Source organism: Methylorubrum sp. GM97, assembly GCF_024347855.1.
GTDB classification, from domain to species: Bacteria; Pseudomonadota; Alphaproteobacteria; order Rhizobiales; family Beijerinckiaceae; genus Methylobacterium; species Methylobacterium extorquens.
In genome coordinates, this window is the sequence record NZ_AP025942.1 from 766,615 (window position 1) to 820,790 (window position 54,176).

The following is a 54,176-nucleotide window of genomic DNA, read 5'->3' on the forward strand; positions in this document are numbered from 1 at the left end:
CCCCCGCTCTCCGCATCCGGGGAGCAGGGGCGGTTCAGGAAGAGACTCTTTCGGTGGCGCCCCCTCGCCTGCTGGCTCGCTCTGCCGACGACAAGGTCGGAAGAGCCCTCTCCCCGCACGCGGGGCGAGGAGATGCGCGGCGGAGGGTACAGGAATGACCACCCCCGCTCCCGACCTCTCGACCCTGCGCGGGCTCCATCTCCCCACCGGCGGCAACAGCGCGGTGCAGCCGGAGATGGTGGCCGCCCTGGTCCTCGGCTTCAGCCTCGCGCTGCTCGTCGGCCTGATCCGCCTCGTCCGGGCGCGGCGCGGCGCGTCGGTCCGCCGGGCGGCTCTGCGCGAGTTGGCGTTGGCCCAAAACCTCGAGCCGGAGGCCCGGCGCGTCGCGCAGGCCCGTTTGCTGCGGCGCGTGGTGCGCACGCTGAAGGGCGAGGCGGCGGCCGGCACAAGTGGCACGGCCTGGGCCGCGACGCTCGACACCACCTTCGCCACGGACTTCTTCCGCTCCGGGCCGGGCCGCGTCTTCGCCGACGATCTCTACCGGCGCCCGAAGACCATCGATCCCGCCGCCATCGATGCCGGCCTCGGCCGCCTGCTCTCACAGATCCGGGCCTGATCCGAATGCCCACCTGGATCACAGCCCTCGCCTCCGCCTTCGACTTCGCGGCGCCGCTCGCCCTGCTGCTCCTGCCCCTGCCGCTCGCCGCCCGGCTGATCCCGCCGGAGCGCCAGGGCGGCAGCGGCGCCTTGCGCGTTCCCCCCTCCCTCGTCGGGGGCGCCGAGCACGCTGAGAGCATCGCCGCCCGCGGCCGGCGCCGTCTCTGGCTCGTCGGAACGTTGTGGGCGGCTCTCGTCGTCGCGCTGGCCGGTCCCCGCCTCGTCCTGCCCGCGACCGCGCTGCCGGCCTCGGCCCGTGAGATCGTGCTCGCCCTCGACCTCTCGGGCAGCATGGAGCGCAAGGACTTCTCGCTGGACGGCGAAACGGTCAGCCGGCTCGCGGCGGTGAAGCGCGTCGGCGCCGAGTTCATCCGCCGCCGGGCCGGCGACCGCATCGGCCTCGTCGAGTTCGCCGATCAGGCCTACGTCGCCGCAGCCCCCACCTTCGACACCGCCACCGTCGCCCGCACCCTGGAGGAGGCGACGATCGGCCTCGTTGGGCGCTCCACCGGCATCGGCGACGGGCTTGGCCTCGCGCTCAAGCGCCTCGCCCCGGCTCAAGTCGCGGCGGCCGACGGCGCAGGGCCGCCCCCCTCCCGCGACAAGGTCGTGGTGCTGCTCTCGGACGGGGCCAACAATGCCGGCCAGACCGCACCCAAGGACGTGGCCGCATTGGCAAAGGATCTCGGCGTGCGCGTCTACACCATCGCGCTCGGGCCGATCGACATGGCCGACAACCCCAACAACGAGCAGGACGTGGTCGATGTCGAGACCCTGCGCGCCATGGCCGAGACCAGCGGCGGCCGGGCGTTCCGCGTGAAGACCACTGACGACCTGGAGAATGTCGCCAACGCCATCGACGAATTGGAGGGCGGGCGTGCCAAGGCACCGCCGCTGCCCCTGCGGCGCGACCTCTGGCCCTGGCCGGCGGCGCTCGCCTTCCTCTGCGCCTGCGGTCTCCTGGCGACGCGGCGCCGGATCTGAGCGGGAATCGCATGATCGAATCCCTCACCCTGCTGCGCCCGCTCTGGTTCCTGGCGATTCCCGTCGTGGCTCTGCTCGCCTTGCGGGCGGCGTGGCGCTCGGCGCCGCTCGGCGACTGGAACAAGGCGGTCGATCCGCACCTGATGGCGCTGGCCGCCCGCCGCGGCGCGGTGCTGGGCGGCCGGCGGCAGGCTAACATCGCCGCCGCTCTGGCCGCCGGCATCCTGGCGCTGGCGCTCACCGGCCCGGCGGTCGAGCGCCCGGAGGCCTCGACCTTCCGCAACCTCGACGCCACGGTGATCGTGCTCGACCTCTCCCGCTCGGTCACCGAGGGTGGGCGCTTCAAGGAGGCGCGGCAGGCCGCGGAAGCGGTGGCGGAGGCCGCGGGCACCCGCTCGCTGGCGCTGATCGTCTACGCGGGCGACGCCTACACCGCGCTCTCGCCGACCAACGACCGCGAGAGCCTCGCCACCACCCTGTTCGCGCTCGATGCCGACACCGTGCCCGACCGGGGCAGCCACCCGGAGCGCGGGCTGGCGCTGGCCCGCCGGACGCTGGCCGAGGCCAACGTCGTCGCCGCCGACGTCGTGCTGATCTCCGATGGCGACGGGATCGGGCAGGCCGCCGAGCGCGAGGCCGCCGCGATCCGGGACAAGGGCTGGCAGCTCCACGCCCTGTTCGTGCCCGCGGGCAAGGCGCTGCCACCCGGCGCGCCGCGCCCCGACCGAACCGCCCTCGACCGGCTCGCCGGCACGGGCGGCGGCCGGGCCGCCGACATCGATGCCTCCGAGGCGGTGCTCGACCGCGTCGGCGCCTCGACCGCCCAGCACCTCGCCGCGAACGGCTACGGCGTGCTCGCCTTCGCCGATCTCGGCCGCTGGCTGCTGCTGCTGGCGCTTCTGCCCGCCCTCCTCCTGTTCCGACGGAGCGCGTGATGCTGGCGTCCTTTTCGCCCCGCCCCTTCACCCAGTCGGCGCCGCTGCGGCGGATGCTGCCCGTCGCCTTCCCGCGTAACTGGCGGCGGCTGGCGCGCATCGCGGGGCTTGCCCTCGCGGGCGGCGGCCTCCTCGGATTGCTGCTCGTGTCGGAGCCGCGCACGACGCTGGGCCGCTTCCTGATGGCGGCCGGTCTGCCCGGCGCGGCCCTTCACGTGTTCGACACCCCCGCATGGCGCGCCGCCGCCCTCTACGAGGCCGGGCGCTACGGTGAGGCGATTCCGCTGTTCCGGGCGCAGGGCAAGCGCGGCGCCTACAACCTCGGCAACGCGCTCGCCCGTTCCGGCGATCTGCAAGGCGCGCTCGAGGCCTACGACGAAGCGCTGACCTATAACCCGCGCGACGCCGACGCGCAGGCCAACCGCTCGCTGATCGCCAAGGCCCTGGAAGAGGAGATCGACCGCGGCAAGGGCGGCGGCATCGCCAACGCCTCGGCGCAGTACGGTGCCCGCTACAACAACACCGCCAACCAGGACCAGAACGACGACATCCGCGCCACCGCCAGCGGCGAGGGTCTGGCCGGCAACAAGGAGGGCGGCTCCTCCGCCTCGCTGCCGGGCACGAGCCCGGTGGCCCGCCGCGGCAAGGCTGAGCAGCAGGCGGTCGATTCCGGCAAGGGGCAGGCCCGCGGCTCGGCAAGCGACGCCGCCGGCCGCGGACGCCAGGGCGCCGGCTCGGCCATGGTCGCCGCCGCGCCCGAGCGCGAGGCGCGCCGTGTGACGAAGAGCTTCGAGGCGCACGAGATCCACCCCGACCGGCTCTGGCTCCAGACCCTGCCGGACGAGCCCGGCCGCTACCTCAAGCTGCGCCTCAAGGCCGAGCAGGCCCGCCGCATCGAGGCCGGCACCGCCATCCCGGGAGGCAGCAACCCGTGGTAATGTTTTTCGACTCGTTCAGGCGGGCCATCCTCGCCCGCAGAGGGACGAGGGGAACGCTAGCGGCCCTCCTCGTGCTGCTAGCCTTCGCCGCCCCGGCCCACGCCATCGAGCCCGGCGACCTCACCCTCACCGTGACGCCCGATCTCCCCGGCGGCGCGCAGCCCTATGCCCGCGAGATGGTGCTGCTGCGCCTGCGCGGGGTCTATCGCACGCAGATTCTGCTGGAGGAGGTGCGCCAGCCGGCGCTGGTCAACTTCTCCTGGACCCAGCTCGGCCGCGACAACTGGGGCCGCACGCGCATGCCTGATGGGCAGATGGCGCTGGAATTCGAGCGCACGATCGCGGTCTTCCCCCAGCATACGGGGACCTTCACCATTGAGCCGTTCATCCACCGCCTGACGATCAATGACGGCGGCGAGCGCAAGCAGATCGACGTGCGCTCCGAGCCCGTCCCCTTCCCCGTGGCAGCCTGGACCGGCGCGAGCGGCGGCCCCGACACGGCGGAACCGTGGTGGCTGCCGGCGCGGGACGTGGCGATCACCGATTCCTGGGACCCCGATCCCGAGACGCTGAACCAGGGCGAGACCGCGCGCCGGATCGTGACGCTGGAGGCGCAAGGCATGCTCGCCGAGGGGCTGCCGCCGCGCCCCGTCATGCGCACCCGCGGCATCATCACCTTCGCTGGCCCGGTGAAGCGCGAGACGATCATCACGCCCTCCGGCCCGGTGGCGCGAGCGACCTACCAGTGGGACATCAAGAAGGGCGTGGCCGAGGTGATCCCGCTCGACGCAATCAAGATCCCCTGGTTCGACACGCTCACGCGCACCCTGCGCGAGACCGAGATTCCCGCCCGCCAGATCGGCGGCGGTCTCGCCGACCGGGCGGAGGATCTCAAGGAAGCGGGCCCCGCCGCGTGGTCGGCGCTGGCCGCGGCGGCGCTCGCCGCCTTCGGTCTCGGGCTGGCCTTGATCGGCTTCCGCACCGGCCCGGGCTGGCTGCAGCTCGACCGCGGTCAGGCTCGTGCCCTGCGGCTGGCGGCGGCCTCAGGCGACGCGTCGGCGTTCCGGACAGTGCTCGGCCGTGCCGCGCAGGCGCAGCCGGATCTTGCCGCGCTCTGGCAGGCGGAGCCGGATCTAGCGCGCGACCTCGCCGCCCTCGACCGGCAGGTCTTCGGCCCTGCCGCGTCCGGCGTGGGTTCCGTGGATCTGCCCGGCCTCGCCCGGCGGCTCGGCCGGCGCCGGAGACGCGGCACCTCCGCAGCACTCGCGCCCGCCCCCCGGTTGGCTCCCCTCGACGGTCCGGTCGCGCAAGCGTGACCGGGCGGCGCTGAACAGCCGGCACCACCCTTCGTTTGGATTTAGACCGGCTCTGTCAGGACCGGCAGATCCACCACGAGGCCGGACGTGAGCCCTGCGAGCCCGATTCCCTATCATCCCTCCGTCGAGCAGCCGCGCACCGACGAGGCCGACATCCACGCGCAGATGCTCGCGACCTTCGCGAAGATCCAAGAGACCACGTTCAAGGATTACGGCCGGGCGGTGCGAGGCGTTCACGCCAAGGCGCACGGCCTGCTCACCGGCCGCCTCGAAATCCTCGACGGTCTGCCGCCCGAACTGGCGCAAGGGCTATTCGAGACGCCCGGCACCTACGAGGCTGTGCTGCGCTTCTCCACCAATCCCGGCGACATCCTCGACGACAGCGTCTCGACCCCGCGCGGCCTGGCGCTGAAGATCATCGGCGTCGAGGGCGAGCGTCTGGAGGGGGACGAGGGCACGAGCCAGGATTTCGTGATGGCCAACGCCCCCGCCTTCACGGCGCCGGACGACGCGGCCTTCCTCAAGAGCCTCAAGCTTCTCGCCGCCACCACCGACACGCCGCAGGTGTTCAAGAAGGCGTTCTCGGCGGTTCTACGCGGCGTCGAAACGGTGCTCGAAGGCCTCGGCACCCAGAGCCCGACCCTGATCTCGATGGGCGGCCATCCGGAGACGCACATCCTCGGCGAGACGTTCTACAGCCAGGTTCCCCTGCGCTGGGGCGCCTACATCGCCAAGGTCGCGGTGGCACCGGTTTCGCCCGAACTGACGGCGCTGACCGGCGCCAGCCTCAACGTCAACGGCCGGCCCGACGGCCTGCGGGAGGCGGTGACCGCGTTCTTCGCCGAGAACGAGGGCGTGTGGGAGTTGCGGGCGCAATTGCGCACCGACGAGGAGACGATGCCGGTCGAGGATGCCTCGAAGCCCTGGCCCGAGGAGGCGAGCCCCTATCTCGCCGTAGCCCGCCTCACCGTGCCGCGGCAGGATGCGTGGAGCGAGGAGAAGGTCCGGCAGATCGACGACGGGCTCGCCTTCAATCCCTGGCACGCGCTCGCCGCGCACCGGCCGCTCGGCGCGATCATGCGCGCCCGCCGGGCCGCCTACCCCGCCTCCGCCGGCTTCCGGGCCGAGCATAACGGCTGCCCGATCCACGAACCGCGCGCAGGCTCCGGCGCGGGTGCATGACGCGGCCGGCGGGCCGTCGCTGCCGATTGGGCGCGGGCCGAAGGATGAAACTCTAAGCCGCTTGCGGGACGCGGCCCCGCGCGGAGCCGGGATGCGCTGGACTCCGGCTTGCTCTACGGCCTCGATCGAGGCCGGAGACCGGGAGAGAGTCGTGTCCGCCAAACAGGTCGGCGAGACGGAACGCGCGATCGCACGCGATCCGCGTCGCCTCGTCGGCATCGCCCTGATGTGCGTCGCACCGGTGTTCTTCGCCAGCCTCGACGCCACGGGCAAGGTGCTGGCGGGTGCGGGCGTCGATCCGTTGCTCACCACCTTCATGCGCTACGCGGTCAACGTTGCGCTGGTGACCGCCTTGATCAACCCGGTGACACGGCCGGGCGTCGCCCATTCGCGGCGGCTGCCGCTCCAGATCCTGCGCTCGCTGCTGCTGTTCGGCTCGACCGCCTGCAACTTCCTGGCCCTGCGCTCGCTCCAGCTCGCGGAAACGATCTCGATCCAGTTCGCCGCGCCGCTCACCGTGGCGCTGCTCGCCGGGCCGCTGCTCGGCGAATGGTCGTCGCGGATGCGGCTCGCGGCGGTGGCGGCGGGCTTCGTCGGCGTCCTCGTCATCGTGCGGCCCGACGCGCTGGCGGCCAAGCCGGCGATCCTGTTCAGCCTCGGCGCGATGCTCTGTTACGCGGTCTACGTGATCGTGACGCGCAAGCTCGCGGCCCACGATTCGACGGCCACGACGGTGTTCTACACCGGGCTCGGCGGGCTCGCGGTGATGAGCCCGCTCCTGCCGTGGATCTGGACGGCACCGGCCTCGGGCACGGTCTGGGCGCTGCTGATCGCAGTCGGGCTGTTCGGCACGATCGGGCATTGGCTGCTGGTGCTGGCCCATGCGCGGGCGCCGGCAAGCCTGCTCGCGCCCTTTATCTACACGCAGATCCTGTGGTCGGTCCTGCTCGGCTACCTGCTGTTCGGCGACGTGCCGAGCGCCTGGACGATGCTCGGCGCCGGCATCATCGTCGCCTCGGGCCTCGCTGTGCTGAGCGAAGATGCCCTGATGCGCCGACATGCGCGGCGGAGGGGGCCCCCTCCCCGCGCATGACCACACGCACTCAGCGGTGGCGGTGGTGGCGCGGATGGTGACGGCGGTGATGGTAGGGCCGGTTCGAGCGCATCCGGGTGCGGTAGGCGCGCCGGCCGGGATCGATGCCGAGCACGCCGTTCACGCCGCCCACTGCACCGCCGACGGCGCCGCCCACGATGCCGCCGATCGGTCCGGCGACGCGATCGCCCTCGGCCGCGCCGCGGCGCATTCCGCCCGGAATACCCTGGGCCTGAGCCTCACCGGCGATCGGCATGAGGCAGAGCATGAGCCCTGCGGCAGCAATGGCGAAACGTCTCATGGCGGCGATTCCTCGTTGGGAATGGACACGTACCGGTGCTTCACCCGGCAGGTTGCAACCGGATGCCAGCCAACGAAGCCTTCCCCTTGCCGGTTCCAGCCAACCGCCTCGCCATCCCCAGGATCCGTGCCCCACGGTCGGTGACGAACGGGGGCGTTCCCCTCCGCCTCGCAGACAAGCGGCGGTCATGTGAGACCCTGCAACGAAGAACGCCGGCCCCTTGCAGGAGCCGGCGTTCCTAGAAATCCTTCGACGCAGCCGGTTAGGTCTGCTGCGTGCGGCGGGGCCGGACCTGCCAGCGCTCGAACGCCTCGGTCACCTCTTCGTCGCGGCCCGGCTCCTGCGGGTTGCGGATCGCGGCGCCGAGCGCCTTCGAGAGGCTCTCGATCACGTCGTCGATGCGCGCATCCGGCGGCAACCGCTCGCCGGACTCGGCCGCCGGCTTCTGAGTCTCGGCGGTCTCGGCCGCGGGCTGCGCCTCCTCGGGCTTGGCGGCCTCCGTCGGTGCAGGCTCTTCGGCAACGGCCGGCTCGGGCGCCGGTGCTTCGGCGGGCGCAGGCTCCTCGGCCTTGGGGGCTTCGGGCGTCGGTTCCGCCGCGGCCGGGAGAGGCTCTTCGGAGGCCTGAGGCTGCTCCTCAGACTTGGTCTCGGGCGGCGTGGCCGGCTCCGCCACCGCTGCCGCGAGGAGCGCATCCGGAACCGGCGCAGGCTTCGGCGGCTCGGGCGGACGCGCTGGAGTGTCGCGCGGGGGCGACACCGGCTTCGACGGGGTGAAGGGCGGACGATTGGAGCCGAAGCGCGGCTCGATCAGGTCGAGCACCGCGTCAAGGGCGGCGTTGCTCAGAGGGATGTCGCCCGGCGTCGGAACGCCGGTGATTGCAATCGACTGGCCGTCATAGGCCTTGTCCGTCGTCACCTCGGCGCCGAACCAGACCGGCGGCGTGAAGCCCTGCGCGGCGGACGCGTCGGAGAAGACGAGGCTGACGATGTCGAGGCCCGACGGACGCACGTAGCGATCGACCAGCGCCTCGACCGAACCACCGAGCGAGACCGTGGTGCGCTCGTAGACGGCCCGGCCCTGGCAGACGTCGAGCAGGGCGTCGCCGTGGGCGCGCGGCACCTCGGTGCGCTCCTCGGCCATCGCCCCCTCGGAGCCGGTCATCAGCACGAGGAAGCAGTTGGTACCCTGCAGCCGCACGAACGAGGTCCGCCCGGCCTGCGGCGCGAAGTAACCTTCGGTGACGCGGGACCCGCCCCGCTCCTTCCGCAGAAGACGGACCAGAGAGGGCGCCACGAGAAACCGGCGAACGACACTCATTCACTTCCCTCCGCGGGTCGGCACGCACCGGTCCGGGACCGCGCCCGGACACTCGGCCTTCGGGGCGCCGATCCCGAGGGGGATCGGCTGCCGCCCACCGTATTGGACATGGGCGGTCCGCGAAGACCGGGGCGTTAACCTGTTCTTCACATGGACCTTCATGGCGAAGTGATGGGCCCGAAACAACCACGCGGCAAGCCTGGAGGCCGAAAAGGCGTGGAATTCATCGGGCCGATCCCATGAATTCAGCCCTCGGGTTCGAAGTCGAGAGCGACGCCGTTCATGCAGTAGCGCAGCCCCGTCGGGGCCGGACCATCCTCGAAGACGTGGCCGAGATGGCCCTTGCAGCGGGCGCAATGCACCTCGGTGCGGGTCATCCAGTGGCTGCGGTCGACCGTCGTCTCCACCGCATCGTCGAGCGGCGCGAAGAAGCTCGGCCAACCGCTGCCCGACTCGTATTTGGTGTCGCTCTCGAACAGCGGGGCGCCGCAGCCGGCGCAGACGAACGTGCCGGGGCGCTTCTCGGCGTTGAGGCCGCTCGTGCCGGCCCGCTCGGTGCCATGCTCGCGCAGCACGCGGTACTGCTCCGGCGTCAGCGCCGCGCGCCATTCCTCTTCGGTGCGAATCTCGGGATCTGTGCCGATGACGTCGGATCCGGCCATGTCGCGTTCCTCCGGTGCTTTTCTCGTTTGGCAAGATGGTGCCGGGCACCGCTTGTCACGAGTGCGACCCTCCCGCGCAAGAACGGATGATGCGTTGCTCGCCTCAGGCCGCCGCGCCCACGGTGTCGGCCATGCGCGCGCCGCGCTGCCCCAGCGGCTTCTGCGGGCTCGTGGTCGAATCGCGGGCGGTCTGGTGCTCGATCTCGGCGTTGATCTCACCGCCGAGCAGCACGATCGTCGCCGAGATCCAGATCCAGGTCATGAAGCCGATCACGGCGCCGAGCGAGCCGTAGGTCTCGTTGTAGTTGCCGAAATTGGCGACGTACCAGGAGAACAGGATCGAGGCGATGAGCCAGAGCACGCCCGCCACGACGCTGCCGGCGCCGACCCAGCGCCAGCGCGCCCGCTCCCGGCTCGGGCCGTAGCGATAGAGCACGGCCAGCCCGCCGAGCAGGACGAGGAGCAGCACCGGCCAGCGCGCCATGGCGATGAGGCGCGCGCCGTCGCCCAGACCCAGGAAGTTGAACACCACCGGCAGCACGACGATCGAGATCAGCGCCAGGATAATGAAGAGCAGGGCGCCCGCGGTGAAGGTGAGCGAGCGGACATTGAGCCAGAAGAAGTTTCGCTTCTCCTCCTCCTCGTAGACGACGTTGAGCGCGTCGAACATCGCCTTCATCGCGGCGTTGGCGCTCCACAGCGACAGCGTCAGGCTGGTGAAGAAGGTGAAGCCGAGCGCGCCGCTTCCCTTAGTGGCGATGCGCTTGACCTGCTCGCCGATGATCTCGATGGCGCTTTCCGGCAGCACGCCGTGCAGGGTGGAGAGGTGAACGTTGATCGTGTTCACGTCGGCCACGAGCCCGTAGCAGGTGACGAGCGCGGCAATCGCCGGGAACAGCGAGAGCAGGGTGTAGAAGGTCACGCCCGCCGCGACCGAGAGCACCCGGTCCTTGTTGAATTCGAGGTAGACCCGCGTGGCGATGTCCCACCAGCCGGGCGACGGGATCTCGCCGGGATGGTCAGCGGCGCGGCCGCGATTGGCTTGCGTCGCCGCCACCCAGCGGGCGGAGCGCCCCTCGTGGGAATGGGCGCCGCCGTTGCGCTCCTTCGCCGCCTCAGCCGCAGGCTCGTCATCCGCGTCGTCCGCGTCGGGCGGGCGTCGGGACGCGGCGGCGAGCGCGACCAGCGCCGCCCCCATCATCAGGGTCCAGAGCACGGAGGCCGTGCCTTCCGCGGGCAGGCGGGGCGGGGTCTGGGGGGAGGACGGCATGATTCGCGGGGTCGGGCGCAAGCGCCTGGATGAGACGCCGTTCAACCCCGGATCAGGCTTGGCCGTTCCCTCGAAGCGCGGCGCATCCACCGGAAACGTCGGGACGGGCGACGGCTTCGGCGCGCGTGCCCCTCAGGCGACCTCGCGCTCGGGCAGCGGCGCCTCGAGCGTGAGGACGAGGCCGCGGCTGCGGTAGTCGATTTTGGCCTCGCCGCCGAACTCGGCCGCCAGCACCCGCTCGATCATGCGCGTGCCGAAACCGACCCGCGACGGCCTCTCGACCGGCGGACCGTCGAACTCCTCCCAGCGCATCAGCAGGCGTTTGGACGCACGACCCTCGACGTCCCAGTTGAGGATGATGCGGCCCGAATTGTTCGAGAGGCCGCCATACTTCACGGCGTTGGTGGCAAGCTCGTGCAGCGCCATCACCACGGCCAGCGTCAGGCGGGAGGTGAGGCGCACCTCCGGCCCGCCGAAGCGGATGCGGTTGCGCGGACTGACGCGGAACGGCTGCAGGGCGCTCTCCACCGCCTCGGCGAGCGTCACCCCGGCGGTGGCTTCCGTGGTGAGGATGTCGTGGGCGGCGGCGAGCGAGTTGAGACGCGCGTCCAGCGTTCGGCGGGCATCGTCGAGCGAAGCGGCGTTGCGCAGGGTCTGGTGGGCGATGGATTGGACCGTGGCGATCGTGTTCTTCACCCGGTGCTTCATCTCGGCGGCGAGCAGGGTGCGCTGCTCGTCGGCCCGCTTGCGGTCGGTCACGTCCAGCGAGATGCCGGCCATGGAATGCGGCGCCCCGTCGGCCCGGTAATAGGCCCGGCCGCGCAACTGCACCCAGCGCACCTCGCCCCCGGGGGCCGCGACGCGGTACTCGACGTCGTAATCGCTCCGGCGGTCGATGGCCGCCTGCATCGCGGCCTGCATCCGTTCGCGATCCTCGGGCACCACCGCCTCGACGAGGTCGTCGTAGCTGAAGGGCTCGCTGAGCGGGCGCCCGAAATTCTGCTTGCACAGGGTCGAGGCGACGAGCCGGCGCTCGGCGAGGTCGAGGGACCAGGCACCGAGCCGGCCGGCGGCCAACATGAATTCGAGGCGGTGCTCGCTGCGGGTGAGGTCGTCGTTGCGGCGCTCGACCTCCTGTTCCAGGGCGTCGCGGTCGCGCTGGAGCCGGACCATCCGGTCGCGTTCCAGGGTCACGTCGAACTGCGAGGCGAAGAAGTAGGTGAGCTGCCCCTCGTCGTCGAAGACGGGCGAGATCAGCAGGCGGTTCCAGAAGACCTCGCCGCTCTTCTTGTGGTTGAGGAGGTCGATCTCGACGGGCACGCGCCGCTCGACGGCGTCACGGATCCGGGCGACGTCGCGCGGGTCGGTCTCCGGTCCCTGCAGGAAGCGGCAATTGCGCCGAGGATCTCCTCGCGGCTGTAGCCGGTGAGCTTGCTGAAGGCGCCGTTGACGAAGACGATCGGGTTGTCGGGCCGGTGCGGGTCGGTGATCAGCATCGGCATCCGCGTCGCCTTGACGGCGGCCGCGAACGGGTCGGTGCTTTTGGAAACGCGGACCAGTTCGGCTTCGATCCGGTCGTGTTCGGCACTCTTAGTCACGTTCGGACGAAACTCCGAGGATTCCAGACGGAGAAAACATGGACCGCCATCGGGTCCACGCCACCGGGACGCAGAGTTCCCGGAGCATGAGCAGGCTCATAACACCGGTCACCGCCAGCATCGCATCACAGGCTTGAGAGCGCCAGCGCAGCCCTCTCGGCCGGTCCGACAGGGGAACCCGCCAGCGCGAGCGGGCGACCGCGTCAGCTGCGGTAGAGGTCGGCGTGGGTCTCGCGCAGAAGGTTCTTCTGCACCTTGCCCATGGCGTTGCGCGGCAGTTCGGCCGCGAACAGCACGCGCTTGGGGCATTTGTACTTGGCCAGCCGCCCTTCCAGCGCCGCGAGAACCGCCGCCTCGTCGGGCGCGCCCTCGCCCGGCACCACCACCGCCGTGACGCCTTCGCCGAAATCGGGATGGGCCAGGCCGATCACCGCGGATTCGACCACGCCGGGCAGCGCGTCGATCTCGACCTCGATCTCCTTCGGATAGACGTTGTAGCCGCCGGTGATGATCAGGTCCTTGCCGCGGCCGACGATGTGGACGTAGCCGTCGCGGTCGATCTTTCCGAGATCGCCGGTGATGAAGAAGCCGTCCACCTTCAGCTCGGCGGCGGTCTTCTCCGGCATGCGCCAGTAGCCCTGGAACACGTTGGGGCCCTTCACCTCGATCATCCCGACCTCCTCGGGCCCGAGCGGCGCGCCGGTCTCGGGATCGACCACGCGCAGGGTCACCCCCGGCAGCGGGAATCCGACCGTGCCGGCCCGCCGCGCCCCTCGTAGGGGTTCGAGGTGTTCATGTTGGTCTCGGTCATGCCGTAGCGTTCGAGGATGGCGTGGCCGGTGCGCTGCGCCCATTCCCGATGGGTCTCGGCGAGCAGCGGTGCGGAGCCCGACACGAACAGGCGCATATGGGCCGCCGCCTCGCGGGTGAGGCCGGGCTCCTTGAGCAGCCGCGTGTAGAAGGTCGGCACGCCCATCATCGCGGTGGCCCGCGGCATCAGTTCGAGGATCTTCTTCGCATCGAGCCGGGGCAGGAACAGCATCGTGCCGCCCGTGGCCAGGACGATGTTGGTGGCCACGAACAGCCCGTGGGTGTGGAACACCGGCAGGGCGTGGATCAGCACGTCGCGCTCGGTGAAGTGCCAATACTGCGCCAGGGTGAGCGCGTTGGAGGCGAGGTTGTCGTGGCTCAGCATGGCGCCCTTGGAGCGCCCGGTCGTGCCCGAGGTGTAGAGGATCGCGGCAAGGTCGTCGGCCCCGCGGGGCACATCCGCGAAGTCCGGGCTCGCCGAGTCGGCGGCCTGCGCCATGCTGCCGTGCCCGGCGGCGTCGAGGGTGCGGGTCTGCGGCACGCCGGCCTGGCCCGCGACCGCCGACAGGTCCGCTTCGCGGGCGGGATCGCAGACGAACAGGGCCGGTTCGGCATCGCCGAGGAAGTAGGCGATCTCGGGTCCCGTGTAGGCGGTGTTCAGCGGCAGGAAGACCGCGCCGGCCCGCACCGCGCCGAGATAGAGGAAGATCACCTCAGCGCTCTTCTCGACCTGCACCGCGACCCGGTCGCCGGGCTTCACGCCGAGGGCCCGGAGCGCGCTGGCATAGGCGCCGGAGCGGGCCAGGAGGTCGGCATAGGTGTAGCGCGCGCCGTCCGAGGTCTCGATGAAGACCTTGGCGCCCGGATCGGCCGGGCAATGGGTGCGCACGAGGCTGAACAGGTGATTGACGATCGGTTCGGCCATCGCGCGCTTCCTCACCAAATGCCCTGTGATCGATGTTCTTGCGACGGATCCCTGCGGCGGACCCTTGCCCTCCGCATTGGCGCGGGCGCGCGCTTCGTTCAAGCGGGAACGATCGGGAAGACGGCCGTGCCGTCTGTCAGCCCTTACTCCGTCGGGATGCGCCCGACCGAGCAGAGGGTCCGGAGCGCCCCGGCGCTGTCGGTGTAGCAGCTCGCCGACCAGCCGTTCTGCTGGATGAAGGATTTGCGCCCCTCGCGCAAAGCCGTCTGGTAGGCCCGCGCCAGGATCGGCTGCACGGTCGCGGCCGGCTCGCCGACCACGAGTTCGGACGCGATCGTCAGCTCGTGGAAGAATTCGGCGGAGGGCGAGGGATCGCCCGAGGATGCCTGCACGATGGGCTGGGCACGGCAGGTGAGATCGAGCCGGACCCCGCTCGCAGCCCGGACGTCGATGCTCGGACCGACCCGGCGGCCGGCCTTCTTCGCCCCCGTCGCCTGCGCGATGCGGGCGGCGAGCGCGTCGCACTCGTCGGCCTGCGCGGCGGTGGACAAGAGGAACAGGACGGCGAGAAGCGGGCGAAGCATGGCGGTGGTTCGGTCTCGAAGGTCGCAAGCCTAGGCCGGCCGCGCCCGTGCGGGCTGTCGGCGGACCGGGCACTCTGCCGGCCTTCTTAACGGATCGACCCGCCGATGGCTTTACGGTTTTGCCGGTGGTTCTCCGCACGGCGCGCATCGGCTTCACTTCCGGCGGCCCGGAGCTGTGGACACAATCTAAAAACAGCCTTCCACCTCAGCCGCTTGGCCTGTGGATGGGCGGTGTGGACGGGTGTGGACGACGCCGCGGGCTTGACCCTGGCCGGCCGGCAACCGAAACCTTTCCTCCGCCGCGCCGGGAGATGCGCGGGACAAGATCGGAGGAGCGAGCATGCCGACGACGCGCGACCTGGGAGCACGAAAGCCGTCCACTTCGCGAGCCGTTTGGCCGACCCTCTCGCCGATCCTGATCGCGCTGGGCCTCGTCCTTGCCGGACCGGCGGCGGCGCAGAGCCAGGGCGAGACGCAGTCGCGGGCGGCCCGTGCCAAGGCACCGAGCCCGCCGGTCCAGCCGATCCAGATCTGGGACGCGCGCATCGAGGGCGGCGACCTGCGCATGAGCGGCAGCGTGGGCAAGAGCGGCGTCACCGTGATCCTCGACGACGACATCTCCGTCCTGTCGGACCGGCGCGGACGCTTCGAGTTCCGGCTGCCCTACCGGCCGGCGACCTGCGTCGCGATGGTCAAGGCCGGCGAGAACGAGCGCGAGGCGGTGGTCGCCAATTGCGCGCCGGAGGGGCCGGCCGGCAAGGCGGGCGAACAGGGCCCCGCCGGCCCGCAGGGTAGCGCCGGCCTCCAGGGACCGCCCGGTGCCGCCGGGCCGAAGGGCGATCCGGGCCCGAAGGGTGAGCAGGGGGCCAAGGGCGAGCAGGGCCTCAAGGGCGAGACCGGACCAAAGGGCGAGACCGGACCAAAGGGCGAAGCGGGTCTGGCCGGGCCTCCGGGCGCGCCGGGACCGAAGGGGGATCAGGGCCTCAAGGGTGAGCCTGGACAGAAGGGGGAGCCGGGCTCGAAGGGCGAGCGCGGCCCCAAGGGCGATCCGGGATCGAAAGGTGAGACTGCGACAACGGTATCGGCCCCGTTCCGTGTCGTGCGGGCGCGCGCCTGCACCGATTCGGGCTGTACGCTCTCCTGCGATGCGGGCGAGGTCCTGGCCTCGGCCACCTGCCAGACGGGCGGCGCGGCGACCCTGGACGGCGACACGAAAGCCTCCTGCGCGGCCGGCAGCAGCGGCATGGTCGGGATCTGCGCCCGGCCCTGAGCCAGACCGGGTTCACCCCTGCCCGTCGAGCCAGGCGAGCATCCCCTTCGCCGCGGCTCGGCCGCTGGCGAAGGCCGCCTGAAGCAGGTAGCCGCCGGTCGGGGCTTCCCAGTCGAGCATCTCGCCGGCCAGGAAAGTGCCGGGCCGCGCCCGCAGCATGAAATGCGCGTCGAGCTCAGCGAAGGTGACACCGCCCGCCGTCGAGATCGCCCGCGCGATCGGGGCTGGCCCGAGGAGCCGGAGCGGCGCCGCCTTGATCGCCGCCGCCAGCGGCTCCGCTTCGGTCGGCAGGGCGTTGGCATGCGCCTCGCGTAGCAGGCCGATGGCGGCGGGGCTCAGCGCGGCCGCCTTGCGCAAGCGGGTGGAGAGGCTTTCGCCGGAGCGGCTTCGGGCAAGGCGCGCCTGGAGCACGCCCGCATCGAGATCCGGGCGCAGGTCGAGGGTGAGTTCGGCGACGCCGTCGCGCTCCACTGCCTCGCGGATCGGCCGCGAGAGCGCGTAGATCACCCCGCCCTCGATGCCGTCCGCTGTGGCGACCGCCTCGCCGCGGGCGCTCGCCCCGCCGATGCGCGCGGCGAGGCGCTTGAGCGGCTCGCCCGCGAAGCGTCCCGAGAAATGCGCCGACCACGCAACGTGGAAGCCGACATTGGCGGGCTTGAGCGGTGCGACCGCGACGCCGTTCCCCTCCAGCAGCGGCACCCAGGCCCCGTCCGATCCGAGCCGCGGCCAGCTCGCCCCACCGAGCGCCAGCAGCGTCGCCCGCGGCCGGACGCGGTGCGGGCCCTCCGGCGTGTCGAAGGCCAGCGCGCCGTCTTCTAGGCCGACGAGCCGGTGCCGAGTGCGGATCGTGACGCCCAAGGCGTCGAGGCGGGTGAGCCAAGCGCGCAGCAGCGGCGAGGCCTTGAAGCTTTCCGGAAATACCCGGCCGCTCGACCCGACGAAGGTGTTTTGCCCCAGCCTCTCGCACCATGCCCGCAGCGCGTCCGGCGGATAGGCCTCGACCGCCGCCGGCAGGCGCGGATCGACGGGGGCGTAACGCCCCAGGAAATCCGGCAGCGGCTCGGAATGGGTCAGATTGAGGCCGCCGCGCCCGGCGATGAGCAGCTTGCGGCCGACGGACGGCATGCGCTCGTAGACGGTGACGGGCTGCCCCGCCCCGGCCAGCACCTCCGCCGCCATGAGCCCGGCCGGCCCGCCCCCGACGATGGCGATTCCATGCTCTCGATCCGCGTCCATGATCCGCGGCAGGGCCCGGAGACCCCGCTCCTGTCAAGCGCGGCCGGGCTGAAAATCAGCACATGCGCTTTGTGGGTGAGGATCAGGGATGAAAATCGCCCTGCCCTTGATTCGACGCGATCGCGCGTCTAACTGCCCGACATCGGCTGCGGGCCCCTCTGGCGGAACGCGCACCGTCCCCCTCGCGATGCTCCCGGTACTCCGGTGAGATCATCCGTCCGCCGGATCGGCGGCCCGTTCGGGAGGGAGACGGCAGACGCTTCCGCGATGTCGGAGTCGATGCTCTCCCAATGTGAAGCATCCGGTCCCGCGCGATGATGATGGAATTTTTGAACCACGAGTGGCTCGGCAAGCCCGTCTGGATGTGGCTGGGCTTTCACGCCTTGGTGGCCGGCCTGCTGGCCTTCGATCTCGGCCTGCTCCACCGCGACAAGAACCACGAGATTGGGGTGAAGGAGAGCCTTCTCCTCACCGCCTTCTACTTCACCCTCGGCCTCGCCTTCGGCGGCTGGATCTGGTGGATGCTCGGGTTCGACCCGGCCCAGGAATACGTGACCGGCCTCGTGATCGAGAAGTCGTTGTCGATGGACAACGTCTTCGTGATCGCGGTGATCCTCACTTCGCTCGGCGTGCCGCGGGCGGCGCAGCACCGGGTGCTGGTCTGGGGCATCCTCGCGGCGGTGCTGCTGCGCGGCCTGATGATCGGGCTCGGCTCGGCTCTCGTCCAGCAGGCGCACTGGGTGCTCTCGGTCTTCGCCGCGTTCCTGATCTATGTCGGCATCAAGATGCTCGTCTCGAAGGAAGAGGACGAGCATGACATCCAGAACAGCGCCTCCATGCGCCTGCTCAAGAAGTGGGTGCGCGTCACCGACAAGCCGGAGGGCCAGCACTTCATCGTCCGCAGGCCCGATCCGAAGACGGGCAAGATGGTGCGCTGGCTGACGCCGCTCGCCGTGGCTTTGGTGCTCGTGAACATCGCGGACGTGATCTTCGCCGTCGACAGCGTGCCAGCGATCTTCGCCATCACCACCGACCCGTTCATCGTCTACACCTCGAACATCTTCGCGATCCTGGGCCTGCGCGCGCTGTACTTCGCGCTGGCCGCGATGGTGGACCGCTTCGCCTACCTGAAGACGGCGCTCGCCCTCATCCTGCTGTTCATCGGCGCGAAGATCGTCGTCGCCGACACGCTGGAACTCGTCCACCTGCCGCCGTGGGTCTCACTCGTCGTCACCCTGGTCCTGCTCACCCTCGGCGTCGTCTACAGCCTGTGGCGCACCCGCGGCGCGGCGGAGACGGAGGCCCAGAAGACCCGCGCGGAAGTCGCGCACCGGATCTGACGCAGGCAGGATCCGCGAGGCGCGCCTTCCCGATCCGGCACGTTTCGTCGGCGTCACCTCGGAGGGTTCGTTCACGATCTTGCGCGATGCTGGGGACAGGCCGGGGAACCGGCTGCGTTCCCAGCGTTTTCGGGCCTCACCATGCGGCGTTTCCTGACCGGCGGCATCAAGGCGATCCTGGCCATCGCCGTCCTTTCCACCGCCGCCCATTGGGCGATGCGCGTCCAGCGGGAGCCCGCATCAGCGGCCCTGCCGGTGGCGGCGCTCGCCGACCCCGTCACCACCGGCTCCATCGCCGCGCGCAAGACTGAGCGCTCGGCACCGGAGGCGGCCGTGATGCCGGCGAGCCTCGGCAGCGGCGTCGACAAGGATCACCTCGCCAAGCTGATGGCCGGTGCCGCCTCGGAGCGGCCGAAGATTCAGAAGGCCGTCGCCAAGCGCTGACGGCGGCACGTCATCGGGCATAAAAACAGTCGCCGATCCGAGGATCGGCGACTTTGTCGTGCCGGTGAGGCGAGGTTCAGGCGGCGAGCTGACGCGGCTCGTGGCGGCCTTCCTTCACCTCCTCGACGATCTTGGCGCAGAAGGCATCGAGGTCGCCGGGGTTGCGGCTGGTGATGATGCCGCCATCGGTGACGACCTCCTTGTCCTGCCAGTCGCCGCCCGCGTTGATCACGTCGGTCTTGATCGAGGCGAACGAAGTGAGCGTGCGCCCCTTCACCGCGCCGGCTTCGATCAGCAGCCAGGGGCCGTGACAGATCGCGGCCACGACCTTGCCGGAGGTGAAGAAGTTGCGGACCACTTCCAGCGCCTTCGGCTCGAGACGCAGCTTGTCCGGATTGATCTGCCCGCCCGGCAGAACCAGTGCATCGTAATCGGCGGGGTTCACGCTCTCGAGATCGAGATCGACCGGCACGTCCTTGCCCCAATCGGTGTTGTCCCAGCCGCGGATGGTCCCCTTGGACTGGCGTGATTGCGGGCTCGCGACCGTCACCGTGGCGCCGGCCTCCCTCAGCTTGGCCTGCGGTACCGTCAGCTCGCTTTCCTCGAACCCGTCGGTGGCGACGATGAGGATCTTGACCTCGCGGATATCGGGCATGGCTTCGCTCCGTTGATGTTAGGGATTGCCGGGCCAACGGACCGCTCCCGGCGCGGTTCCAGAAACCATGACCGCACCGTCACGGCGCCGCACCTGCACGGCCCACGAGACGAACGAGGAACGGAACTGGACCGAAGGGGATGTGTTGGACCGCCATACCCGAAGCCAGACAGGAGGCGGTCCATGGCCAATCCCGGCGCCCCGACCCCCGAGCCCATCCCCGGCGGACAGATCCCCGGCGATCTTCCCCCGCCGCCGCAGCCCGACGATCTGCCCGATATCGGGCCGACCGGTCCGCGCACGCCCTACCCGGTCGATGACCCGAACATCGACGAACCGCGCGGACCCGGCTCCGAGCCGGACTATCTGCCCGGCGGACCAACCGATCCCGGCATCCGGCTCTGATCTGAGGCCGCGCCCCCGCCGAGCGGGGCGCGGCCAACCGACGTCACATTTTCATCACACGCTAACGACCGTGCGGACTGTCCCCGATCTCTCGTCGCCTGCACGCTTGCGTTGAGACGAAGCCGCCTAAACAATCGCCCCACCGTCCGCAGAGGCGGTTGGGGGACAGTACATCATGTTCAAGCAATCTCTGGCCGCCGCGCTCGTCGCGGTGAGCCTTGCCGCGTGCGGAAGCGTCACGCGCGGCACGACGGAGCTGATCGCCTTCACCTCCGAGCCGCCGGGTGCCGCCGTCGCCACTACGACGAACAGGTACTGCGCGACCACGCCCTGCTCGCTCGACGTGCCGCGCTCGGAGGAGTTCGACGTCACCTTCACGAAGCCCGGATTCCAGCCGCAAACCGTGCCGGTGCGTACGAAGCTCGCCGGCGCAGGGGCGGCGGGCTTTGCCGGAAACGTCCTGGCTGGCGGCGTCATCGGCATGGGTGTCGATGCCTATACCGGTGCGGCCATGGACCACACGCCCAATCCCGTCGCCGTCACCCTGGTGCCGGATGCCTTGCCAAGCGCGGAGCGCACGCGTCGTCGCCGCGGCAGGCCGGGCGTCTGACCGTAATAGGGCGGGTCGCCGCTCCGCCGAAGCGTCACCCTTCAGCGGAGCGTGCCTTCAATGCCCGCCGTGGGAGGTGCGGACGTCCCGCGGCGCGGCCAGGATCTCGCTGAGGCTGGAGGCGACGTGGCGTGCTTCCTCGTCGGTCAGCCGCAGCTGGAACGGCGGCAGCGCGCCGGCCTGGAGGGCCACCACCGCCTGACCCTGCTCATCGGTGCCCACCTCGATGGCCGACGACGTCACGTCGAGCATGGCGACCTCCTCGTCGCCGTTCTCATCGGGCAGGTCAACCTCGCCGTCGTCATCGATCGCGGTGAGGAGCTGGCCGACGGCGCGCACGAGCGCGCGGGCGGCGCGGGCATCCATGACCACCGCCGTCGATTGGTCGTCCTTCTGGAACGAGAGCTGGATGTTCGCGCCTTCGAGGGAAACCGAGATGCCCGCCATGAACCGCCTGACTGCACTGCCTTGGAGCGGTGCGTAACCGCCTGGATTGACGTTCATATATGCACCGGCCCCGTGCTTTGTCACAGGGTGGCGGAGGCAGTACTCTAGGCTCGATTGACCCACTGGGCTCCCGCCTCGCGCGCGCGGCTCCGGGGCGGCAGCGTTCCATCCCGCCTTGTTAAGGCCGCATCGTCAGCCTACATGTTGTCGTGACGGGCGCGGCGGAGCGAATGGCTTCGGTCCATTTGCAACCCGCTTGTCATCCCGCAAAATCGGCGGACGCTGCCAGGTGCTCGCTTCGAGCAGATGCTTGCGCTTGGCGTGTGAAGAACGAAGGAACTATTCGTGGATACTGGGACTGTTAAGTGGTTCAACGAGACCAAGGGCTACGGCTTCATTCAGCCGGATGACGGCGGCAAGGACGTGTTTGTCCATATCTCCGCTGTCGAGCGTGCTGGCCTGCGCAACCTCGTCGAGGGCCAGAAGGTGTCCTATGAGGTCCTGACCGACAAGCGTAGCGGCAAGGACGCGGCCGGCAATCTGCAGGCCGTCTAAGTCGCTTCGGGACCGGGGTTAAACCGGCCCGACGGCGCGTTCTCAACCAACGAAGCGGCACCCACCGGAGGAAGGCTCCCGGAACGCGTTTCCAGGGATGTCTCACGGCGGGCGCCGCCGACGCCGAAATCACCAAACCAAAACAACCAGAAACGACACCGGCCACGCCGAGAGGGCGCGGGATCCGGTGCGAGAAGAAGAAAAACAATGAAATTCGAGTTCCGGCGCCAGGACGGCGCCATTTCGCCCGTCACCAACGCGGCGACATTCCGGGTGGGCAGCTTGGTCGATACGCAGGCACGCAGCCCGCAGGCCGACCTCAGCCACCTCATCGACGCTTCCTACGAGTATCACTCCCCGCGCGAACTGCGCTGGCACCTTGCCGACCGCCTCGGGGTTACCCCGGCCGTCGTCGGGTTGCAGGAAGCCGCCTGACCGACCCGGCCTCGCACCCATCCGGAGCGAGGCCAAATCGGCCGCCGCCACAAGGCAGGCGGCCTCACTTCGATCGATCCCCTTGGGATAACGGATTGGGCCTCGGCGCAAGCGCCGCTCGGGCCGAGCAAGACGCGCCCCGCTTGGATCAAGCGGCAACCGCCTCAGATCAAACCCAACGCCACCAATTCCCGCCGCAAGCTCTCGGGCATCTCGGCGACCTCCCCGGCACTGGCCCGGTCGAGGTCGGCGGGCGCGTCACGCGCTTCGAGATAGCGCCAGCCCTGGAACGGGCGGCAGGGGCGCGGCGAGACCGGCGTCACCGCCGGATCGAGCACGAGGCGGCAGCGGTCGATCCCATCGCTTCCCGTGACCGGCTCGATGGCGCGGATCGACTGACGGCAGCTCAGCGTCCCCTTCATCACCCAATAGATCGAACCGCCGCCGGCGATGGCCCCGGCGCGCTTGGGGAACATGCGGGTGACATGGACCGTCTCCGGCGCTTGGCCGAGGCGCAGGGCCTCCGCCCGGTAATGTGCGATCCGCGCCTCCAACTCCTCGATGGAGGAGGGACCGACGCACAGCTTCAGAAGATGCAGGGCCATGACCGGGCCCGTATAAGCCATCCGCCGAAAAAGGGGCCGCCGGTTTTCAGGCGGAAAGATGCGGCATGACGAACCGCAACGCCCGCCCCCGGGGCCCGCTCCCTCACGCGAAGAGCGCGATCTTTTCCTCGATGCTCAGGGTATCGAGATCGAGGAAGGCCGCGGCGAGATCGTCGGCCGCCATCGGCTCGACCGCCGCCACGATCAGCGGCTCGGCCAGCGGCATGACCGCTTCGGGGGTGGCCGGGATGGTGAGTTCGGCGGCCGGTTCGGCCTCCTCCACCACATCGACCCCTTCGACCGCTTCGATGTCTGCCACGACCTCGAACGCGGACTCGTCCTCTGCCCCGAACGCCTCCGCCAATTCCAGCTCGGCCGGAGCCGGAACGAGCACGGCCGAGACGGTCTCCGCTTCGGCTGCGGCTTCGATCTCCGGCATCTCCATCGCGAAGAGATCCGCCGGGATTTCATCGGCCAGAACCGCGACGGGCGCCGCCATCTCGGTCGTGATCGGCTCCGCCGGCTCCTCTTCGTGGGCCGGTTCCGACGTCTCGGGGCTGGCCGGCAGGAAGGCGAGGTCGTCGTCGAGCACCATGGTCGGCAACGGCCGCAGGGTCGATACGGCCGGCGCGGGCGCCGGCCCTTCCATGTCGAGGAAGCGATCGACATCGCTCTGATCGAGGGCGGTGGCCGGTACAGGTGCGTCCTCGCCGAGCGGGGGCACCGCGTCCTCGGGACTGCCCCAGATCCCGATCATCGAAGCGATGCGGTTCTCGAGGTAGCGCAGGGTGTGCACCACACGGCTCGTGCGCTGGGCGGTGAGATCCTGGAACGAGCAGGCCGTGTAGATCTGCGTGGCGTGCCGATCGAGGGCGTCGCACAGCTCGGAATCGATTCCGGTCTCGCGCAGGGTCCAGGCGGCCTCCTGCACCTCCTCGGCGGCGCTGAGGATGTCGGAGGTCGCCCGCTCGGTGGCGCGTACGATGGCGTCGAGGGCTTCCGAGGCGACCGTGAGACGGCTCTCGCCCTGCTCGGCGGTCGAGAGGGCGGCCACCTCCGCGCGGGTGCGGGCGATGGCGTCGGCCATCTCCATCAGGTCGCCGCGGAAGCGCCCGACATCGTCCGGCCGGTCCGTCGTGACGACGTTCTCGATGCGCCGGATCGCGTCCAGCAGCACCTCGGTGTCGGCGTTGCGGTTGCGGCGAGCGTATTCGGTCAGAAACCACCGGCCGCGCTCGGTCTCCCGGACGGCGTCCTCGATGGCATCGTATTGCGACGCGTCCAGAGGCGTCAGGGAACGGGAACTCGACATCACACCCCGCAAAGACTCGGGCCCCACCGCGAGGAGTGCCGCGACGATTGACGGTCGGCGGCAGATTGACAGGCGTGCTTTAACAGCGGCTTACGCTTTCCTTCGCTTCGCCCCGCCGCGCGACGTTTTTGACCGATCGAAAGGGGCGGCCCGCTTCGCCGCGATTCCGTGACACGCACAGCCCCGACCGGCGAGCCCGATCCCGTCCGCCTCGGTCTCCTCTACGCCGTGGTCTTCGTCGAGATCGGCATCGCCATGCCGTTCATGCCCATGTGGCTCGGCGCGCTCGGCCTCGATGCCGGGTTGATCGGCCTGCTGCTCGCCCTGCCGATCGCCACCAAGGTCGTCGCGACGCGGCCGCTGATGGGACGGATCGATCGCGGCGTGCGCCCGCGCACCCTGCTCGTGGCCGGAAGCCTCACCCTGGCGCTGAGCTATGCCCTGATGCCGGCCGCCGCCGCCATCGCTGCGGCCCTGCTCGTCCCTCTGATCGTCGTGAACGCCGTGGCGCAGGCTCCCTTGGTGCCGAGCATCGACTACCTGACGCTTGCCGCCGCCCGCCGCTCGAAGCGGATTGACTATGCCCGCATCCGGCTGTGCGGCTCGGTCGCCTTCCTCGCCGCGAACCTCGCGGGCGGCGCGCTGCTCGGAATGCTCGGCGACCGGGTGGCGGTGCCGCTGCTGCTCACCGGGCTCGCGCTTGCCGCAACCCTGGTCGCAGCCTCGGGCCAGGAGGTCGCCCCGCCCGCCGAGCCGCATTCGAAGAGCGGAGCCTCTCCGCCTCTGCCGCGGGTGCTGCGGCTCTCCATCGCCGCAGCGGCGCTGATCCAGGCGAGTCATGCGGCGATCTACGCCTTTGGCAGCCTCGATTGGGCCCGCCACGGCGTCTCGCCGCCCTGGATCGGCGCGCTCTGGGCGGTCGGCGTCGCGGCTGAGATCACGCTGTTCGCCCTCGTCGGCCGCTTTCCCGCGCGGTGGCGCAGCCCGTTCCGCCTGCTCGGCCTCGGGGCGGCGGCGGCTCTGCTGCGGGCCCTGGGCCTCAGCCTCGCGGACGGGGAGCTGGCCCTGCTCCTGCCGCTTCAGATGCTGCACGGCCTCACCTTCGGCGCGACCCATCTCGGCATCATGGCGGCGGTCTCCGGCTTCGCGCCGGACGGCGCCCGCGGCCGGGCGCAGGGGACGATCGGCGCCTCGACCGCGCTCGTCTCGGCGCTGGCGACGCTGGCCTGCGGCGCGGTCTACCGCTCGTTCGGCGGGCCTTCGACCTTCCTGATGATGGCACCGCTGGCGCTCGCCGGCCTCGTCCTCGTGGCGCTGGCGCAACGCATCCATGATCCCCACCGATTTGGCGGCGGCTCTTTCCATAAGGTATAGCCAGCGCCCGGTATCGGGATCCCAACGGGATCATCCCTTTGGCGGGGCGAAAAGCTGTCGCTCTTGGCAGAGCCCCGAAAGGCGGCTTGAGCCCGCCGGAGCATCGAGCCCGAAGGTTCGGATTCGACGGTTCTTGGTAAGGAATTCGTTTCAAGATCCCGAGAGCATCGTCCCGAAAGGTGGCCTCCGGCGTTCGGAAAAAGATGATGCAAAAACGATAGGCTAGAGCGGAAGCGGGAGCGGCGCGTGCGGATCGCAGACGGCTCGGGCATCTCGGAAGCCGCGGGCGCCGACCTCGATGCGGGCGGCGGCCGCGTGATCCTGCATGGCCGCTGGACCGCGGACCAGGGTCCGGCGGTCGAGAGCGCCTCGGCGCGCATCGCCGCCCAGGGCCGGACTCAGCCCGTGCTGGTGGACCTCAGCGGCTTGGCCCGGCTCGACACCCTCGGCGCCTGGGTCTTGGAGCGGACCCGCGCCGAGATCGAGGCGGCGGGCGGGCGGCTGGCCTATGCCGGGGCGCGGCCCGAGCACCGCATCCTGCTCGGCGAGATGGGCCTGCGCGAGCCCGAACCGGTGCCGCAGGATACCCGCAACCCGGCCCTGCGCTTCCTCGACACCACCGGTCAGCGCGTGGCGCGCGGCGGCAACGAGATCCTGTCCGGCATCGCCTTCCTCGGCGAGGTGGTCGCCGCCGGCGGCCGGGTCGCGCGCCGGCCGCAGACCTTCCGCATGGCCGCGCTCGTCAACCAGCTCGAACAGGTGGCGCTCCGCGGCGTGCCGATCATCGTGCTGATCTCGTTCCTCGTCGGCGGCATCGTCGCGCAGCAGGGCATCTTCCAGCTCCAGCGCTTCGGGGCGCAGAGCTTCGTCGTGAACCTGATCGGCCTGCTGATCCTGCGCGAACTCGGGGTGCTCCTCACCTCGATCATGGTGGCGGGCCGCTCCGGCTCGGCGTTCACCGCCGAGATCGGCTCGATGCGGATGCGCGAGGAGGTCGATGCCCTGCGTGTGATGGGCCTCGACCCGATCGAAATCCTGATCCTGCCGCGCATTCTCGCACTTGTGATCGGCCTGCCGATCCTGGCCTTCCTCGGCTCGCTCGCCGCGCTCGCGGGCGGCGGCCTCACCGCCGCGATCTATGGCGGCATGACCACCGACGCCTTCCTGGCGCGGCTCCAGGCGGCGGTGTCGTTCCACCATTTCGCGGTCGGGCTCATCAAGGCGCCGTTCATGGCGCTGACCATCGGCATCATCGCGACGATCGAGGGGTTCGCGGTCGAGGGCTCGGCGGAGTCGCTCGGGCGCCACGTCACCGCCTCAGTCGTCAAGTCAATCTTCATGGTGATCGTGCTGGATGGCCTGTTCGCGGTCTTCTTCGCCGCGATCGATTTCTAGCCTTTTCAGGCAAACGACGTTCGGACGGACCCTTTGACCACCCCTCATCTTTCCCCGGCCGGGCCAACCGCCGCCCAGAGCGATGCGATTATTCGCGTGCGTGATCTCGTGGTCGGCTTCGGCCAGCGCACGGTGATGAAGGGGCTCGACCTCGACATCCGCCGCGGCGAGATTCTGGGATTCGTCGGTCCCTCGGGTCAGGGCAAGTCGGTGCTGACACGCACCATCCTCGGGCTGGTGCCGAAACGCTCGGGCACGATCGAGATCTTCGGCGAGAACGTGGACGGGCTCACCGTGGCCCGGCGCCGTCAATTGGAGCAGCGCTGGGGCGTGTTGTTCCAGCAGGGGGCGCTGTTCTCGGGTCTCACCGTCAAGCAGAACATCCAGATGCCGATGCGCGAGCATCTGAAGCTCTCGGAGCGCCTGCTCGACGAGTTCGCCCGCCTCAAGATCGAGATGGTCGGCCTCAAGCCGGATGCCGCCGACAAGTACCCCTCGGAACTCTCGGGCGGCATGATCAAGCGTGCCGCGCTCGCCCGTTCGCTGGCGCTGGACCCGGAAATCCTGTTCCTCGACGAGCCGACCTCGGGCCTCGACCCGATCGGCGCAGGCGAGTTCGACGACCTCGTCTCGACCCTGAAGAAGACGCTCGGCCTGACGGTCTTCATGGTGACGCACGATCTCGACAGCCTCTACACCGCCTGCGACCGCATCGCGGCGCTGGGCGACGGCCGGATCATCGCGCAGGGGACGATCGAGGAGATGCTGGCGAGCGACCATCCCTGGCTGCGCTCCTACTTCCACGGCAAGCGCGCCCGCGCCATCGCCACGCCGAGCCAACTCGCGCAGCCCGGCTACGCCCATGCGTAAGGCCCGGATGATCGCCCCCGGTGCGGTTTCGCACCGCTTCGCCCCCTCCGATCGGGATTAGAGCTGAGCCGATGGAGACTCGCGCAAACTACGTCCTGATCGGCGCCTTCACCATCGGCGTCGTGCTGGCCGCCTTCGGCTTCGTGTTCTGGCTCCAGGGCGGCTCCCGGGGACAGGCGACCCAGGCGCTCCGCATCGTGTTCTCCGGCTCGGTCGGGGGGCTGGCCAAGGGCTCGACCGTCTCGTTCAACGGCATCAAGGTCGGCGAGGCGCTCGACGTGCGCCTGCTGCCGCAGGACCCGCGCCGGGTCGTAGCGATCGTGCAGGTCGATCCCTCGACGCCGCTGCGCGCCGACACCCGCGCGCGGCTCGATTCCGCGATGCTGACCGGCGTCTCCCAGATCGCGCTTTCCGGCGGCAGCGCCGACGCACCCGCCCTCACGCCCGGCTCGGGCGACAAGATGCCGACGATCTTCGCCGATTCGAGCGACATCCAAGACATGATGGCGGCGGCCAAGCAGATCGCGCAGCGAGCCGACGACGTGCTCCAGCGCCTCGACAAGGTCGTGGCCGGCAATGAGGGCGCGATCAACCGCACCCTCGCCAATGTCGAGTCCTTCTCGAAGACGCTGGCCGAGGCCGGGCCCTCCATCGCCGGCCTCGTCAAATCGGTGGACGGGCAGCGCCTCAACCGGGTGATCGAGAACGCCGAGACCTTCTCGACCGCGCTGGCGAATTCGAGTGGGGATATCCAGGCCGGGTTGCACGACGCCCGCAGCCTCGCGGCCAAGCTCAACGCCTCCGCCGACAAGATCGACGGCGTGCTCAAGGGCGCGGAGGGCTTCCTTGGCTCGGCCTCGGGCCAGCAGGGTGCGGGCACCTTCGCCGAGATCCGCGAGGCGGCGATCTCCGTGCGCGACGCCGGCCGGGCGTTCCGGGCACTGTCGGAGAACCTCGACAAGCGCACCGCCAACATCTCGACGAGCTTCAACCGCCTGTCGGGTACGAGCCGGCGCGAGGTCGAGGCGCTGTCGAGCGACGGCCAGCGCACGCTCAACACCCTGAGCCGGGCGGCCCGCAGCCTGGAGCGAGACCCATCACAGGTTATTTTCGGTGGCAAGCCGTCGTTGCCGGAATACAACGGTGGCCGCTGAGCGGTTCGGTTTCCGGACGATGTGTCGGCACGCACGGCGCAGCTTGAGCGTTGGCGTATGCTCCCGCGTGCTAGAGGGGGTGTCAGTCTCCCCGACAGCGAACGGACGGTGCCCGAGCGTATGACGCGTCTTCCTCTCTCGCCTGCTCTTCCCGGTCGCCACCTGTCCGGCCGCATCCTGAGGGCGGGCGCCCTTCTCGCGCCGCTCGCGCTCCTCGGCGGCTGCGGCGGCGGCACGCCGCTCACCTTCGACCTCGCCGCCCTGCCGGGTCAGGCGCGGGCGGGCGGCGCAGCACGTTCGATCGTCGTGTCCGAGCCCGTCGGCCTGCAGCCGATGGAGGCCGACCGCATCATCGTGCGCGAGCCCGGCGGCTCCCTGTCCTTCCTCGGCGGCGGCCAGTGGGCCGACCGCCTGCCGCGGCTGATCCAGACGCGGGTGATCCAGAGCCTGGAGAATACCGGCCGCCTGCGCTCGGTCTCGCGGCCCAGCGACAAGGTGCCGTCGGACTACCAGCTCGTCAGCGAGATCCGCGAGTTCGACGTCAATTCCGGCACCGGCGAAGCAGTGGTGGACCTCTCGGCCAAGCTGATCGCCGAGGGAACCGGACGGGTCGTCAACGCCCGCGTCTTCACCGCCCGCGTGCCGGTGAAGAAGGTCGATCCGCAAAGCGCCGCCGCCGGCCTCGATGCGGCATTGGGCCAAGTGCTCGCCGACCTCGTGCGCTGGGTGAATACCGCGCGGTAGAGCCGCAGCTCTCTCACCCTTTACCCGAGCGAGTTCGCCCGGCTCCGGCGCTCACGCCTCCAGCGCGGCCAGAGCAGGATCGCGCAGCGGCAGCGGCACGGCGATCAACTCGCCGTGGCGCGGCTCCGGGCGGTTGTAGACCGCCGGCCGGCCCTGAAGATCGCAGACCACGCCGCCCGCCTCGCGGACGATGAGGTCCGCGCCGGCGAGATCCCAATCCCGCGCATCCCGGGAGACGAGGCCGAGATCGATCCGGCCCTCGGCCACCCGTGCGAGCCTCAGCGCCAACGAGGGCACCCGATCGACCACCGTGACCGAGGGGCGCGGCCCGAGCCGCGCCGCGCCGTCAAGCAGGCGGTCCTGCATTGGCTTCGGACCGGTGATGCGTGCGCCCTCCAGCGTGGCCTGCGGCGCGACGCGAATGGGCGCTCCGTTGAGGGTCGCGCCCTCGCCGGCCACCGCCTCGTAGAACTGCTCGGTCGCGGGGGCGAAGACGCCGCCGAGCACCGGCTCGCCCCGGGCCAGCAAAGCGACGGCGATCGACCAATCGGGATGCCCGGACAGGAAGGCGCGGGTGCCGTCGATCGGATCGACGATCCAAACGAAGTCGTGGCCGAGCCGCACCGGATCGTCGCTGGTCTCCTCCGAGAGCCAAGCCGCCCGCGGCTCGATCTGCGAGAGCCGGATCTTGAGGAAGGTGTCCACGGCGACGTCCGCCTCGGTGACGGGCGAGCCGCCGGCCTTCGACCAGACCCGGGCGCTGGTCTGATCCCCCTGGCGGAAGAAGGGCAGCGCGAGCGCGGCGGCCTCCCGGATCGCGTCGTGCAGCACGGGCCGCAGCGCCGCGAGAGAGGATGTCGTCTGAGTCATGGATCCGGTCGGAGCCGTTCGTTCAAAGCCGGCCTCATGCCGCTTGAACGGCGCCGACACCCTTTCGTTCTAGAGCATCGGCGGAAAAAGTAGCCATCGGATTTCGGAACGCAGTGATGCAGGGCGGGCCGCCCCGGCCGCGCGCACGCTCAGCGGCAGCGCCGAGCCGGCGCCGCGGCGCCCACACGGTTACCGACATTTGCACCAATCCCGGCAAGGGTCCGTTGAGCATCCGGCAGACTTCGGCTCGATCCACGAACGCTTAACGCTCACTCTTAAGGCGCCTTGGGGGAGACGACCGGCACTGTGCTTGTCAGATCAGCGCGTCCGAAAGAGACCGCGACACGGGATAGGGCGTCGAACCGATGATGACTTTCGAGATCATGAATCAGAACTGTCGGCCCGGCGGCGAGGACGAGATGAGCGCGCCCTGCATCACGGTTCAGGCGACGCCGCTGCCGGTTCTCGGGGCGGCCCATGGCCTCGCGCCCGTCGGTGTGGCGCTGGCTTTCGCCGACGATGCGGCCGATGCCTGCGGCGAGGACCGCTTCTCCCTGCTTCTCGTCGACGGCGAGGGCGAGGTGACGATGCGGCTCGGGCCGTTCCCGGAGGAGGATGTCGTGGCGGTGTGGCGCGACATCTCGACCACGGGCGGTCTTGCCCGGATGCTGCTGCGCGAGGACGGCGCCATCGTCCCGGTCTCGCAGCAGCTCGGCCCGGTCGTGCTCGGCAAGGGCCGCCAGCGCCGCCGTCACGCCGCGCTCAGCGGACGCCGCCCGCGCTTCCTCGTGCGGCGCAAGCCCGCCCGTCTCCCGGCCCGGCCCTGCATCCACCGGGGCGAGAGCGAAATCATCTCCCGCGGCTGAGACGGTCTCCGCTTGATGAAAGCGGGGACCGTATCAGCAAGTCCGCGCGGCGCCTGAGCGAAGCCCAAATCCGCCATCCCGAAGGGATCAAACGGATTTGGTATGAGACGGTGTCCCGCCTCAGCCGTTGTCGAGCGGCCTGTCCGGCGAACGGTCGGCCGGAGAGCCGTCATAGCCCTCGAGCCACGCCGTGCGCTCGGGCGAATTCACCGGATAGGGGCAGGCGTCGCGCGGACGCCCCTGGATCCGGGCACGGGCGCCCTGGGTAATCGGGTCGTCGGGTGGTCGGTGCGGATCTGTCTCACTCATAGAATCGAATATGGCGCGGGGACAAGCCCTCGCCACGGCCGATTCAGTGCAGACCCTGCCACAGCGCGTCGGCGGCGAGCCCCGCGAACAGGATGAGGCCCGCATCGCGATTCGAGCGGAACAGCGCCAGGGCTCGCAGTCCGTCGCGCTCGGAAAGATGCATGACCTGCCGGGCGAGATGGGCGGCGAACAGCCCGAGACCTAGCCAGCTCAACAGGCCGGCCCCGGCGCCGATCAGCGCCGGCACGAACAGGGCGATGGTGCCCGCGTAACACAGCCCCACCGCGAGCCGCAGGCGCGCCCCGAACAGCCGGGCCGAGGAGTGGATGCCGACGATCTCGTCATCCTCGATGTCCTGCACCGCGTAGATCGTGTCGTAGCCGACGATCCAGCAGATCGTGCCCGCGTAGAGCCACAGGGCCGGCGGATCGAGGCGGCCGAACACGGCGACCCAGCCCATTAAGGCGCCCCAGCCGAAGGCGAGGCCGAGCACCGCCTGCGGCATCGGCATCACCCGTTTCATGAACGGGTAGATCGCCACCGGCGCCAGCGAGAGCATGCCGACGAGGATCGCGGTCGCGTTGAATTGCAGCAGCACCGCGAGGCCGACCAGCGCCTGGGCCACGAGGAAGGCGGCGGCCTGTTTCGTCGTCACCTGTCCCGAAGGGAGCGGGCGCGAGCGGGTGCGCTCGACCTGCGCGTCGAGCTTCCGGTCGGCGATGTCGTTGTAGGTCGAGCCGGCGCCGCGCATCGCCACCGCGCCGATCAGGAACAGCACGAGATGGCCGAGATGGGGGCCGGGATTGCCGGCGGCAGTCGCCGCGAGGGCCGCCGACCACCAGCACGGCAGCAGCAGCAGCCACCAGCCGATCGGCCGCTCGATCCGGGCGAGGCGCAGATAGGGCCGCGCCCCGGCCGGCGCGAGCCGGTCGGCCCAATGGCCGGCGACCGCGTCGGCGACACGGCCGGAGCCGGGCTCGGACGGAGAGGGCAACTGTGACGCGGCGCTGAAGACCTTAGAACGCGTCTTTTAAAGCGCACCCTGCGGCATGCGGAAGGCGCCCGACAGGCCGGGACCGCCGAGCAGACCGCCGCCACCGCCGCCGTTCTGCGCCTGGGTCTTGGCCTGGGCTTCCATCTTCGTGGCTTGGGCGGCGATGCCGCAGACCTTGGTGCGGATCGCCGCCACCTTGTTGTGGTCGGCCTTGAAGCCTTCCGAGAACGAATCCGGGATCGAGCACCACTCCTTGTTGGCGGTGATCCACTTGATGCCGGTGGCGCCGTTGGCCTGGAGCTGGCCGAACAGCGAGCACGCCTCCTGCGGCGTCATCTTCTTCTTCGAGTTCGAGGCGGAGTTGGCCTTGGCCACGAGGTTCTTGCGCTCGATCAGCGTCTTCTGGATCGAGCTGCAATCCGTGCCCGCCTGCTGCGGCACGGATTGGGCGGGCGCAGCCGGAGCCATCGGCGCGGGAACGCTCATCGGCGCGCCGGCCGAGGGCGCGGGCTCCGCCGGCGTATCCATCGACGGCAGCGGCATCCCGCCCATGCTCTGGGCCAGAGCCGGCCCAGCCAGCAGGACAAGGCCGACAAGAGCGGCGGCGGTCTTCGTCGGTGCAACAATCCTGGCAGACATTCGGCCCGGTCCTTCTCCCCGCATGCCGCGACGGGTGTACCCCCGATCCCGCAGCGCCCATCCGGCCTGAATCCCTGGCGGCTCGCGCCATGGGCCCGGCAGAGGGGCTTGAAGTGTTTCGATGCGGAAGTCTTCTGCGCACGGGATTGTGGCGCCAATGGTGCCTTCCGCCGCACGAATGCCAGGAGCGTGGGAAACGCCTTGAAACATTCGGGGCGTGCTGTTTTTGCACCAGTGAGCGTCGGGCCGCTGCCGATTGACAGGCCGGGGCCGCCACGCGACGAGACCGGCTTGCCTGCGAGAGACCATGGCTGCTTACGACTTCACCGCTCCACGCCTCTTCGTCGAAGCGGATCTGGCGGAGGGGCGCGTCCTGCCGCTGGAGCGGGCGCAGGCGAACTACCTGCTCACGGTTTTGCGCCGCGCGGAGGGCGAGCCCGTCCTGCTGTTCAACGGGCGCGACGGTGAGTGGCGCGCCGAGATCGTGCCGCAGGGCCGCAAGAGCGCGGACCTGCGCGTGGTGGCGCAGACCCGGCCGCAGCCGGCGCCGGCCGATCTGCATTACCTGTTCGCGCCGCTGAAGACCGGCCGGATCGACTACATGGCGCAGAAGGCGGTGGAGATGGGCGCGGGGCGCCTCCAGCCGGTCTTCACCCGCTTCACCCAAGGCGAGCGGATCAAGCTCGATCGTCTCCAGGCCAACGCGATCGAGGCGGCCGAGCAATGCGGCATCCTCTCCGTGCCGGAGATCGGCGAGCCGGCCCGGCTGCCCGCCTGCCTCGATGCCCTCGAAGCGAATCGCCTGCTCGTATTCTGCGACGAGGACGCATCGGTCACCGATCCGGTGGCGGCCCTGCGCGGCGCGGCTGATCCGGCGAACCCGCCGCCGCTCGCCGTGCTGGTCGGGCCCGAGGGCGGATTCCACGCCGAAGAGCGCGCGCTGATCGCCGCCCGCCCCAACACGGTCGCGCTGTCGCTGGGCCCGCGCATCCTGCGGGCGGATACGGCCGCCGTGGCGGTGCTGGCGCTGGTACAGGCCGTGCTGGGGGATGCGCGGTGAGCCGGGCCGAATCGAGGATATCTTAAAGAATGACGCTGCCCCGCATCCTCCTCCTGTCTCTGGGCGGGACGATCACCATGACCCGGAGCCTTGAGGGCGGGATCGTGCCGACGCTGACGGCCGCCGACCTCGCGGACTCGGTGCCGGGCCTGGCCGCGGTGGCATCCATTGAGACGCTCTCGCCCCTGCGCCGGCCGAGCGCCGGACTCACCCTCGACGACCTCATCGGCGTGGCGTGCACGCTGAACGAGCGTCTCGCGGGCGACCTCGACGGCGCGGTGGTGATCCAGGGCACCGACACGATCGAGGAAACGGCCTTCGTCCTCGAAAGCTTGGTCGCCGGCGACAAGCCCGTCGTCGTCACCGGCGCGATGCGCGGGCCGGAAAGCGCCGGCGCCGACGGGCCCGGCAACCTGCTGGCCGCGACCATCGTCGCCGGCAGCGGGGCGGCGCGTGGAATGGGCGTGCTCGCCGTCCTCAACGACGAGATCCACGCCGCCCGCCTCGTGCAGAAGGCTCACACCGCCCTGCCCTCGGCCTTCCGCTCACCGCTCGCCGGCCCGGTCGGCCTCGTGATCGAGGGCGAGGCCCGGATTTTCCTGCGATCCCACCGCAGCCTCACGCTGACCGGTCCTTTCACGGACGAGCCGACCCCGGTGGCGCTCCTGAAGATGGGGATCGGCGACGACGGGCGGCTGCTCGCCGCCCTGCCCGATCTCGGCTTCGCGGGCGTCGTGATCGAGGGAATGGGCGCGGGCCACGTGCCGGAGGCGCTGGCGGAGATCGTCTCCACCCTGATCGCGCGACTTCCGGTGGTGCTCGCCTCCCGCACCGAGACCGGTCCTGTGTTCTCGCGCACATACGGGTATCCCGGCGGTGAGATCGATCTGCTGGGTCGCGGCGCGCTCTCGGCCGGCATCCTGTCGGGCGTGAAAGCGCGGCTGATGCTCCAGCTTCTCCTTCGGGCGGGGGTGGATCGGGCCGCCTACGGCGCCTATTTCGCGGATCGGTGATCGGCGGGGCAGACGCCGCAAATATTAGCTTATGTCATGTCTGCCATGCGGTCGGCGGGCGCGTTGTTCACTCTTGCAGCGTCCTCTAAGGACACGACATCCGGTGCGGCTGCTGACGGCCCCTCCGGTGGCGGATTCTCGGCGCGCCGCTGACCCCTTCGACCGACGTTACCTTCGAGGCAGCGCATGGCGCGCGACACGTCCGACACCACCCCGCTCACGACGCGGGACGAACTGATCGCGTGGTTCGCCGCGGGCGAGAAACCGCGCGCACGGTTCGCGATCGGCACCGAGCACGAGAAGATCCCGTTCTACACCGCCGACCACATGCCCGTTCCATATGAGGGCGAGCGCGGCATCCGGGCGCTTCTGGAAAATCTCGGCCGGGAGACCGGCTGGGAGCCGATCCTGGATGCCGGCAACATCATCGGTCTGGCGGGACCCGAGGGCGGTGGTGCGATCTCGATCGAGCCCGGCGGCCAGTTCGAACTCTCCGGTGCGCCGCTGCCCGACATCCACGCGACCGCGACCGAACTCGACGAGCATCTCGCTGCCACGAAGCGCGCGGCCGAGCCTCTCGGCATCGGCTTCCTCGACCTTGGCATGAGTCCGAAATGGACCCGCGAGGCGACGCCGCAGATGCCGAAGAGCCGCTACCGCATCATGCGCAACTACATGCCGAAGGTGGGCAAGCTCGGCCTCGACATGATGCTGCGCACCGCGACCGTGCAGGTGAACGTCGACTTCGCCTCCGAGGCCGACATGGTGCGCAAGATGCGCGTCAGCCTCGCGCTTCAGCCCATCGCCACGGCGCTGTTCGCCAACTCGCCCTTCACCGACGGGCGGCCCAACGGCTTCCTGTCGCGCCGCTCCGAGATCTGGCGCGACACCGACCCCGACCGCACCGGCATGCTGGCCTTCGCCTTCGATGAGGGCTTCGGCTACGAGGCTTACGCCGATTGGCTGCTCGACGTGCCGATGTATTTCGTCAAGCGCGGCGAGACCTACCACGACGTCGCCGGGGCCTCGTTCCGCGACCTGATGGCTGGGCGCCTCGCGCAACTGCCGGGCGAGCGGGCCACCGTCTCGGATTGGGCGAACCACGCCTCCACCGTCTTCCCGGAAGTGCGGCTCAAGCGCTTCCTCGAGATGCGCGGCGCCGATGTCGGCGGGCCGGCGATGATCGCCGCGCAATCGGCTTTCTGGGTCGGGCTCCTCTACGACGAGACCGCCCTCTCCGCCGCCTGGGATCTGGTGCGCGGCTGGTCCGCCAGCGAGCGGGAATCGATGCGCGCGGCCGTGCCGCGGCTCGGGCTCCATGCCAGCATCGGCGGGCGCTGTCTCGGCGCGGTCGCGGCGGAAGCACTCGCCATCGCCCGCACCGGGCTTCAGGCGCGGGCGCGCCGCGACGGCAACGGCCGCGACGAGGCGGTCTATCTCCAGCCGCTGGAGGCGATCGTGGCCGCCGGCCGCAGCCACGCGCAGGAGCGGCTCGCCGACTACGAAGGCCCCTGGGAGAAGTCGGTCGATCCGGCCTTCACCACCTGCACGTTCTGATCGTGCGGGTACCACCCTAGATTTTCTTCCCCAGCAAGCGGGGCAGTCGGAACGCGTTCTGTGCGGCGTTGTTCCTCTGCGTGTTCCTTATCGCGTAAGGAGTTCGCATCCATGTCCCGCATCACGACCCTGACGCTGGCCGGCCTCACCGCGGCGAGCCTGACGGTGACGGCCGTTTCGCCCGTCCAGGCCGCGCCCCTGCCGGCGATGAGCGCTGCGCAGGTCGCCGGCGGCCCCGCCGTCGAGACCGTCGGCTGGCGCCGCGGATACTACGGCGGCTATTACGGCCCCCGTTACGGCTACGGTTATCGCCGCCGCAACGTCGCGGGTGCGCTGTTCGCGGGTGCGGCGCTCGGCCTGATCGGCGGCGCGATCGCGGCCAGCGCGGCCCCCCGCTACTACGGCTATCCGGCCTATGGCGGTTATTACGGCTACGGCGTCCCCGTCGGCTATTACGGCGGCTACGGCTACCCGGTTTATGGCGGCTATTACGGCTACGGCCCCTACGGCTGGTAGCCGTCTCCTCCACCGCTGAAGACAACGCCCTGCGGCTGGGTTCAGCCGGCAGGGCGTTTTCGTGTTATGCGCCGCTCCCATGTCCGAGATCTCGCAGGACGGCACGGTCGAACTCGACCTCAGCGGCCTCAAATGCCCCCTCCCCGCGCTCCGCACGCGCAAGGCCCTGCGGGCCCTCGCGCCCGGCGCGCGCCTGGCCGTGACCGCAACCGATCCGCTGGCCGGGATCGACATCCCCAACGTCGTCCGCGAGGAAGGGGCCGCGCTGGAGGCGCTGGAGCGCCACGGCCCGGCCGCGCGCTTCCTGATCCGCCGCGGCGTCGACCGCCCGCCTGCGCAAGCCTGACCCCGAGATTCCGACCTGAAGCCCCGAACCGGAGACGCCATGCCCCCGAGATCCGCGGCACCCGCACCGTCCACGATGGCTGGGCAACCTTCCTCGTCGCCGAAGTGACGACTCCCGAGGGCGCTGCGGTGACCCGCGAGATCGAGGATCACGGCGAGGCGGTCTGCGTGCTGCCCTACGATCCCGAGCGCAAGGTGGCCCTGCTGATCCGGCAGTTCCGCGCTCCACCCTTCTTCACCGCGGGCGTGACCGACCTGCTGGAAGTGCCCGCCGGCCTGCTCGACGAGGCCGATCCGGCGGAGGGCGTGCGCCGGGAGGCCTTCGAGGAGACCGGCCTGCGGCTGTCGCATCTCGAGCCGGTCTCCACGGTGTGGAGCGTGCCGGGGATCTCCACCGAGCGGATGCACCTGTACCTCGCCCCCTACGCGGAGAGCGACCGGGAAGGGCCGGGCGGCGGCTTGGCCGAGGAGCACGAGGCGATCACCGTGGTCGAGATGCCGCTCTCCACCCTCGCCGCCATGAGCGAGGCCGGCGAGATCGTCGATATGAAGACGCTGGTGCTCCTGCTCTCGCTCCGCCTGCGCCGCCCCGAATTGTTCGCCTGACGCGCCGCTTGCGGACCGGTCGGCAGCCCCTATCATCCTCTCTCACGCGGACCGGATTTTCTCGAAACAGCAGACGCCGCCGCGGGGAGATGCGCTCATGTCCTTCTTCATCGGGATCGCCGGTCCCTGGCTCGTGATCTCCGCCCTGCTGCTGATGTGGCACCGACGGGAGGAGGAACGCCCGGCGCGGACCGCGGACGCCGAGCCGGGCGGATACCCGCCGCGGGCCTGAGGCTGTCCGGGCCACCGCGCCCGCCGCTTCCACCCCTTTCCTCTCCCGATTCCGCATGGTGCTCCGGCACGGCCGAACCAACGGCCACGCCATGGGTTGTCGAGGCTCTGCGCCCTGTCGCAGCCCGACGTCACCGGCCGGCCCGGGCGATCGCGGCGGACACGGCGCGTTCCGTTCGAACCCGACGCGCCGCGTATCGTGGGCCGTCGATGCTGGAGCCACGTATGGACATTGCCCTCGACAAGATCACCGAGATCATCCTGCGGCTGCGGGCGGTCGAGGTGAAGGAAGGCGCGACCGATCCGGATTCGGGCTCCAACCCGACCGATGACGGCTCGATCGACATGCTGGTCGGTGGCACCGACGACGCCACCGAGCAGGAGATCCGCAGCATGATCGCCGGGCTCAACGAGGATGAGCGCGCCGATCTCGGGGCCCTGCTCTATATCGGCCGCGGCGACTACGAGGCGGCCGAATGGCACACGGCGGTCAACTTCGCCAAGGAGCGTGAGGCGGCGGGCGATACCGTGATCCGCGAGTTGCTCGGCACGCCGGATGCGGCGCCGCTCCTCGAAGAAGGTCTCGATGCGCTGGGAATTCCCATGGAGCCGCCCGAGGCCTAGGGCGCCCCACCCGGCGTGAGGTCGCGGACACGCCCGTTGAAAGCCGGACGAGTCGCGGCCCGCCGCGCTTTGAACGAGACCTGCATCGCGCAAAATGACATCGGCCCGGAACGAGCGCTCCGGGCCGATGCCGTGTCAGAGTTAGATTTTAGGGTTCGCAGGCCAGCGCCTTCGCGCCGACGGCGACGAACTCCGCCGCTGTCCGCAATTCGTCGTCGATCCGCGGCGTCCGGGCCACTTGCCTGGCCTCGCGCGCCAGCTGGTCGTTGCAGGAGCAGGTCGGCAGCCCCTGGCCCACCGGCGGCGAGCAGGCATCGTGGTGCATGCAGGCCCGGTCGAGGGCATCGATCGGGGGAAGGCCGGCGCCGCGGCTGCCCGGGCCGCAATAATTACCGTGAAAGACCAAGGCGCCCTGGGGAAGCCCGTTGCCGAGATCGGGCGCGGTCGGCGCCTCGACGGGGGGTGCCTCGACGTCCGGTGTGACCACGGACTGAGCCGAGACGGCGAGCGGCGCGAGGCCGAGCAGGACGGCCGAGAGTCCGGCAACGAGGGGAAGACGCCGGGCGGCGCGGTAAGGAAGTATAGCCAAGGTCGGAAAACTCCGTTCGAAACGCTCCCCTCACAGCTTTGCACCGTCGCGGATCGTTACCCGCGCCGGGAAGGCTGAGCCGTTCAAACGATTTGTCCGTGGACGTGGTTCACTCTTGCCATCGCGGTGACGAGCAAGGTCGTCGGCCCCGTCGAGGCCGTCTGATGGTGCTCGGACAGAGCACCGACCGCGAGCCTGAAAACGTCCCGGGCGGCTTCGGAAGCGGCGGGCGGCGCGGACGCCCGTCAGCGGCTGCGCAGGATCAGCCGGTCGCCGCGCACCTCGTAGGAGGGCAACCGATCGAGGAAGCTCTGGCCGAGCAGGTTGGTGGTCAGCATGCCGGGCCGGCTCACCATCGCGTTGACGTTGCGCTCGGTGATTGGCCCGACGGTGATCGAGTCGAGCCGGATCGGTGCCGTGAGTGCGGTGCCGTTGGCGGTGGAGACGCGCTGGGTGAAGGCGCTCTCCGGCGGACGGATGCCGAGGCGCTCGGCGGTCTCGGCGGTGAGCACGACGCTGCTCGCGCCCGTGTCGAAGACGAAGCGCTGCTCGGCCCCGCCGTTCACCGCCGCCAGCACCGCGAAATCGCCGTCGGAGCGGCGGGTGATCGTCACCTCGCCACCGGGGCCGACGACCGCGGTGCCGGGGCGCAGCGCCCCGACGACGTTGGCGCCGACCCGCTGCGCGTCGTCGCGATAGGTGTAGCCAACGACGATCACCGCGCCGATGGCGAGCCAGATCAGGATCGAAGCCAGGGTCTTGCCCGGCATGACGAGCGCCTGCCGCCAGCGGCCGGCGACGAGCAGCAGCAGCAGCGCGGTCATCGACACGACGCCGGCGAGTTGGTCGGAATCGAGCCCCATCACCGGGCCGCCGTCGTGGTTGGCGATCAGGACGGCGAGGCCGACCCCGAGAATGGCGAGCGCGGCCCACATCATGGCGCGCATGCCTCCCGGCCGGGATAGGCCCGGCGCAGCCGCTCGGGCAGCGCAGCCATGACGGCCAGCCGCTGCGCCTCGGAGAGCGAGCCCCATAGCCCGATCTCGTCACGCGTGCGCCCGCAGCCCTCGCACAGGCCGGTCACGGCATCGAGCACGCAGAGCTTGGTGCAGGGTGAGGAGGGTTTTTTCGAAGGGGTCGCCAGCATCGCCCGTGCAAATGGGACGGAGCGGGGCCGTGAATCAAGGTCTCACCGAAAACCTTACGCCGCCCGCGGGTCGTCGGACGGGCTGCGCTTCAACCAGTGGATCGGGTGGACGAGGATGCGCGTCCCCACATCCCCCTCCCAATGCGTCCGCAAGCCTTGCGCCTCCACGGCCGCCACGATCTCGGCGGCGATGGCGGCCATGGTCGCGTCGCGGTCGTCGAACGCGCCGAAGGCGAGGTAGAGCCCCTGGTCGCAGACGACCGCTTCGACATCCTGCCCGTGGTAGAAGACGAACCCCCGCGAGGCACGCCCGCGCTCCCGGCGCTGGTGATAGATTTCGGCCGCATCCGAGATGCCGTCCGAGCGGGTGTAGCCGGCATCGTGCAGTGCGATGATCCCGCTCGCGTCGAGTGTGTCGAAGGCGATGGCGAGGCGGTCGAAATCCGTTTCCAGCGGCCACGTCGCCTCGTCGGCCCGCTTGCGTGCGAAGGCGCGCGCCACCTCCGCCTCGACCCAGCGGCGATCCTCGGGGTCGATCTCGTCGGGGTTCAGGTACTCGTCCAGGATCGTCTCGAGCGTCGAAGCTTCGGTTTCGAAGCCGCCGCGGGCCAGGATCTCGATCCGCTCGGCGGTGTCGGCCCGGTCGATCGCCTCCAGGGGCGAGTCGGACGGGGCTTGGCTCGGCGCCATCACCCTCCGGCTCTGGAAGAGTCGGCGGAGGATCTCCAGCATCATGCGGATCTCGCCTAGGCCGTCGCCGCCACCAGGGCCAGCAGCACCGCGATCTCGCCGACTTGCTGGCAGGCGCCGACCACGTCGCCGGTCTGTCCGCCGATCTTTCGTTCGGCGAGCGCGCTCAGGCCGAAGGCCGCGAGCGGCGCCAGGATCAGCGCGAGGCCGAGACCCAGCGGCGGCAGGCCGAGGGCGGCGGCGATCCCGGCAAGGATCAGGCAGATCGATCCCGCGATTCCCAGCGTCGCCCGGGTCGGCCGGCCGACGGCGGCGCCCGCGCCGCCGGGACGGGCGGGGTCGAGGATCGCAAGCGGGAGCAGCGCCACCGTCCGCGACAGGGCCGCGGCGAACAGCAGCGACACGGCGGCGAGCCCGCCGGAGCGGTCGAGCAGGGTGGCGAGCATCGCCGCCCGCAGCGCCAGCCCGAGGAACAAAGCGGTGCCGCCATAGGCGCCGATGCGGCTGTCGCGCATGATCTCCAGGCTGCGCTCGCGGCTCTGCCCGCCGCCGAACCCGTCGGCGACGTCGGCCAAGCCGTCCTCGTGCATGGCGCCCGTGATCAGCGCGAGCGCCACGAGGGCGAGTGCCGCGGCGACGAACGGCCCAAGCCGGATCTCCCAGGCCAGCACCAGCACCAGGGCGGCGGGCGCGGCGATCAGCAGCCCGGCCAGCGGCAGCATCCGCGGCACGGTGCGAAAATCCGGCGCGGCGTAGGGCGCCGGCTCGTCGGGCAGCGGCGGAACCGGCAGGCGGGTGAAGAAGCGAAGGCAGGCGGCGAGATCGTAGACCAGCTCCGCCCCGGGAAAGGGCGGTCCGAGATCGCGGCCACTGCGCTCGATCATTCCGCTGCCCTTCCCTTCGGCCGCCTGTACCGCGGGCCCGTCCGCTTCTATAGCGCCGGGAGCCGGCTGCCTGCTACGCGGCGCCGCTGGCTATCCGGTGGCAATTCCCGCACCGATCGGGCGACCTCCTTCGTTTTTCCCGCATCCGACGCGCACGAGCCCTGCCGATGACCTCCAGCCCGACCCCCGACACCTCGCCCTTCGCCGACATCCGCCGCCTGCTTACGGAGATGCCCGGCCCCGACGGGGACGCGGTCGCCGCGATCCGGGCGCGGGATGCCAGCCTCACCAAGCCGCCGGGCGCGCTCGGGCGGCTCGAAGGTCTCGTGGAATGGCTCGGCGCTTGGCAGGGCAAGGCCAAGCCCACGCTCGACCGGCCGATGGTCTGCGTGTTCGCCGGCAGCCACGGCGTGGTGGAGCGCGGCGTCTCGGCCTTCCCGGCCGCGGTCAACCGGCAGATGCTGGACAACTTCGCCGCCGGGGGGGCGGCGATCAACCAGCTCTGCGCCGCCTACGGCCTCGGCTTCCGGGTGTTCGACCTCGCCGTGGATCTGCCGACCGGCGACATCTGCTCCGGCCCGGCCCTCGACGAGAAGGGGTGCGTCGCCACCATGGCCTTCGGCATGGAGGCGGTGGCGGCGGGCACCGATTGCCTCGCGGTCGGCGAGATGGGCATCGGCAACACCACGGTCGCGGCGGCGATCTACGCCGCGCTCTACGGCGGCGAGGCCGAGCACTGGGTCGGGCGCGGCACCGGCCTCGATGCGGCCGGCCTCGACCGCAAGGCGCAGGCCGTGCGGCTGGCGCTCGAAACCCACAAGGATCATCTCGGCGACCCGCTGACGATCCTGGCGCGCCTCGGTGGCCGGGAGATCGCGGCGATGGCCGGGGCCATCCTCGCCGCGCGACTGCAGAGGGTGCCGGTGGTGCTCGACGGCTATGTCGCGACCGCCGCGGCGGCCATTCTGCACGCCGCCGACCCTCACGCCCTCGACCACTGCATCGCCGGGCATCTTTCGGCCGAGGGCGCGCATGGCGAGGTGCTGGAACGGCTCGGCCTCAAGCCCGTCCTGTCGCTCGACATGCGCCTCGGCGAAGCCTCGGGCGCGGCCCTGGCGCTCGGCCTGCTGAAGGGCGCGCTCGCCTGCCACCGCGACATGGCGACGTTCGAGCAGGCGGGGGTCTCGGGCAAGAGCGCGGACTGACGTCCGTCAGGCCGCCCGCGCACGCCGGGCGGACGCCGCCTCGGCCGGAGCCTTCTCGGCAGCGAGCGTCATCGCGGGCAGGGTGTCCATGCCGCGGCTCGCGGGGAAGGTGACGATCACCTCGGTGCCCTCGCGCGGCTTCGACTTGAGCTGGAAGCCGCCGCCATGGAGATCGATCAGACCCTTCACGATCGGCAGGCCGAGGCCGGAGCCCTGCTCGGCGGTCTTGATCGCCAGCGAGCCGCGCCCGAACGACGACATCACCGTGCCGAGTTCGTCCTCGGGGATGCCGGGTCCGGAATCCTTGACGCTGAGATATTGCCCGCCCGACGAGGTCCAGCCGACCTTGATCGTGATCTCGCCGCCCGGCGGCGTGAACTTCACCGCGTTCGAGAGCAGGTTGAGCACGATCTGGCGCAGCGCCCGCTCGTCGGCCCAGAGGCGCGGCAGGGAATCGTCGATCAGGCTGGCGAAGGTCTGGCCCTTGCTGCGGGCGCGCAGGGTCATCATGTGGCGGCACTCCTCGACCGTATGGGCGAGCTGCACCGCCTCCTCGGTGAGGTCGTAGCGCCCGGCCTCGATGCGTGAGAGGTCGAGGATCTCGTTGATAAGATTGAGCAGGTGCATCCCGCTGTCGTGGATGTCGGTGGCGTATTCCCGGTAGGCCGGGGCAACGTGGGCGCCGAACACCTCGTTCTTCATCACCTCCGAGAAGCCGAGGATGGCGTTGAGCGGCGTGCGCAGCTCGTGGCTCATGGTGGCGAGGAAGCGGGACTTGGCGAGGTTCGCCTCCTCCGCCCGCCGCCGGGCCTCGTCGGAATTGGCCTTGGCCTGTTCGAGTTCGGCGAAGATCGCGTCTTTCTCCGCCCGCGATTGCAGGGTGCCGACCGCGGAGGCGTAGAGGCGGCGGGCCAGCCCGGCGAAGAAGAGCTGGCTCGCCACGGTCATTGCGACGAGGAGCATCGTGTCCATGTCGCTGGAAAAGATCAGCAGCGACAAAGCCGCCAGCATCAGCGGCACGAGGCCGGCCAGGGCGGCGACCGGCACCGTCGCGGCGAGCATCGTCGTCACCGCCGCGACGATGACGAGGCCGAACAGCGCGAAGGTGCGCGCCTCGGGAACGCCCACGAGCAGCAGCATCGCCCAGGCAGCGCTCTGGCCGAACTCGGCGGCGACGAAGGCGCGCCCCCAGTGCTTCAGCGACAGGCTTTCCGGCGCCTGCCGCAGGAAGCGGCGGCTGAGCAGCAGCATCAGGGTGGTGGCGGCGATCGCCCCGGCCGCCCAGATCGCCGCGGTCACGGCCGGCACCCAGATCGAGGAAGCACCCGCGACCATGAGCGCCAGGATCAGGAGCGGAATGCCCGCCCCGACCCGGTACTGAGCGTAGAGGCGCAGGAGTTCGGTGTCGAAGGCCCGCTCCAGGCCGCTCGTGGAGGTCAGCCGCTCCCGGGCCGAGCGCATTTCGCGCGCGATGCCGCGCCGCTTGGCCACCTCTTGCGAGGAGGGCCCGCGCCCGCGCTGAACCATCTCCGCTGTGAGGTCGGCCATAACAGTCGAGATCGCCAATCGGGATCGGAACGCCGGGCGCCCGGTCGTGGTCTAACGGCGCACGGGGTGAGGTGGAGAGCCCGCAGGGTGCCGTGCGAACCGTTAAGAAGCGGCTTCGACGATCCGGCGAATTGCGCAGATCCAGAGGCGGAAACGTCTCATCCTTATCGGAGTGCGCTCGCGCACATCGGGAACGAGCGGACAGGATCAAACTCGGAACGATTCCAAGTGCCGACACTCCAGGTGCCGACACCAAGTGACGGTGCCGAAGCGCATCTCGCGGCCCGTTGGCGGCCCTGAGCCTGGGCGCTTCGTGCGACAGCTTCCTCTCGGAGAGCGCCCATGCTGACCCTCAACCTGAACGGCGTGGCCCGGGAGGTCGATGCCGACCCCGACATGCCCCTGCTCTGGGTGATCCGCGACCGCCTCGACATGACCGGGACCAAGTATGGCTGCGGCATCGCCCAGTGCGGCGCCTGCACCGTGCACATGGACGGCCAGCCGGTGCGCGCCTGCCAGACCCGCATCGGCGATGTCGGCGAGGCCAAGATCACCACGATCGAGGGCGTCGAGGGCAAGGTGGCCGATGCCGTCAAGGCGGCGTGGCGCGGCCTCGACGTGGTGCAGTGCGGCTACTGCCAGTCCGGCCAGATCATGTCGGCCATCGGCCTGCTCACCGAGAACCCGAAGCCCAGCGACACGGATATCGACGGCGCCATGGACGGCAATGTCTGCCGCTGCGGCACCTACCAGCGCATCCGCGCCGCCATCCACGAAGCCGCCCGCACGCTCGCTTGAGCCGCCCCGCAGCCTATCAAGATTTGGAGCCCGGCATGCTCAAGCTAGATCTGACTGATGCGCCCATCCCCTCGCGGCGCGCCTTCCTCGGCGGCGCGGCGGCGGGTGCCATGCTGCTCGCCTTCCGCCTCGACCTGAAGGGTGCCCGCGCCGCGGAAGCCTCGGACGCGCTGTCGAAGGCACCCGCTCAGCCGAACGCCTTCGTGCGGATCGCCGCCGACGACACCGTCACGGTGATGATCAAGCATCTCGATATGGGCCAGGGCAACACGACCGGGCTCACCACCATCCTCGCCGACGAACTCGACGCGGATTGGGGGCAGATGCGCGTCGCCTTCGCCCCCGCCGACGCCAAGCTCTACGCCAACCTGCTGATGGGTCCTGTCCAAGGCACCGGCGGCTCGACGGCGATCGCCAATTCCTGGTTCCAGCTCCGCAAGGCGGGTGCGGCCGCCCGCGCCATGCTGGTCGCCGCCGCGGCCGACAAGTGGGGCGTACCGGCGGGTGAGATCACCGTCGCCAAGGGCGTTATCAGCCACAAGTCGGGCAAGCAGGCCCGCTTCGGCGAGTTCGCGGAGGCCGCCGCCGCCAAGCCGGTGCCGCAGGAGCCCCGCCTCAAGACGCCGGCCGAGTGGACGCTGATCGGCGGGCGCGTGCCGCGCATCGATTCCGCGGCGAAGACCGACGGCACCGCGATCTACTCCCTCGACATCCGCCGCCCCGGTCAGGTCACGGCGCTCGTCGCCCACCCGCCGCGCTTCGGCGCCACGGTGAAGTCGGTGGATGCGGAGGCCGCGCAAGGCATGCCCGGCGTCGTCGGCATCGTCACGATCCCGACCGGCGTGGCGGTGATCGCCCGCGACACCTGGACCGCGATGAAGGCCCGCGAGGCCCTGAAGATTACCTGGGACGATTCCGCCGCCGAGACCCGCTCCTCGGACGCGATCCTCGCCGAGTACCGCGAGACGGCCAAGACCTCCGGTCTCGTCGCCTCGCAGGCGGGCGACGCCGATGGCGCCATCAAGGGCTCGGCCAAAGTGCTGGAGGCGGAATTCTCCTTCCCCTACCTGGCCCATGCCGCGATGGAGCCCCTGAACGCCACGATCGAGCGCGCGGCGGACGGCAGCTTCGACGTCTATGCCGGCTGCCAGATCCAGACGATCGAGCAGGCGGTGGTGGCGGCGACGCTGGGCGTCACGACCGACCGGGTCCGGCTGCACACCCAATGGGCCGGCGGTTCGTTCGGCCGGCGGGCGACGCCGGGCGCCGACTACTTCGCCGAAGCCGCCGCGATCGTGAAGGCCTGGGACGGCAAGGCGCCGGTCCACCTTGTCTGGACCCGCGAGGACGACATGGCGGCCGGCTATTACCGCCCGCAGGTCCACCACACGGTCAAGGCAGGCCTGAACGAGAAGGGCCAGATCACCGGCTGGCGCCACACCATGGTCGGCAAGTCGATCATGATCGGCTCGCCCTTCGAGGCGATGCTCGTCAAGAACGGGATCGACTCCACCACCGTCGAGGGCGCCTCCGACACGCCCTACGCGCTCCCGGCCTACCGCTTCGAGGTGCACAACGCCCGCGAGGGCGTGCCGGTCCTGTGGTGGCGCTCGGTCGGCCACACCCACACCGCCCACGTCATGGAGGTGTTCATCGACGAGCTGGCCCATGCCGCGGGGTCCGATCCGGTCGCCTACCGGCTGTCGCTGCTGACCCGCGCGCCGCGCCTGTCGGGCGTGCTGAAGCTCGCCGCCGAGCAGGCCGGCTGGGGCGGAAAACCCTCCGAAAAGGGCCGCGGCCTCGGCGTAGCGGTGCACGAATCCTTCGGCTCCTACGTCGCGATGGTGGCCGACGTCACGGCGGGCGAGTCCGGCGTGAAGGTCAACCGGATCGTGGCGGCGGTCGATGTCGGCATCGCCGTGAACCCGGACGTGGTGCGCGCCCAGGTCGAGGGTGCGGTGGGCTTCGCCCTGTCGGCGGTGCTGCGCAACCGCATCACCCTCAAGGACGGCGTGGTGCAGGAGAGGAACTTCGACAGCTACCAGCCGACGCGCATCTCCGAGATGCCGCGGGTCGATGTCCACATCGTGCCCTCCGAGGTCGCTCCCACCGGGATCGGCGAGCCCGGCGTGCCGGTGCTGGCGCCGGCCATCGCCAACGCGGTCTTCGCCGCGACGGGCCAACGCCTGCGCTCGCTCCCGCTCGACCTGTCGAGCCTGCGCGGCGCGTAAGCCGCGGGGCCTCCGCTCCACCGGTTCCGGACCGGGACCGACGGAGCGGCGGGCCGGGCCCCGTACATATCGCGCACCGTACACATCTCGGCGAGGTAGGCCTCCACAACGCAAGCGTGCTTTACAAAATCGACAACCTGTCGATTAGGTGATGCCCATCGGGCCGCAGCAGGGCGCAGGATGGGCCAAAGAACAGACCCGCCCGGGTGGCCGTCGAATCGCGACGCAACGGCGCAACGGATCCTTGAATTCGATTGGGCCGAAGCGGCGCTTCGGGCGAGCGAAGAGAAGTACCGCACCCTGTTCCAGACCATGGGGCAGGGTTTCTGCGAACTCGAATTCGTGCGCGACGAGCAGGGCCGGGCCGTCGATTTCCGCTACATCGAGCTGAATCCCTCCTTCGAGCGGCTGGTCGGTCTGCCGGCCGCGGAAGCACGCGGGCGGACGGGACGCGAAGTGGTGCCCGACCTCGATCTCTGGTGGGTCGAGACCTACGACCGCATCGCCGCGACGGGCCTGCCGGCGCGGCTGGAGCACACGGACACGCCGATGGGGCGCTGGTTCGAGGTCTCCGTCTACCCGCAGGCGAACGACCGCCTGCTGATCCTCTACGACGACGTCACCGAGCGCAAAGTCGCCGAGACGGCCCTGCGCGATCGCGAGGAGCGGCAGGCCTTCCTCCTGGCACTGAGCGATGCGGTGCGCTCACTGACCGATCCGGAGGCGATCCAGAGCGCGGCATGCCGGCTGGTGGGCGAGCGGCTGGATGTGGACCGTTGCTACTACGCGACCGCCGACGAAGCCGCCGGGATCATCCGGATCGCGTGGGACCACGTTCGCGGCGATGCGCCCTCGATCGCCGGCGAGCACAGGCTCGCGGACTTCGCATGGTCCGCCGAGATCCTCGGCCGCGGGGAGTGCCACGTCCTGGCCGACACACAGGCCTCGGTTCCGGAGGCGAGCCGTCCCGCCTTCGCCGCCCTGCAGATCGCCGCCTGCATGGGCGCACCGCTCGTCAAGAACGGCAGCCTGGTCGGCGCGCTCTGCGTCACCCACTCGACTCCACGCGATTGGACGGGGGCCGACCTGGGATTGCTGCGGGAGGTGGCGGAGCGGATCTGGTCGGCGGTCGAGCGCGGCCGGGCGGAGGCGGACATCCGGCGCAAGAACGCGGTGCTCGAAGGGATCAACCGCATCTTCCGTGAGGCGTTGACCGCTCCCACAGAAGAGGAGCTCGGCCGCGTCTGCCTCGCGGTCGCGGAGGATGTGACGCAGAGCGCCTTCAGCTTCATGGGGGAGGTCGATCACGAGAACGACCGGTTCGACGAACTCTCCATCAGCGATCGCGGCTGGCAGCACTTCGCGATGGAGAACTCCGCTTTTTCCAAGGGCGTCGGCCCGAAAGGGCTCAAGATCCACGGTCTCTACGGCCGCGTGCTGCGCGACGGGAAAAGCCTCATCGCCAACGATCCCGGCTCGCACCCGGACCGGATCGGGACTCCGGCGGGCCACCCGAGCCTGCAGGCCTTTCTCGGCGTCCCGCTGAAGCGGAACGGACAGACCATCGGCATGATCGGGCTCGGCAACCGCGCGGGCGGATACCGGTCGGAGGATCTCGAGGCCGCCGAGGCTCTCGCTCCGGCCATCCTCCAGGCCCTGCTGAGCAAGCGCACGGCCGACACCCTGCGCGAGAGCGAGGAGCGCTTCCGGACCCTCGCCGAACTCGTGCCGAGCCTGCTCTGGAACTGCGATCCCGAGGGCAAGGTCATCGTCGTGAACCAGCAATGGGGCGCCTATACCGGCCAGACGCAAGACGAGGTCCAGAACGGCGGTTGGCTGGCCACCATCCCGACCGACGAGCGGGAGGAGACGAAGCGCATCTTCACCGAAGCCTTCACCACCGGCCGGCCGGTGGAGCGGCAGCAGCGCATCCGCCGCCGCGACGGCCCCTTTCGGTGGTTCCTGATCCGCCACGCCCCGGCACGGGACGCGGAAGGGCGGATCACGCGCTGGATCGGCGCCGCCACGGACATCCACGACCAGCACATCGCCGCCCAGAGCCTGCGGGCGGAGGAGGCACGACAGGCCTTCCTTCTCGACCTCGCCGACCGGCTTCAGGACCAGACCGACCCGCAGGCCGCCCTTCAGACCGTGGTCGAGGCGCTGGGGCGCCATCTGGGCGCCGGACGGGTCGGCTACGCGCGCCTCTCCGCGGACGGGAAGCAGATCGAGCGTCAGGTCGGCTATCACGCCGAGTCCGAGGCTCGGCTCGGCCCCCTGCCCATCACGGCCTTCGGCCGGGCGGTTCTCGATCGGCTGCGGAACGGCGAGACGATCATCGTGGACGATGCCGCGGCCGTGGCAGCCCCCGGCGTCTGGCGACAGGGCGCCGTGGGCAGCTTCGTGGCGGTGCCGCTGGTCCGCGACGGCCGGGTCCGCACCGTCCTCTACCTGACCCATCGCGAGCCCCGGACGTGGACGCGCTCCGAGACGACCCTGATCGAGGAGGTGGCCGCGCGGACCTGGGAGGCGGCCGAGCGGGCGCAGGCCGAAACGGAGCTGCGCACGAGCGAAGCCCGGCAGCGCGCCCTGGTCGAAGGCATCCCCCAGCTCGTCTGGCGGGCGGGCGATGGCGGCGCGTGGAGCTGGGCGAGCCCGCAATGGTGCCGCTACACCGGCCAGACCGAGGCCGAGAGCCGCGGCTTCGGCTGGCTCGACGCGGTTCACCCCGAGGATCGTGACCGGGCTCAGAATGCCTGGAGCGGCGCCGCCGCGGCCGAGGTGCTGGCCGTCGATTACCGAATCCGTCACGCCCCCGAGGGCCGGTATCGCTGGTTCCAGTCGCGCGCCCTGCCGCTGCGCGAGGGCAGCGACATCGTCGAATGGCTGGGCACCTCGACCGACATCGACGACCTGCGGCAGCTGCAGGAGCAGCAGGGCGTGATGGTGGCCGAGTTGCAGCACCGCACGCGCAACCTCATCACGGTGGTGCGCTCGCTGGCCGAGCAGACCATGGCCCGAAGCGATTCCATGCCGATGTTCCGCGCGCGGTTCTACGACCGGCTCGCGGTGCTCTCGCGGGTGCAAGGCCTGCTCTCCCGCTCGACCATCGAGCCGATCACCCTGCACGCGCTCATCGCCACGGAACTCGACGCCCTCGGCGCCTGGGAGGCGTCCCACCGCATCTATCTCGACGGCCCGTCCGTGCGGCTGCGCAAGGCGACGGTGCAGACCTTCGCGCTGGCCCTGCACGAACTCGCCACTAACGCCCGCAAATACGGCGCGCTCTCCGGAGACACGGGGCGGCTGAGCGTGACGTGGCGCACCTATACCGAGGACGACCGGATGCGGCTCGCCCTGCATTGGAGCGAGACGGAGATCGAGCGCCCGCGCGAGGAGGGCGCCGCGCAACGGCGCGGCTACGGGCGCGAGTTGATCGAGAAGGCGCTGCCCTACGCCCTCGACGCGCGCACGCGCTACGAGCTGAGCGAGACCGCTCTGCACTGCTCCATCGACCTGCCGCTCACGGAACGGCGCAAGGCGGCGCGTCAAACCAAGGACCGAGAGACGCCGGCCTGACGCACGGGGGTCGGCTACGGCTCTGGCGAGGCCCCATTTTCCGTTCGGCCCTGAGCGCCGCAGGACAAAGCCGCTCGGGACGAGGCTCTATGCCCGCGCCAGCGCCCCCTCGATCATCCGCGCGACGGCGAGCGCCCGTCCGTCGTCGCCGAACCGGGCGATCACCTGCACGCCGAGCGGCAGCCCGTCGCCCGGCACCGGAACGGTGACGCAGGGTACGCCCATCAGGGTCCAGAGGCGGTTGAAGCGCGCATCCCCGGTCGAGCCGAGCCCCTTAGGCGCGCGACCGACGCTGGACACCGTCAGGATCGCATCGACATCCGCGAACAGCTCCTTGAGCAGGCGACGCGCCCGGTGCGCCTCGCGGCGGGCGGCGTCGTAATCGGCGGCGCTGAGATCCTGCGCCCGGTCGAGCTGGCCGCGCAGAACCGGCGGCAAGGCCTCCCGGTGTTCGGCATATTCCCAGGCGAGCGCTTGGCGCGCCTCAAAATCCTGCACGGTCGGGTGCGCGGCCCAGGCGCGTGCGAAGGGTTCCGGCGGGACGAGATCGCGCAGAACCGCTCCGGCCCGCTCGGCGGCACGGGCCGCGTGATCGAGCGCCGCGAGCGCGTCCGCATCGGCGCTCCCCGCGAAATCCTGAAGGCAGAGGGCGAGGCGCGGGTGCTCCGGGGCGGGCGCCTCGATGCCGGGCCGGTCCGCGATCAGCGCGAGCGCGTGGGCGATGTCGGCGACGGAAGCGCCGAACAGGCCGACCGTGTCGAGCGCCCAGGAGAAGGTCTTGACCCCGACCGTCGGCAGCAGCCGGAACGACGGCTTGATCGCCGCGATCCCGCAGAAGGCGGCCGGGCGGATCACCGAGCCGCCGGTCTGGGTGCCGAGCGCCAGGGGCAGCATCCCGGCGGCGATTGCCGCGGCCGAGCCCGAGGAGGAGCCGCCCGGCGTATGGCCGGGATCGTGCGGGTTCACGGTGGCGGCGGGGTCGAGGCCGGCAAAGGCCGTGGTCGCGGTCTTGGCGAGGGGCACGGCGCCGAGCGCGCGCAGCCGCGACACGATCGCCGCGTCGGCCCTCGGTCGCCAGCCGGAATAGATCTCCGAGCCGGACTCGGTCGCCATGTCGGCGGTGTCGATGATGTCCTTGATCCCCACCGCGATGCCGGCGAGCGGCCCGCTCTCGGGCGCTGGGGCCTCGGGCGCGGTGCGCAGCACGGCGCCGATGGCGGGGTCGCGCGCGGCGATCCGCTCGCGCGCCGTCTGAATCGCGTCCGCGGCCGAGAGGGTACCGTCCGCGACACGGGCGCGGATGTCGAGAAGCGAGATCATGCCCATCCGAGTCACGGTCCGTGTCGAATCTGTCAACAGCGCTCCACATGGGGGCGGATCCGATCGCGCATCGTTAGCGGCTCGTTTACGGGACGGTGCGCATCGTCGCGTCCATGTGGCGTAAAGCGTTAGCGTTCTCGGCTCTGGTGCTGTTCGGCGCGGGGCTCACGGGCTGTGCGATCAACCGGTTCGAGCGCCGGGAAGCATGGCGCGACCAGGCCGAACAGATGTGCATCGCGCGCAAGCTCGTGCAGCCGACGGCCTATGTCTCGCTCGCCAAGGAGATCGACGGCCCCGGCCCCTGCGGTATGCAGCAGCCGTTCAAGGTGACCCGGCTCGGTGGCGGCACGGTGGCGCTCAAGCAGCGCATGACGCTGGCCTGCCCGGCGCTCGCCGAGGCCGAGGCGTGGCTCGCCGACACGATCCAGCCCGCCGCCAACCTCTATTTCGGCGTGCCGGTGGCCGAGATCAACGCGGGCACCTATTCCTGCCGCGGCCGCAACAACCAAGCCGGTGCCAAGCTCTCCGAGCATTCGTTCGGCAACGCGCTCGACATCATGTCCTTCACGCTCGCCGACGGGCACGTCATCACCGTCAAGGGTGGCTGGCGCGGCACCGAGGCCGAGCAGGCCTTCCTGCGCGAGGTGTTCGTGGGCGCCTGCGCTCGGTTCTCGACCGTGCTGGCGCCGGGTTCCAACGTGTTCCACTACGACCACATCCACGTCGATCTGGCGATGCACGACCCGCGCGGCCTGAAGCGCATCTGCAAGCCGCTGCTGAAGTTCGAGTCGCAGCTCAACCTCGCCGACGGCTCGCCGCGGCCGCTGGCCTCGCCCCGCCCGCCCACGCGTCAGACCGTTCCGACCCAGGCCCCGATCGACGTCGAAGAGGACGATCCCTACGGTGTCGCGCCGACCTCCTCGCGCACGACCGGCACGCGCGTCGCTCGCGCGCCGGCCGCCCCGGCGCCGACGGCCTATGCCGCCGCTCCGGCCCCGAGCCGGCCCCGCTCCCCGGTTCCGGCGCATGACGCGGCCTACGCGCCGCTCTCGCTGGCCGCGCCCCATGCCTCGGATCACGGTTCGGACGAGCCAATCTATTAATCCTTCAGGGGTGTGCCCGGCGCACCCC

The 54,176-nt window shown here is 70.5% G+C and carries 54 protein-coding genes and 2 pseudogenes; 33 read left to right on the forward strand and 23 right to left on the reverse strand.

Annotated elements, in window-relative coordinates; genetic code table 11:
• Nucleotides 1-154 precede the first annotated feature (154 nt).
• The 7 genes from MSPGM_RS03645 to MSPGM_RS03675 all read left to right on the forward strand — a co-directional run bounded on the left by MSPGM_RS03645 (nt 155) and on the right by MSPGM_RS03675 (nt 7,105).
• A complete protein-coding gene (locus tag MSPGM_RS03645; RefSeq protein ID WP_003607322.1) occupies nt 155-616 on the forward strand; it encodes a DUF4381 domain-containing protein in 462 nt (153 codons plus the stop codon).
• 5 nt (nt 617-621) lie between these two features.
• On the forward strand, nt 622-1,641 hold the full coding sequence (locus tag MSPGM_RS03650; protein WP_003607321.1) for a VWA domain-containing protein: 1,020 nt from the start codon (nt 622-624) through the stop codon (nt 1,639-1,641).
• Between the two features lie 11 nt (nt 1,642-1,652).
• On the forward strand, nt 1,653-2,576 hold the full coding sequence (locus tag MSPGM_RS03655; RefSeq protein WP_012752158.1) for a VWA domain-containing protein: 924 nt from the start codon (nt 1,653-1,655) through the stop codon (nt 2,574-2,576).
• Complete coding sequence (locus MSPGM_RS03660) at nt 2,576-3,514, forward strand: tetratricopeptide repeat protein (RefSeq protein WP_209687960.1); 939 nt, start codon at nt 2,576-2,578, stop codon at nt 3,512-3,514. Before MSPGM_RS03655 ends, MSPGM_RS03660 begins: the two co-directional genes overlap by 1 nt.
• The gene (locus tag MSPGM_RS03665; RefSeq protein WP_012752160.1) at nt 3,514-4,830 is read left to right on the forward strand and encodes a BatD family protein; all 1,317 of its coding nucleotides are present in this window, start codon (nt 3,514-3,516) and stop codon (nt 4,828-4,830) included. The genes MSPGM_RS03660 and MSPGM_RS03665 overlap by 1 nt, the downstream gene beginning before the upstream one ends.
• An 87-nt stretch (nt 4,831-4,917) precedes the next feature.
• Nucleotides 4,918-6,012 carry a catalase family protein gene (locus tag MSPGM_RS03670; RefSeq protein ID WP_012752161.1) on the forward strand — a complete coding sequence of 365 codons (1,095 nt, stop codon included), beginning with the start codon at nt 4,918-4,920 and terminating at the stop codon, nt 6,010-6,012.
• 91 nt (nt 6,013-6,103) lie between these two features.
• Nucleotides 6,104-7,105 carry a DMT family transporter gene (locus MSPGM_RS03675; protein WP_003598927.1) on the forward strand — a complete coding sequence of 334 codons (1,002 nt, stop codon included), beginning with the start codon at nt 6,104-6,106 and terminating at the stop codon, nt 7,103-7,105.
• A 10-nt stretch (nt 7,106-7,115) separates the two neighbouring features.
• Here the strand turns inward: MSPGM_RS03675 and MSPGM_RS03680 are convergent, their stop codons facing one another.
• The 7 genes and pseudogenes from MSPGM_RS03680 to MSPGM_RS03710 all read right to left on the reverse strand — a co-directional run bounded on the left by MSPGM_RS03680 (nt 7,116) and on the right by MSPGM_RS03710 (nt 14,573).
• The gene (locus MSPGM_RS03680) at nt 7,116-7,406 is read right to left on the reverse strand and encodes a hypothetical protein (RefSeq protein WP_003598925.1); all 291 of its coding nucleotides are present in this window, start codon (nt 7,404-7,406) and stop codon (nt 7,116-7,118) included.
• A gap of 262 nt (nt 7,407-7,668) precedes the next feature.
• The gene (locus tag MSPGM_RS03685; RefSeq protein ID WP_003598924.1) at nt 7,669-8,724 is read right to left on the reverse strand and encodes a hypothetical protein; all 1,056 of its coding nucleotides are present in this window, start codon (nt 8,722-8,724) and stop codon (nt 7,669-7,671) included.
• Nucleotides 8,725-8,969: 245 nt separating this feature from the next.
• Nucleotides 8,970-9,386: a peptide-methionine (R)-S-oxide reductase MsrB gene (msrB, locus tag MSPGM_RS03690; RefSeq protein WP_003598922.1), complete on the reverse strand. Its 417-nt coding sequence runs from the start codon at nt 9,384-9,386 to the stop codon at nt 8,970-8,972.
• 103 nt (nt 9,387-9,489) lie between these two features.
• On the reverse strand, nt 9,490-10,656 hold the full coding sequence (locus MSPGM_RS03695; protein ID WP_003598920.1) for a YihY/virulence factor BrkB family protein: 1,167 nt from the start codon (nt 10,654-10,656) through the stop codon (nt 9,490-9,492).
• Nucleotides 10,657-10,788: 132 nt separating this feature from the next.
• Nucleotides 10,789-12,254, reverse strand: a pseudogene (locus tag MSPGM_RS03700) (HWE histidine kinase domain-containing protein).
• Nucleotides 12,255-12,457: 203 nt separating this feature from the next.
• A pseudogene (locus MSPGM_RS03705) lies at nt 12,458-13,989 on the reverse strand (malonate--CoA ligase).
• A 143-nt stretch (nt 13,990-14,132) separates the two neighbouring features.
• Nucleotides 14,133-14,573 carry a hypothetical protein gene (locus tag MSPGM_RS03710; protein ID WP_003598916.1) on the reverse strand — a complete coding sequence of 147 codons (441 nt, stop codon included), beginning with the start codon at nt 14,571-14,573 and terminating at the stop codon, nt 14,133-14,135.
• A 340-nt stretch (nt 14,574-14,913) separates the two neighbouring features.
• On the opposite strand from MSPGM_RS03710, the gene MSPGM_RS03715 reads away from it, so the two are divergent.
• On the forward strand, nt 14,914-15,843 hold the full coding sequence (locus tag MSPGM_RS03715; RefSeq protein ID WP_012752163.1) for a collagen-like protein: 930 nt from the start codon (nt 14,914-14,916) through the stop codon (nt 15,841-15,843).
• A 12-nt stretch (nt 15,844-15,855) separates the two neighbouring features.
• Here MSPGM_RS03715 and MSPGM_RS03720 read toward each other — a convergent pair whose 3' ends face one another.
• Nucleotides 15,856-17,079, reverse strand: coding sequence for a TIGR03862 family flavoprotein (locus MSPGM_RS03720; RefSeq protein WP_003598913.1), 1,224 nt, complete (start codon nt 17,077-17,079; stop codon nt 15,856-15,858).
• A 314-nt stretch (nt 17,080-17,393) separates the two neighbouring features.
• Between MSPGM_RS03720 and MSPGM_RS03725 the strand changes: the two genes are divergently transcribed.
• Nucleotides 17,394-18,419, forward strand: a complete 1,026-nt coding sequence (locus tag MSPGM_RS03725; RefSeq protein WP_261926172.1) for a TerC family protein — start codon at nt 17,394-17,396, stop codon at nt 18,417-18,419.
• 141 nt (nt 18,420-18,560) lie between these two features.
• Nucleotides 18,561-18,863 carry a hypothetical protein gene (locus MSPGM_RS03730; RefSeq protein WP_003598909.1) on the forward strand — a complete coding sequence of 101 codons (303 nt, stop codon included), beginning with the start codon at nt 18,561-18,563 and terminating at the stop codon, nt 18,861-18,863.
• A 76-nt stretch (nt 18,864-18,939) separates the two neighbouring features.
• On the opposite strand, the gene MSPGM_RS03735 is transcribed toward MSPGM_RS03730, so the two are convergent.
• Nucleotides 18,940-19,518: a type 1 glutamine amidotransferase domain-containing protein gene (locus tag MSPGM_RS03735; protein ID WP_003598907.1), complete on the reverse strand. Its 579-nt coding sequence runs from the start codon at nt 19,516-19,518 to the stop codon at nt 18,940-18,942.
• A gap of 183 nt (nt 19,519-19,701) precedes the next feature.
• Here MSPGM_RS03735 and MSPGM_RS03740 point away from each other — a divergent pair, with 183 nt between their 5' ends.
• Both MSPGM_RS03740 and MSPGM_RS03745 read left to right on the forward strand, forming a co-directional pair.
• Nucleotides 19,702-19,923, forward strand: coding sequence for a hypothetical protein (locus tag MSPGM_RS03740; protein ID WP_003598905.1), 222 nt, complete (start codon nt 19,702-19,704; stop codon nt 19,921-19,923).
• Nucleotides 19,924-20,098: 175 nt separating this feature from the next.
• Nucleotides 20,099-20,533, forward strand: a complete 435-nt coding sequence (locus tag MSPGM_RS03745) for a hypothetical protein (RefSeq protein ID WP_003598903.1) — start codon at nt 20,099-20,101, stop codon at nt 20,531-20,533.
• Nucleotides 20,534-20,590: 57 nt separating this feature from the next.
• On the opposite strand, the gene MSPGM_RS03750 is transcribed toward MSPGM_RS03745, so the two are convergent.
• Nucleotides 20,591-20,980: a hypothetical protein gene (locus MSPGM_RS03750; protein ID WP_003598900.1), complete on the reverse strand. Its 390-nt coding sequence runs from the start codon at nt 20,978-20,980 to the stop codon at nt 20,591-20,593.
• Between the two features lie 345 nt (nt 20,981-21,325).
• On the opposite strand from MSPGM_RS03750, the gene MSPGM_RS03755 reads away from it, so the two are divergent.
• Entirely contained in the window at nt 21,326-21,535 is a 210-nt protein-coding gene (locus tag MSPGM_RS03755) for a cold-shock protein (protein WP_003598898.1), read from the forward strand.
• 207 nt (nt 21,536-21,742) lie between these two features.
• Complete coding sequence (locus MSPGM_RS03760; protein WP_003598896.1) at nt 21,743-21,970, forward strand: hypothetical protein; 228 nt, start codon at nt 21,743-21,745, stop codon at nt 21,968-21,970.
• A 164-nt stretch (nt 21,971-22,134) separates the two neighbouring features.
• Here MSPGM_RS03760 and MSPGM_RS03765 read toward each other — a convergent pair whose 3' ends face one another.
• Together MSPGM_RS03765 and MSPGM_RS03770 are read right to left on the reverse strand one after the other, a co-directional pair.
• Nucleotides 22,135-22,575 (reverse strand): DUF1489 family protein, encoded by a 441-nt coding sequence (locus MSPGM_RS03765; protein WP_012752164.1) that lies wholly within the window; start codon nt 22,573-22,575, stop codon nt 22,135-22,137.
• Nucleotides 22,576-22,678: 103 nt separating this feature from the next.
• Entirely contained in the window at nt 22,679-23,887 is a 1,209-nt protein-coding gene (locus MSPGM_RS03770; RefSeq protein ID WP_003598893.1) for a hypothetical protein, read from the reverse strand.
• Nucleotides 23,888-24,055: 168 nt separating this feature from the next.
• On the opposite strand from MSPGM_RS03770, the gene MSPGM_RS03775 reads away from it, so the two are divergent.
• From MSPGM_RS03775 to MSPGM_RS03795, 5 genes are all read left to right on the forward strand, one after another.
• Nucleotides 24,056-25,261, forward strand: coding sequence for an MFS transporter (locus MSPGM_RS03775; RefSeq protein WP_003598892.1), 1,206 nt, complete (start codon nt 24,056-24,058; stop codon nt 25,259-25,261).
• Nucleotides 25,262-25,507: 246 nt separating this feature from the next.
• Entirely contained in the window at nt 25,508-26,656 is a 1,149-nt protein-coding gene (locus MSPGM_RS03780) for an ABC transporter permease (protein ID WP_003598891.1), read from the forward strand.
• A 33-nt stretch (nt 26,657-26,689) separates the two neighbouring features.
• Complete coding sequence (locus tag MSPGM_RS03785) at nt 26,690-27,526, forward strand: ABC transporter ATP-binding protein (RefSeq protein WP_003598890.1); 837 nt, start codon at nt 26,690-26,692, stop codon at nt 27,524-27,526.
• 71 nt (nt 27,527-27,597) lie between these two features.
• Nucleotides 27,598-28,680, forward strand: a complete 1,083-nt coding sequence (locus tag MSPGM_RS03790) for an MlaD family protein (protein WP_003598888.1) — start codon at nt 27,598-27,600, stop codon at nt 28,678-28,680.
• A gap of 120 nt (nt 28,681-28,800) precedes the next feature.
• On the forward strand, nt 28,801-29,424 hold the full coding sequence (locus MSPGM_RS03795) for an ABC-type transport auxiliary lipoprotein family protein (protein WP_012605861.1): 624 nt from the start codon (nt 28,801-28,803) through the stop codon (nt 29,422-29,424).
• Nucleotides 29,425-29,475: 51 nt separating this feature from the next.
• Here the strand turns inward: MSPGM_RS03795 and MSPGM_RS03800 are convergent, their stop codons facing one another.
• Nucleotides 29,476-30,294: an inositol monophosphatase family protein gene (locus MSPGM_RS03800; protein WP_003598885.1), complete on the reverse strand. Its 819-nt coding sequence runs from the start codon at nt 30,292-30,294 to the stop codon at nt 29,476-29,478.
• A 365-nt stretch (nt 30,295-30,659) separates the two neighbouring features.
• On the opposite strand from MSPGM_RS03800, the gene MSPGM_RS03805 reads away from it, so the two are divergent.
• Nucleotides 30,660-31,160, forward strand: coding sequence for a DUF6101 family protein (locus MSPGM_RS03805; RefSeq protein ID WP_003598883.1), 501 nt, complete (start codon nt 30,660-30,662; stop codon nt 31,158-31,160).
• A 120-nt stretch (nt 31,161-31,280) separates the two neighbouring features.
• Here MSPGM_RS03805 and rmf read toward each other — a convergent pair whose 3' ends face one another.
• Genes rmf through MSPGM_RS03820 form a run of 3 tightly spaced genes read right to left on the reverse strand, consistent with a single transcriptional unit; the run spans nt 31,281 to nt 33,102 of the window.
• Nucleotides 31,281-31,469 (reverse strand): ribosome modulation factor, encoded by a 189-nt coding sequence (rmf, locus tag MSPGM_RS03810; protein ID WP_012752168.1) that lies wholly within the window; start codon nt 31,467-31,469, stop codon nt 31,281-31,283.
• 43 nt (nt 31,470-31,512) lie between these two features.
• Entirely contained in the window at nt 31,513-32,463 is a 951-nt protein-coding gene (ubiA, locus tag MSPGM_RS03815; protein WP_003598881.1) for a 4-hydroxybenzoate octaprenyltransferase, read from the reverse strand.
• Between the two features lie 36 nt (nt 32,464-32,499).
• Nucleotides 32,500-33,102 carry a hypothetical protein gene (locus MSPGM_RS03820; RefSeq protein WP_003598880.1) on the reverse strand — a complete coding sequence of 201 codons (603 nt, stop codon included), beginning with the start codon at nt 33,100-33,102 and terminating at the stop codon, nt 32,500-32,502.
• 307 nt (nt 33,103-33,409) lie between these two features.
• On the opposite strand from MSPGM_RS03820, the gene MSPGM_RS03825 reads away from it, so the two are divergent.
• The 8 genes from MSPGM_RS03825 to MSPGM_RS03860 all read left to right on the forward strand — a co-directional run bounded on the left by MSPGM_RS03825 (nt 33,410) and on the right by MSPGM_RS03860 (nt 39,054).
• On the forward strand, nt 33,410-34,162 hold the full coding sequence (locus tag MSPGM_RS03825; protein ID WP_003598878.1) for a 16S rRNA (uracil(1498)-N(3))-methyltransferase: 753 nt from the start codon (nt 33,410-33,412) through the stop codon (nt 34,160-34,162).
• A gap of 29 nt (nt 34,163-34,191) precedes the next feature.
• Nucleotides 34,192-35,175 carry an asparaginase gene (locus tag MSPGM_RS03830; RefSeq protein ID WP_003598877.1) on the forward strand — a complete coding sequence of 328 codons (984 nt, stop codon included), beginning with the start codon at nt 34,192-34,194 and terminating at the stop codon, nt 35,173-35,175.
• Nucleotides 35,176-35,361: 186 nt separating this feature from the next.
• Nucleotides 35,362-36,732, forward strand: coding sequence for a glutamate--cysteine ligase (locus tag MSPGM_RS03835; RefSeq protein ID WP_003598876.1), 1,371 nt, complete (start codon nt 35,362-35,364; stop codon nt 36,730-36,732).
• Between the two features lie 111 nt (nt 36,733-36,843).
• Nucleotides 36,844-37,248 (forward strand): hypothetical protein, encoded by a 405-nt coding sequence (locus MSPGM_RS03840; protein WP_003598874.1) that lies wholly within the window; start codon nt 36,844-36,846, stop codon nt 37,246-37,248.
• Between the two features lie 79 nt (nt 37,249-37,327).
• Nucleotides 37,328-37,594 (forward strand): sulfurtransferase TusA family protein, encoded by a 267-nt coding sequence (locus tag MSPGM_RS03845; protein WP_003598872.1) that lies wholly within the window; start codon nt 37,328-37,330, stop codon nt 37,592-37,594.
• A complete protein-coding gene (locus tag MSPGM_RS03850) occupies nt 37,591-38,199 on the forward strand; it encodes an NUDIX domain-containing protein (protein ID WP_261926392.1) in 609 nt (202 codons plus the stop codon). Before MSPGM_RS03845 ends, MSPGM_RS03850 begins: the two co-directional genes overlap by 4 nt.
• Before the next feature lie 97 nt (nt 38,200-38,296).
• Nucleotides 38,297-38,431, forward strand: coding sequence for a hypothetical protein (locus tag MSPGM_RS03855; protein ID WP_003598869.1), 135 nt, complete (start codon nt 38,297-38,299; stop codon nt 38,429-38,431).
• 224 nt (nt 38,432-38,655) lie between these two features.
• A complete protein-coding gene (locus tag MSPGM_RS03860; protein ID WP_012252619.1) occupies nt 38,656-39,054 on the forward strand; it encodes a DUF3775 domain-containing protein in 399 nt (132 codons plus the stop codon).
• Nucleotides 39,055-39,202: 148 nt separating this feature from the next.
• Here MSPGM_RS03860 and MSPGM_RS03865 read toward each other — a convergent pair whose 3' ends face one another.
• The 5 genes from MSPGM_RS03865 to cobS form a co-directional block, all read right to left on the reverse strand.
• Nucleotides 39,203-39,643, reverse strand: a complete 441-nt coding sequence (locus tag MSPGM_RS03865) for a hypothetical protein (protein ID WP_003598865.1) — start codon at nt 39,641-39,643, stop codon at nt 39,203-39,205.
• Between the two features lie 245 nt (nt 39,644-39,888).
• Entirely contained in the window at nt 39,889-40,581 is a 693-nt protein-coding gene (locus MSPGM_RS03870; RefSeq protein WP_003598864.1) for a TIGR02281 family clan AA aspartic protease, read from the reverse strand.
• On the reverse strand, nt 40,578-40,790 hold the full coding sequence (locus MSPGM_RS03875; protein ID WP_003598862.1) for a DUF1289 domain-containing protein: 213 nt from the start codon (nt 40,788-40,790) through the stop codon (nt 40,578-40,580). The genes MSPGM_RS03870 and MSPGM_RS03875 overlap by 4 nt, the downstream gene beginning before the upstream one ends.
• A gap of 54 nt (nt 40,791-40,844) precedes the next feature.
• Nucleotides 40,845-41,522 (reverse strand): DUF6891 domain-containing protein, encoded by a 678-nt coding sequence (locus MSPGM_RS03880; protein WP_012752172.1) that lies wholly within the window; start codon nt 41,520-41,522, stop codon nt 40,845-40,847.
• A gap of 14 nt (nt 41,523-41,536) precedes the next feature.
• On the reverse strand, nt 41,537-42,364 hold the full coding sequence (cobS, locus tag MSPGM_RS03885; RefSeq protein ID WP_012752173.1) for an adenosylcobinamide-GDP ribazoletransferase: 828 nt from the start codon (nt 42,362-42,364) through the stop codon (nt 41,537-41,539).
• A 167-nt stretch (nt 42,365-42,531) separates the two neighbouring features.
• Here cobS and cobT point away from each other — a divergent pair, with 167 nt between their 5' ends.
• Nucleotides 42,532-43,569 (forward strand): nicotinate-nucleotide--dimethylbenzimidazole phosphoribosyltransferase, encoded by a 1,038-nt coding sequence (gene cobT / locus MSPGM_RS03890; protein WP_003603741.1) that lies wholly within the window; start codon nt 42,532-42,534, stop codon nt 43,567-43,569.
• 6 nt (nt 43,570-43,575) lie between these two features.
• Here cobT and MSPGM_RS03895 read toward each other — a convergent pair whose 3' ends face one another.
• Entirely contained in the window at nt 43,576-45,117 is a 1,542-nt protein-coding gene (locus MSPGM_RS03895) for a sensor histidine kinase (protein WP_003603743.1), read from the reverse strand.
• Between the two features lie 342 nt (nt 45,118-45,459).
• On the opposite strand from MSPGM_RS03895, the gene MSPGM_RS03900 reads away from it, so the two are divergent.
• The 3 genes from MSPGM_RS03900 (at nt 45,460) to MSPGM_RS03910 (ending at nt 51,725) form a co-directional block, all read left to right on the forward strand.
• On the forward strand, nt 45,460-45,915 hold the full coding sequence (locus tag MSPGM_RS03900; protein WP_003603744.1) for a (2Fe-2S)-binding protein: 456 nt from the start codon (nt 45,460-45,462) through the stop codon (nt 45,913-45,915).
• 35 nt (nt 45,916-45,950) lie between these two features.
• The gene (locus MSPGM_RS03905) at nt 45,951-48,146 is read left to right on the forward strand and encodes a xanthine dehydrogenase family protein molybdopterin-binding subunit (protein ID WP_003603745.1); all 2,196 of its coding nucleotides are present in this window, start codon (nt 45,951-45,953) and stop codon (nt 48,144-48,146) included.
• Nucleotides 48,147-48,326: 180 nt separating this feature from the next.
• Entirely contained in the window at nt 48,327-51,725 is a 3,399-nt protein-coding gene (locus MSPGM_RS03910) for a GAF domain-containing protein (RefSeq protein ID WP_003603746.1), read from the forward strand.
• Nucleotides 51,726-51,812: 87 nt separating this feature from the next.
• Here MSPGM_RS03910 and MSPGM_RS03915 read toward each other — a convergent pair whose 3' ends face one another.
• On the reverse strand, nt 51,813-53,045 hold the full coding sequence (locus MSPGM_RS03915; protein ID WP_003603747.1) for an amidase: 1,233 nt from the start codon (nt 53,043-53,045) through the stop codon (nt 51,813-51,815).
• 113 nt (nt 53,046-53,158) lie between these two features.
• On the opposite strand from MSPGM_RS03915, the gene MSPGM_RS03920 reads away from it, so the two are divergent.
• Nucleotides 53,159-54,148: an extensin family protein gene (locus MSPGM_RS03920; protein ID WP_043766682.1), complete on the forward strand. Its 990-nt coding sequence runs from the start codon at nt 53,159-53,161 to the stop codon at nt 54,146-54,148.
• The last annotated feature ends 28 nt before the right edge of the window (nt 54,149-54,176 follow it).

Bases quoted from the DNA above. Each gene is read 5' to 3' on its own strand.
- MSPGM_RS03645 (WP_003607322.1), top strand. From the start codon at position 155: ATGACCACCCCCGCTCCCGACCTCTCGACCCTGCGCGGGCTCCATCTC.
- MSPGM_RS03650 (WP_003607321.1), top strand. From the start codon at position 622: ATGCCCACCTGGATCACAGCCCTCGCCTCCGCCTTCGACTTCGCGGCG.
- MSPGM_RS03655 (WP_012752158.1), top strand. From the start codon at position 1,653: ATGATCGAATCCCTCACCCTGCTGCGCCCGCTCTGGTTCCTGGCGATT.
- MSPGM_RS03660 (WP_209687960.1), top strand. From the start codon at position 2,576: ATGCTGGCGTCCTTTTCGCCCCGCCCCTTCACCCAGTCGGCGCCGCTG.
- MSPGM_RS03665 (WP_012752160.1), top strand. From the start codon at position 3,514: ATGTTTTTCGACTCGTTCAGGCGGGCCATCCTCGCCCGCAGAGGGACG.
- MSPGM_RS03675 (WP_003598927.1), top strand. From the start codon at position 6,104: ATGCGCTGGACTCCGGCTTGCTCTACGGCCTCGATCGAGGCCGGAGAC.
- MSPGM_RS03680 (WP_003598925.1), bottom strand. From the start codon at position 7,406: ATGAGACGTTTCGCCATTGCTGCCGCAGGGCTCATGCTCTGCCTCATG.
- MSPGM_RS03685 (WP_003598924.1), bottom strand. From the start codon at position 8,724: ATGAGTGTCGTTCGCCGGTTTCTCGTGGCGCCCTCTCTGGTCCGTCTT.
- msrB (WP_003598922.1), bottom strand. From the start codon at position 9,386: ATGGCCGGATCCGACGTCATCGGCACAGATCCCGAGATTCGCACCGAA.
- MSPGM_RS03695 (WP_003598920.1), bottom strand. From the start codon at position 10,656: ATGCCGTCCTCCCCCCAGACCCCGCCCCGCCTGCCCGCGGAAGGCACG.
- MSPGM_RS03710 (WP_003598916.1), bottom strand. From the start codon at position 14,573: ATGCTTCGCCCGCTTCTCGCCGTCCTGTTCCTCTTGTCCACCGCCGCG.
- MSPGM_RS03715 (WP_012752163.1), top strand. From the start codon at position 14,914: ATGCCGACGACGCGCGACCTGGGAGCACGAAAGCCGTCCACTTCGCGA.
- MSPGM_RS03720 (WP_003598913.1), bottom strand. From the start codon at position 17,079: ATGGACGCGGATCGAGAGCATGGAATCGCCATCGTCGGGGGCGGGCCG.
- MSPGM_RS03725 (WP_261926172.1), top strand. From the start codon at position 17,394: ATGATGATGGAATTTTTGAACCACGAGTGGCTCGGCAAGCCCGTCTGG.
- MSPGM_RS03730 (WP_003598909.1), top strand. From the start codon at position 18,561: ATGCGGCGTTTCCTGACCGGCGGCATCAAGGCGATCCTGGCCATCGCC.
- MSPGM_RS03735 (WP_003598907.1), bottom strand. From the start codon at position 19,518: ATGCCCGATATCCGCGAGGTCAAGATCCTCATCGTCGCCACCGACGGG.
- MSPGM_RS03740 (WP_003598905.1), top strand. From the start codon at position 19,702: ATGGCCAATCCCGGCGCCCCGACCCCCGAGCCCATCCCCGGCGGACAG.
- MSPGM_RS03745 (WP_003598903.1), top strand. From the start codon at position 20,099: ATGTTCAAGCAATCTCTGGCCGCCGCGCTCGTCGCGGTGAGCCTTGCC.
- MSPGM_RS03750 (WP_003598900.1), bottom strand. From the start codon at position 20,980: ATGGCGGGCATCTCGGTTTCCCTCGAAGGCGCGAACATCCAGCTCTCG.
- MSPGM_RS03760 (WP_003598896.1), top strand. From the start codon at position 21,743: ATGAAATTCGAGTTCCGGCGCCAGGACGGCGCCATTTCGCCCGTCACC.
- MSPGM_RS03765 (WP_012752164.1), bottom strand. From the start codon at position 22,575: ATGGCCCTGCATCTTCTGAAGCTGTGCGTCGGTCCCTCCTCCATCGAG.
- MSPGM_RS03770 (WP_003598893.1), bottom strand. From the start codon at position 23,887: ATGTCGAGTTCCCGTTCCCTGACGCCTCTGGACGCGTCGCAATACGAT.
- MSPGM_RS03790 (WP_003598888.1), top strand. From the start codon at position 27,598: ATGGAGACTCGCGCAAACTACGTCCTGATCGGCGCCTTCACCATCGGC.
- MSPGM_RS03795 (WP_012605861.1), top strand. From the start codon at position 28,801: ATGACGCGTCTTCCTCTCTCGCCTGCTCTTCCCGGTCGCCACCTGTCC.
- MSPGM_RS03800 (WP_003598885.1), bottom strand. From the start codon at position 30,294: ATGACTCAGACGACATCCTCTCTCGCGGCGCTGCGGCCCGTGCTGCAC.
- MSPGM_RS03805 (WP_003598883.1), top strand. From the start codon at position 30,660: ATGATGACTTTCGAGATCATGAATCAGAACTGTCGGCCCGGCGGCGAG.
- rmf (WP_012752168.1), bottom strand. From the start codon at position 31,469: ATGAGTGAGACAGATCCGCACCGACCACCCGACGACCCGATTACCCAG.
- MSPGM_RS03820 (WP_003598880.1), bottom strand. From the start codon at position 33,102: ATGTCTGCCAGGATTGTTGCACCGACGAAGACCGCCGCCGCTCTTGTC.
- MSPGM_RS03825 (WP_003598878.1), top strand. From the start codon at position 33,410: ATGGCTGCTTACGACTTCACCGCTCCACGCCTCTTCGTCGAAGCGGAT.
- MSPGM_RS03830 (WP_003598877.1), top strand. From the start codon at position 34,192: ATGACGCTGCCCCGCATCCTCCTCCTGTCTCTGGGCGGGACGATCACC.
- MSPGM_RS03835 (WP_003598876.1), top strand. From the start codon at position 35,362: ATGGCGCGCGACACGTCCGACACCACCCCGCTCACGACGCGGGACGAA.
- MSPGM_RS03840 (WP_003598874.1), top strand. From the start codon at position 36,844: ATGTCCCGCATCACGACCCTGACGCTGGCCGGCCTCACCGCGGCGAGC.
- MSPGM_RS03845 (WP_003598872.1), top strand. From the start codon at position 37,328: ATGTCCGAGATCTCGCAGGACGGCACGGTCGAACTCGACCTCAGCGGC.
- MSPGM_RS03855 (WP_003598869.1), top strand. From the start codon at position 38,297: ATGTCCTTCTTCATCGGGATCGCCGGTCCCTGGCTCGTGATCTCCGCC.
- MSPGM_RS03860 (WP_012252619.1), top strand. From the start codon at position 38,656: ATGGACATTGCCCTCGACAAGATCACCGAGATCATCCTGCGGCTGCGG.
- MSPGM_RS03870 (WP_003598864.1), bottom strand. From the start codon at position 40,581: ATGATGTGGGCCGCGCTCGCCATTCTCGGGGTCGGCCTCGCCGTCCTG.
- MSPGM_RS03875 (WP_003598862.1), bottom strand. From the start codon at position 40,790: ATGCTGGCGACCCCTTCGAAAAAACCCTCCTCACCCTGCACCAAGCTC.
- MSPGM_RS03880 (WP_012752172.1), bottom strand. From the start codon at position 41,522: ATGCTGGAGATCCTCCGCCGACTCTTCCAGAGCCGGAGGGTGATGGCG.
- cobS (WP_012752173.1), bottom strand. From the start codon at position 42,364: ATGATCGAGCGCAGTGGCCGCGATCTCGGACCGCCCTTTCCCGGGGCG.
- cobT (WP_003603741.1), top strand. From the start codon at position 42,532: ATGACCTCCAGCCCGACCCCCGACACCTCGCCCTTCGCCGACATCCGC.
- MSPGM_RS03895 (WP_003603743.1), bottom strand. From the start codon at position 45,117: ATGGCCGACCTCACAGCGGAGATGGTTCAGCGCGGGCGCGGGCCCTCC.
- MSPGM_RS03900 (WP_003603744.1), top strand. From the start codon at position 45,460: ATGCTGACCCTCAACCTGAACGGCGTGGCCCGGGAGGTCGATGCCGAC.
- MSPGM_RS03905 (WP_003603745.1), top strand. From the start codon at position 45,951: ATGCTCAAGCTAGATCTGACTGATGCGCCCATCCCCTCGCGGCGCGCC.
- MSPGM_RS03910 (WP_003603746.1), top strand. From the start codon at position 48,327: ATGGGCCAAAGAACAGACCCGCCCGGGTGGCCGTCGAATCGCGACGCA.
- MSPGM_RS03915 (WP_003603747.1), bottom strand. From the start codon at position 53,045: ATGATCTCGCTTCTCGACATCCGCGCCCGTGTCGCGGACGGTACCCTC.
- MSPGM_RS03920 (WP_043766682.1), top strand. From the start codon at position 53,159: ATGTGGCGTAAAGCGTTAGCGTTCTCGGCTCTGGTGCTGTTCGGCGCG.